Genomic DNA, 57,462 nt, shown 5'->3' with positions numbered 1-57,462 from the left:
TGGATCACCGGCGACAAGCGCGAGCACCACATCGCACAGCGTCCCCGCAACGCCGCCACCCGCACCGCCATCGGCGCCGCCGGTGTCACGTTCTACGCGGTGCTGTGGGCCGCAGCCTCGTCCGACCTCATCGCGACGCACTTCCATCTCACGATGGAGGGTGTCATCCACGCCCTGCAGGCGCTGCTGATCGTCGGACCGGTGCTCGCCTACTTCGTCACCAAGCGCATCGCCATCGCGCTCCAGAAGAAGGACCGCGAGATCGTCCTTCACGGCTACGAGTCCGGTCGCATCGTGCGCCTCCCCGGCGGCGAGTACATCGAGGTCCACCAGCCCGTCGACGAGTACGAGCGCGTCAAGCTCGTGGACTACGAGACGCAGGCACCGCTGGTCGTGCGCCCCAACGACAAGGGCCGCATCCCGTGGCACGAGAACCTGCGCGCCTCGCTGTCGCGCTGGTTCTTCGAGGACCGTCTCACCCCGCTCACCCAGACCGAGCTGGACGCGGCGCTCGAGCACCAGCACCACTCGCTCGACCACATCGAGGAGGAAGAGGTCGCCGAGCTGCAGGGCGCCCACGACCGCGCGGGCGTGCCCGACGCTCCCCTCCACCCGATCGACGACGGTCACAACAGCGAGACGGCCAACCGGCCCTCGAACGTGATCGTCCCCGAGAAGGACGACGACACGAAGAAGTAACCCGGGCGCAGCCCGCAGACCGAAGGCCCCGGTGTCCGCACCGGGGCCTTCGTCGTCGTCGGCGCAGGCAGGATTCCGCCGCCTCCTGGCCGTTCGCCTGCTCGTCCGTCGAGCCCGCGATCCCCTAGCGTCGACCCATGACCTCCCCCGACGCCCACGCCCACTTCTCCGCGCGACTGGCCCACGAGACCGACCCGTCCGACGTCTACGCCGCGCAGCGCGCCGGAGACAGCTTCGTCCTGGTGGATGTGCGCAGTGACGCCGCATGGGCGCAGGGCCGCATTCCGGGAGCGATCCACCTCCCCTACCGGGACATCCCCGCACGGGCACGCGGCGAACTCGACAGCGCCGTGCCCGTCGTCGTCTACTGCTGGGGTCCCGGGTGCAACGCCGGCACGCGCGGCGCCCGGGAATTCGCCGCCGCAGGCTTCCGTGTGCGCGAGATGATCGGCGGCTACGAGTACTGGGCGCGCGAGGGGCAGCCGATCGAGAACGACGACGGTCCGCTCCCCCGTACGCTCGATCCGCTCACCACGGTGGTGCGCTGATCACGACGGACACGACCGCGCGCGGACGGTGAGCCGTGTCAGGCGCTCTCGAGCCCTTCGGCGAACCGCGCGGTGGCGGCGCCAGCGAAACGCACGGAAGCATCCGCCACGGTGCCGCTGGGCGCCGTGCTCACGTCGCAGACGACCGCCGTGGCGTTGTCGCGGGTGCCGGCATCCAGCGCCACCCGCACGACCCACTCCGCTGCCCGCTCAGGGGTCGGTGCGAGCTCGAGAAGGCGGGCGAGTTCGTCGAACGGCACGTAGTCGCTCACGCCGTCGCTGCACAGCAGCCAGCGATCGCCCGCGACCGGTTCGAGCTCGGCGACGCTGATGACGTCTTCCTCGCCACCTCCGAGCGAGGCGGTGATGATGTTGCGGCGCGGATCGACGGCGGCCTCCTCGGCACTGAGGATCCCCTGGTCCACCAGCGCCTGCACCAGGGAGTCGTCGCGGGTCTGCCGGCTGAGAGCGCCGTCGCGCCACAGATAGGCGCGGGAGTCCCCCGTATGGGCGAGGAGCAGCGAGCCGGCTTCGCTCAGCCACAGCCCGGTGAAGGTGGTCGCCATGCCGACGAGGGCGGGATCGCGGCGCGCATGGGCGCCGATGTCCCAGTTCGCCCAGCGCACGCGCTCCGCCAGCTGCTCCGCGTCACGCATGGGACCGGCGCCCACCACGAGGCGATGGAGCAGCGCCGCAGACGCCAAATCGCCTGCAGGGCCGCCACCGACGCCGTCGGCGACGCCCGCACCCCAGGATGCCGCGAAGGCGGCATCTTGGTTGACGGTGCGGAACTCACCGACGTCCGAGACGGCGGCGGCTCTGAGGCGAGCCGGCATGAGGATGATCAGCGGGCGAAGTAGCCGCGGTAGTACTCGAAGACCCAGCCCACGAGGGCGACCACGAACACGGCCAGGCCGATCGGGATCATGAACGTGCCCACGGCGAAGCCGATCATGGCCAGCGCAGCCGAGAAGGCCAGCACGATGGGCCACCACGACCACGGGCTGAACTCGCCCAGCTCAGGGTCACCGTCATCGATGTCGGCCGTGAGGATGTCCTCGGGCAGCTCGCCGCCCTGGGCTTTGTGCACGCGGCTCACGTAGAAGCCGATGAGAGCGGCCATGAACACCGAGAAGAACAGCGCCACGGTGCCGACCCACTCGATGGCCTGGTTCCACGGGAGGCTGGGGTGGGCGATGATGTTCCACCCCGTGTAGACGACGGCGACGATCAGGAAGAAGACCGCGAGGAGCCACCAGAGGTTGACGTTCGTCTTCATGCCTACTTCACCTCTCCCTCGTTGACGTCGACAACGGGCGCATCGGGGGCATCCTTCGCCGGTCCGACGCCCACGGGCACGGCCGCTTCAGGGTGGTTCAGGTCGAATGCGGGCCGCTCGCTGCGGATGCGCGGGATCGACGTGAAGTTGTGGCGCGGCGGCGGGCAGCTCGTGGCCCACTCCAGCGATCCGCCGTAGCCCCACGGGTCGTTGACCGTGACGCGCGGCGCCTTGCGGGCGGTGATCCACACGTTCAGGAAGAACGGCAGCATCGAAATTCCGAGGATCATCGCACCCACGGTGGAAACCTGGTTCTCCCACGTCCAGCCGTCAGCGGCCGAGTAGTCGGCGTAGCGGCGGACCATGCCGTCGACACCCAGCCAGTGCTGGACGAGGAACGTCATGTGGAAGCCGATGAACAGCAACCAGAAGTGCACGTAGCCGAGACGCTCGTTGAGCATGCGGCCGGTCCACTTGGGCCACCAGAAGTAGAAGCCGGCGAACATCGCGAACACGACGGTGCCGAAGACCACGTAGTGGAAGTGCGCGACCACGAAGTACGAGTCGGACAGATGGAAGTCCAGCGGCGGCGACGCCAGGATGACGCCGGTGAGACCACCGAAGACGAACGACACCAGGAAGCCGAGCGCGAAGACCATGGGGGTCTCGAAGGTGATCGACCCTCGCCACATCGTGCCGATCCAGTTGAAGATCTTCACCCCTGTCGGCACCGCGATCAGCATCGTCATGAGCGCGAAGAACGGCAGCAGCACGGCACCGGTGACGTACATGTGGTGCGCCCAGACGGCGACCGACAGCGCAGCGATGGCGATGGTGGCGTAGACGAGCGTCTTGTATCCGAAGATCGGCTTGCGGCTGAACACCGGGAAGATCTCCGAGACGATGCCGAAGAACGGCAGCGCGATGATGTACACCTCAGGGTGACCGAAGAACCAGAACAGGTGCTGCCAGAGGAGCACGCCGCCGTTCTGCGGGTCGAAGATGTGCGAGCCGAGGATGCGGTCCGAGGCTGCCGACAGGATGGCCGCGGCCAGCACCGGGAACGCCATCAGGATCAGGATGCTCGTGATCAGCGTGTTCCAGGTGAAGATCGGCATGCGCCACATCGTCATACCGGGGGCGCGCATCGTCACGATCGTGGTGATGAAGTTCACCGCACCCAGGATCGTGCCGAAGCCGCTCATGCCCAGGCCGAGCATCCACAGGTTTCCGCCCGCGCCCGGCGAGAAGCTCGCGTTGGCGAGCGGCTGGTACGCGAACCATCCGAAGGATGCCGCGCCCTGCGGGGTGAGGAAGCCCGAGATCGCGATGAGCGACCCGAAGAGGAACAGCCAGAAGGCGAAGGCGTTCAGACGCGGGAACGCCACGTCGGGCGCACCGATCTGCAGCGGCAGGATCGCGTTGGCGAAGCCGGCGAACAGCGGCGTCGCGAACATCAGCAGCATGATCGTGCCGTGCATCGTGAACAGCTGGTTGTACTGCTCCATGGTCGGCACGACCTGCATGCCGGGCTCGAACAGCTCGGCGCGGATGATCAGCGCCATCACGCCGCCGAGCAGGAAGAAGAGCACCGACGCGATCAGGTACATGTACCCGATGGTCTTGTGATCGGTGGAGGTGATCCACTTGACGATCAGGTTGCCCTTCTGCTCCACGCGGGACGAGCTCAGAAGCGCGGCCTGGCGGGGAGGAAGGGTGGTGGTGCGGGTGCGTTCGGTGCCCTCGAGCGTCGTCGCCATATCAGTCGTCTCCCTCTGACGATGCCCCGGTGCCCGGCAGGTTCTGCAGGCGGTCGTAAGCCTCGTTGATGTCACCCGTCTGGCCCGCGTCGCGCAGGGTCTCGAGGTATTCGTCGTACTCGGCCTCGCTGACGACCTCCACGTTGAAGAGCATCATCGAGTGGTACTCGCCGCACAGCTCGGCGCACTTGCCGGCGTACGTGCCCTCGCGGGTGGGCGTGAAGGACCAGTAGTTGTCCTTGCCGATGTACATGTCCTTCTTGTACAGGAAGTCGATGATCCAGAACGAATGGATCACATCGCGCGACTGCAGCTGGATCTTCACGGTCTTGTCGACCGGCAGGTAGAGCGTCGGCAGGGCGGCCTGGTCGATGTCACCGTTCGCAGCGGCCTGCGCCTGGACACCCATCGTCCAGACGGCGTCGTCCTCATCGCCGTCTTCGGCGTTGTACTGGAAGTCCCACGACCACTGCTTGCCGATGGCCGTGATGGACACGTCGGGGTCGTCGTACTGGGTCTCGAGGATCGCCTGGTCACGCGCGGTGAAGGCGAAGAAGCCCATGACGAGGATCAGCGGCACGACCGTGTAGAAGATCTCGATCGGCATGTTGTACCGCATCTGCACCGGCAGACCGGTCTGGCCGCGGCGACGACGGTAGGCGATGGCCGCCCAGCCCATGAGACCCCACGTGACGATGCCCACGACGAGGAGCACGATCCAGGAGGTGACCCAGAGGCCGGAGACCATGTCGACCTGGTTGGTCGCTGGCGTACCGTCCTCCACGAAGCCGGGGAGATAGCCGTTGAGCTCCGTAGGCGTGCAGGCGGCGAGAGTGATCGCCGTGACTGCTCCCAACGGGACGACGGCCCAGCGGAGGCGGCGTTTTGATCGCACGGTGCACCTTTCCGGACGCGGGTATGACCAACTCAGTCTAGGGCAAGGTCACACGGGATTCAGGCCAACCATTCAGGTCCTGATACGCGTCGTCCGGCGGGTTTCCGGTGCTGATCAGCACCGGAGCCGCCGGACGTTCGCTCGCGAAACCTTCAGATCAGTGGAAGCTGTCGCCGCACGCGCAGCTGCCCGCTGCGTTGGGGTTGTCGATGGTGAACCCCTGCTCGGAGATGGTGTCCTTGAAGTCGATCATGGCGCCATCGAGGTACGGGACGCTCATGTCGTCGACGATGACCTCCACGCCGTCGAAGTCGACGGTCTTGTCGCCGTCGAGGTACCGCTCGTCGAAGTAGAGCTGGTAGATGAGGCCGGAGCAGCCGCCGGGCTGCACCGCAACGCGAAGCCGCAGGTCGTCGCGGCCCTCCTGGTCGAGCAGGCTCTTGACCTTTGCGGCGGCGGCGTCGGTGAGCGAGACGCCGTGGTCGCGGGCGACCTCGGCGACGGGCTGTGCGGTGTCGGTCATGTGCTCTCCCGTGGTTCGGGCCGCTGGAGGGCGGCAGATGGCACGATTCTACGCCTGCCCTCTGGGGAACGGGCTCGGATCAGGCGGTGCGGGCGTCGAGACGCTCCAGCAGCAGCGCCTCCGACACGAGGGCGTTGCGGAACGTCTCGAGGTGCAGCGACTCGTTGGGGCTGTGCGCCCGCGCGTGCGGGTCCTCGACGCCCGTGACGAGGATCTGCGCGGCGGGGAACTCCCGCACCAGGTCCGAGATGAAGGGGATCGATCCGCCGACGCCGATGTCGACCGGGTCGACGCCATAGCCCTCCGCGAGGGCGGCGCGGGCGTCGGCGACGGCCCAGCCGTCGCCGTCGACGAGAAACCCGTCGCCGCAGTCGACGTCCGAGAAGGTCAGCTGGGCGCCGAAGGGCGCGTGGGCGCGCAGGTGCGCCTCGAGAGCGTCGTACGCCTCCTGGGCCGACTGTCCCGGGGCGACGCGCGTGCTGATGACGACGGACACCTCGGGGCTGAGGGTGTTCGAGGCGTTCACGACGCTCGGGGCATCGATGCCGGTGACGGTGATGGACGGCTTGTTCCAGATGCGGCTGAGGATCGTGCCCCCGCCGATGGGCGAAACCCCCTCGGGCAGTCCCGCCTCGTCGCGCAGCGTGGCCTCACCGTACTCGGGGGTCTCGGCGTTACGGTGACCCAGCCCGGCGACGGCGACGCCGCCGTCGGCATCCCACAGCGTCGACAGCAGCGTGATCGTCGCCATCATCGCATCGGGCACGGCGCCGCCGAACATGCCGGAGTGCGAGGCGTGGTCGAGTGTGCGCACCGTGAGGGTGAAGCGCGCGTTGCCGCGCAACGACACCGTGAGGGCGGGCGTGCGGGAGTCCCAGTTGCCCGAGTCGGCCACGACGATGACGTCGGCACGCAGCGCGTCGGCGTTGTCGTGCAGGAAGGCGGCGAAGGAGCGCGAGCCCGCCTCCTCCTCGCCCTCGATGAACAGGGCGACGCCCAGATCGAAGTCGGTGCCGAGAACCTCGGTGAGGGCGCGGAGGGCGCCGATGTGCGCCATCACTCCGGCCTTGTCGTCGGCGGCGCCGCGGCCGTAGAGGCGCCCGTCGCGCACGGTGGGTTCGAACGGCGTCGACTCCCACAGCGACTCGTCACCGACCGGCTGCACGTCGTGGTGCGCGTAGAGCAGGATCGTGGGGCGGCCGTTGCGGGCTGCGCGGGTGGCGAGCACCGCCGGCATCCCCCGCTCGTCGGTGCCGGGGATGGCCGCGTCGCGGATCTCGACGCGGTCGAAGATCCCGAGGCCCTCGGCGAGCTCCTTCACCGCCTCGGCGCTGCGACGCACCTGGGCCGGGTCGAAGCCGGGAAAGGCGATCGACGGGATGCGCACGAGCGACCCGAGATCGGCCAGGGCGGCGGGAACGGCGGCGGTGGCGGCGGCACGCACCGCATCGGGTCGGGACAGCTCGGAGGTCATGCGGGTAATCTTAGGTCAACCCGCTTTTCGCACTATCCAGAGGATCCCCGTGGCCAACACCCCCACCCCCGCGCCGAAGGACTCGTCGCTCGCGACGCCCACCGAGCAGGCCGGACCCGGTAAGGGCCGCCCCACCCCGTCGCGTGCCGAGCGCGAAGCAGCGCGCAAGCGCCCCCTCGTCGCCGACACCAAAGAGGCCCGCGCCCGCGCGAAGGCCGAACTCGCCGCCGCCCGCGAGAAGGCCCGCGTCGGCATGGCCAACGGCGAGGACCGTTATCTTCCCGCCCGCGACAAGGGGCCGCAGCGCAAGTTCGCCCGTGACTTCGTCGACGCGGGCTGGCACCTCGGCGAGGCCGTGATGCCGATGATGCTCCTGGTCATCGTCCTCACCTTCATCCCGATCGCCGCGATCACCTACTGGTCGTTCGTTGGCCTGTGGATCTTCATCATGTTCGTCATCGGCGACATGATCATCACCTCGATCCGGGTGAAGAAGGCGGCCAAGGAGCGCTTCGGTGCCGCCCGCATGGAGAAGGGCCTGGGCTGGTATGCGGCGATGCGCACCATCCAGATGCGCTTCATGCGGCTGCCCAAGCCTCAGGTCAAGCGCGGCCAGCACCCCTGAGACCGCGGTTGATCTGCCGCGCCCACAGCGGGCCGCGGTAGAGGAACGCGGTGTACCCCTGCACGAGGTTCGCTCCCGCCGCCAGGCGCTCACGCACGTCGACAGCGGTCTCCACTCCCCCGACCGAGATCACGCAGAACTCCTCGGGGACGACCGCGCGCACCAGCCGCAGCACCTCGAGTGACCGCTGCTTCAGCGGCGCACCCGACAGCCCGCCGGCACCTGCGGCGGCGACGACGTCGGCATCCGTCACCAGTCCCTCGCGGGAGATCGTCGTGTTCGTGGCGATGATCCCCGCAAGGCCGGTGTCGACCGCGAGCCGTGCGATCGCCTGCACCTCGTCGTCGGGCAGATCCGGCGCGATCTTCACCAGCAGCGGGGTGTCGCCGGCTGCCTCGCGGACGGCGGCCAGCAGCGGCCGCAGCGTCTCGACGGCCTGCAGTCCACGCAGACCCGGGGTGTTCGGCGACGAGACGTTCACGACCAGGTAGTCCGCCAGCGGCGCCAGCAGACGGGTGCTGGTGACGTAGTCCGCGGTCGCGTCCTCGACGTCGACGACGCGGCTCTTGCCGATGTTGACGCCGAGCACCGCACGCTTCGAGCGGCGCCGCAGCGCGCGCAGGCGGGATGCCGCCGCCGCCGCGCCATGGTTGTTGAAGCCCATCCGGTTCACCACGGCGCGGTCGGGGATCAACCGGAACAGCCGCGGTCGCGGGTTGCCCTCCTGCGGCACAGCGGTGAGCGTTCCCACCTCGACGTGGCCGAAGCCGAGCGCCCACAGGCCCGCGGCGCCGGTGACGTCCTTGTCGAAGCCCGCGGCCACCCCGAACGGGGAATCGAACGTGAGCCCCAGCGCCTGCGTGCGCAGTTCGGGGGCGGGCGCGGTCAGACGCCGGGCGAGCGGGGCGAGCGGCCGCGTGCCGAGCAGGCGGATCACCGTCATCGCCGCGTGGTGCGCGGTCTCGGGATCCATGCGGGACAGGACGGTGCGGAAGAGGAGCGGATACATCCCCTCCAGCCTAGAGCCGCCGATTGCGGGTGTCAGTCCGCGGCGGCGGCGGCGCTCATCACGCCGGCGGCGTGATCGGCGCGCAGCTGCGCGATCGCCGCCTCGAAGTCCTCGAGGGAGTCGAACGCCTGATAGACGCTCGCGAACCGCAGGTAGGCGACCTCGTCGAGGTGGCGCAGCGGCCCGAGGATCGCCAGTCCGATGTCGTTCGTATCGATCTGCGACGAGCCGGTCTGGCGCACCGCCTCCTCGACGCTCTGCGCGAGGATCGCCAGATCGCCTTCGGTCACCGGCCGACCCTGGCAGGCCTTGCGCACGCCTGACATGACCTTCTCGCGGCTGAACGGCTCGATGACACCGGAGCGCTTGATGACGTTGAGGCTCGCCGTCTCGACCGTGGAGAACCGTCCGCCGCACTGGGGACACTGCCGCCGCCGGCGGATGCTGAGGCCGTCGTCGCTGGTGCGCGAGTCGACGACGCGGGAATCGGGATGACGGCAGAAAGGACAGTGCATGGCAGAGAAAGACTAACCCTCGAACCGGGCGGTCACCGCTTCGCCGTGTGCGGGGAGCACCTCGGCGTCGGCCAGCGCGACGATCGCGTCGGCCACGGCGGCCAGGGCGTCGTGGTCGTAGGTGATGATCTGCTGCGGCCGCAGGAACGTCGAGGCCGAGAGCCCTGCGGCGTAGCGCGCCTGGCCTCCGGTGGGCAGGACGTGGTTGCTTCCCGCCAGGTAGTCCCCCAGGCTCACCGGCGACGCCGCGCCCACGAACACCGCTCCCGCGTTGACGAAGTCGTCGATCCGGGGGGCGGCGAGGTGCAGCTCGAGGTGCTCGGGCGCGTACGCATTGCTGAACGCGGTGGCGGCGGCGATGTCGTCGACCAGCACGATCGCCGACTGCGGGCCGGCGAGGGCCGCCGCGATGCGCTCGGCGTGCAGGGTGCGCCCCGCGCGCTCGGCGACGGATGCCGCGACGGCGTCGGCCAGCTCGGCGGAGTCGGTGACGAGGACGGCCGAGGCCTGCTCATCGTGCTCGGCCTGACTGATGAGGTCCGCGGCGACCAGCACGGGGTCGGCGCTGTCGTCGGCGACGATCAGGATCTCGGTGGCACCGGCCTCGGAATCGGTGCCGACGACCCCGGCGACGGCGCGCTTGGCGGCCGCGACGAAGTTGTTGCCGGGCCCCGTGACGACATCGACCGGCTCGAGCCCGATGTCCTCCACCCCGTAGGCGAACGCGCCGATCGCGCCGGCGCCGCCCATCGCGTACACCTCGGTGACGCCGACCAGCCGCGCTGCGGCGAGGATCACCGGGTGCACCCGCCCGCCGTGCTCACGCTGCGGCGGCGAGGCCAGGGCGACATCGCTCACCCCGGCGACCTGCGCCGGCACGACGTTCATGACGACGCTCGACGGGTACACCGCCTTGCCCCCGGGAACGTAGACGCCGGCGCGGCGCACCGGGCGCCACCGCTGCTCGATGCGTGCGCCCGGCGCCGGTGTGACGACCGCGGACGCGGGCACCTGTGCGGCCGAGGCCTCACGCACGCGGCGGATCGCCTCTTCCAGGGCGGCGCGCACCGTCGGGTCGAGGGTCGCGAGGGCTTCGTCCAGGTGCGCGTCGGGGACGCGAACGGCGTGACCGGACACCCCGTCGAAGCGCTCGGCCTGTTCGCGCAGCGCCGCCTCGCCTCGGCCCGCCACGTCATGCACCAACTGTGCGGCCGTGGTGAGGGCTTCGGCGCGGGCCGCCTGGGCGCGGGGCCCCCGCGACGAGGCGCTTCAGCCGGGGCGCTCAGCCTCGGGTGACGCCGGAGGTGTCGTGGAGGTAGCCGACCCGGCCGTCCTCGTGACGCACGACGAACGTCTCGTCCCGGTCCTCGATGACGAGCGCCCACGCCGTGGGGCCGATGCGGAACAGCGGCATCCCCTGGTCGTCGACCACGTCGCGCTCGACCGGCACAAGGGCCCAGAACGGCTCGGTGGCGGCGGAAGCGGGACCGGCATCTTCAAAGAGTGCGGCGGTCTCGTCGACGTCGTCCGGCGCGGAGACGATGACGGCCTCCTCGGAATCGGTCACGATGACCGCCTCGGTTTCCCCGTCGTCGACGACCGCGGCGGACGCGAACGGCTCATCGTCGTAGGACCGCTCGACATCGGGGTTCTCGCCGAAGGCGGCGACGTCGTCGGCAGGGGTGCCTGCGGGCGCGGAGGCGTCGCGCGACGCGTCATCGGCCGGAACGTCGTACCGGGGCGCCGGTGCGGAACCTCCCGGCGCGGAGGCATACCCTGCGGGAACCGCGGCGGGAGGGGTGGCGCCGGCCGCGTCAGCAGGCTGCGCCTCATGAGAGGAAGCAGGACGCGGGGTCCGCGGACGGGGGGTCACCGGCCGCAGGGGGCGGGCGTTACGGTGCGCGGGCACTTCGCGGCGGTGCTGGAAGTCCTCCGCCAGCGCCGGGATGAGCGGGGCGAACACCGTCAGCACCACTCCGGCGAGCATGAGGAAGAACTCCACCCACACCACCCAGCTGCTCAGCCAGATGCCGGACTGCACACCCCGCGCGACGTTCGTCCACAGCGCGGCGAGCCACACCGTCGCCGACACCGAGAAGGCGACCGAGGCGAATTGGTCGATGCCGAGCGAGCCGACCCGGCGGATGCCGTCGGGCGAGAAGCGGCGCAGCACGATGAGGAAGACCGCCACCGTCGGCACGCCGATGGTGAGGATCCAGTCGAGGCCGGCGTTCCATACCGAGCCGCCCAGTCCCAGGCCTGCCTCGAGTCGCGGGTCGTGGTACAGCGAGAAGAACGACACGACGAAGGCGAGGACCCACACCGCGATCAGCGCCACTTCGCGCACCGAGAACGGGCCGACGCCGTACTGCACGGGGGTCCCGGTCGTGTCCTGTTCGGCCGTCGCGCCGCCGTGCGGCGCATCGGTGCTGTGGTCGGAGGTCGTAGCGGTGCTGTCGTCGATTCGATCGTCGGTCACGGTGCTCCCTTCGTCGTTGCGCCGAGGCGCGTGTACCGATGCTAGCGGTCTCATCCCAGGCAGTGGGGACCCAGCAGGCCTTTCAGCTCGCCGTAGAGGTCGGCGGTGATCTGAACATGCATGGGCACTTCGAACACCTTCGCCACACCGCCCTTGTGCACCTTCAGCGTCACTTCGGTGTCACCGCGGTGACGGGTGAGCACGTGCGCGAGCTCTCCGATCACCGCCTCGGTCGCCCGATGCTCGGGCAGGGTGAGGGTCAGCGGACCCGATGCCTCGGTGCTGCCGAGGTCGGGCGAGAACGCGGACTGCCCGTGCAGATTCAGCCCGTCGTCGCGACGCGACACGCGGCCGCGCACGACCAGGATCGAGTCGGCCACGAGCATCGACTGGAACTCGGTGTAGGTCTTGCCCATGAACATCACGGTGACCTCGCCGTTGAAGTCCTCCACCGTGATCATGCCGTAGGGGTTGCCGCTCTGCTTCGCGACGCGGTGCTGCACGCTCGTGACGAGACCGGCGATGGTCACCTGGTCGCCGTCCTGCACGTCTTCGGAGGCCAGCAGATCGTGGATCGACATCGAGGCGTGCTTGGCCAGTGGGATCTCCAGCCCCGCCAGCGGGTGGTCGGAGACGTACAGACCGAGCATCTCCCGCTCGAAGGCGAGCTTGTCCTTCTTGGTCCACTCCGGACGCTCGGGCACCTTGGCGGGCGCGACCTCCTCGGCCTCGTCGTACAGGCTGTCGAAGTCGAACCCGATGGCGCCCGTCGCGGCCTTCCGCTTGGAATCCACGGCCGCCTCGGTGGCATCCTCGTGGATCTCCATGAGCGCGCGGCGCGTCGAGCCCAGTGAGTCGAACGCACCGGCCTTGATGAGCGATTCGACCGTGCGCTTGTTGGCGACGTGGATCGGCACCTTGGTGAGGAAGTCGTGGAAGCTGACGAAATTGTCGTCGGCGCGGGCGGTGACGATGCCGTCGACGACGTTCGTGCCCACGTTGCGCACCGCACCCAGTCCGAAGCGGATGTCCTCTCCCACGGCGGCGAAGTACCGGATGGACTCGCGCACGTCCGGCGGCAGCACCCGGATGCCCATGCGGCGGCACTCGTTGAGGTACACCGCGAGCTTGTCCTTCGCGTCGCCCACGCTCGTCAGCAGCGCAGCCATGTACTCAGCCGGGTAGTGCGCCTTCAGGTACGCCGTCCAGTACGACACCAGGCCGTAGGCGGCGGAGTGGGCCTTGTTGAAGGCGTAGTCGGAGAAGGGCAGGAGGATGTCCCACAGCTTCTGGACGGCGGCGTCGGAGAATCCGTTCGCGTGCATGCCGGCCTGGAAGCCCGCGTACTGCTTGTCGAGCTCGGACTTCTTCTTCTTGCCCATCGCGCGACGCAGGATGTCGGCCTGGCCCAGGCTGAACCCGGCGACCCGCTGGGCGATCGCCATGACCTGCTCCTGGTAGATGATCAGGCCGTAGCTGGTGCTGAGGATCTCGGCGAGGGGCTCCTCGAGCTCCGGGTGGATCGGGGTGATCTCCTGCAGCCCGTTCTTGCGCAGCGCATAGTTGGTGTGCGAGTTCGCGCCCATCGGGCCGGGCCGGTACAGGGCGATGACGGCCGAGATGTCCTCGAAGTTGTCGGGCTTCAGCAGCCGCAGCAGCGACCGCATGGGCCCGCCGTCGAGCTGGAACACGCCCAGCGTGTCACCCCGCGCCAGCAGGTCGTACGCCGCCTGGTCGTCGAGGGCGAGATCTTCGAGCACGACCTTCTCGCCGCGGTTGGCCTCGATGTTGTCCAGCGCGTCGTCGATGATCGTGAGGTTGCGCAGCCCCAGGAAGTCCATCTTGATCAGGCCCAGGGACTCGCACGCCGGGTAGTCGAACTGCGTGACGATCTGGCCGTCCTGCTCGCGCTTCATGATCGGGATGATGTCGATCAGCGGCTCGCTGGACATGATGACGCCGGCGGCGTGCACGCCCCACTGGCGCTTCAAGTTCTCGAGCCCCACCGCCGTGTCGAAGACGGTCTTGGCCTCGGGGTCGCTCTCGATGACGGAGCGGAACTCCGACGCCTCCTTGTAACGGGGGTGCTTCGGGTCGAACATGCCGCCCAGGGGCATGTCCTTGCCCATGACCGCCGGGGGCATGGCCTTGGTGAGCTTCTCCCCCATGCTGAACGGGAAGCCGAGCACCCGCCCGGCATCCTTCAGTGCCTGCTTGGCCTTGATGGTGCCGTAGGTGACGATCTGCGCGACGCGCTCGTCGCCGTACTTCTCGGTGACGTACTGGATCACCTCGCCGCGGCGACGGTCGTCGAAGTCGACGTCGAAGTCGGGCATCGAGACGCGGTCGGGGTTGAGGAAGCGCTCGAAGATCAGCCCGTGCTCGAGCGGGTCGAGGTCGGTGATCTTCATCGCGTACGCCGCCATGGAGCCGGCACCGGAGCCACGGCCGGGGCCGACGCGGATGCCGTTGCGCTTGGCCCAGTTGATGAAGTCGGCGACGACGAGGAAGTAGCCGGGGAAGCCCATCTGGACGATGACGCCGGTCTCGTACTCGGCCTGCTTGCGCACCGCGTCGGGGATGCCGCCGGGGTACCGCTCGTGCAGGCCGTTCTCGACCTCCTTGACGAACCAGCTCTCCTCGGTCTCCCCCTCGGGCACCGGGTAGCGCGGCATGTAGTTGGCCGAGGTGTTGAACTCGACGTCGCACCGCTCGGCGATGAGCAGCGTGTTGTCGCACGCGATGGGGTGGTCGCGGAAGATCTGCCGCATCTCCGCGGGCGTCTTGACGTAGTAGCCGTCGCCGTCGAACTTGAACCGGTTGGGGTCGTCGAGGGTGGACCCCGACTGCACGCACAGCAGCGCCGCGTGGCTGGTCGCGTCATGCTGGTGGGTGTAGTGCAGGTCGTTGGTGGCCAGGAGCGGAATGTCGAGGTCCTTCGCGAGGCGGTGCAGGTCGGTCATGACCCGCCGCTCGATGGACAGCCCGTGATCCATGATCTCGGCGAAGTAGTTGTCCTTGCCGAAGATGTCCTGGAACTCCGCCGCCGCTGCGCGCGCCGCGTCGTACTGCCCCAGGCGCAGGCGCGTCTGCACCTCGCCGGACGGGCAGCCGGTGGTGGCGATGAGGCCCTTGGAGTACGTCTGCAGCAGCTCGCGGTCCATGCGCGGCTTGAAGTAATAGCCCTCGATCGAGGCCTTGCTCGAGAGCCGGAAGAGGTTGTGCATGCCCTCGGTCGTCTCCGAAAGCAGGGTCATGTGCGTGTAGGCACCCGAGCCCGAGACGTCGTCGCTGCTCTGCTCCGGCGTGCCCCAGCGCACCCGGGACTTGTCGCTGCGGTGGGTGCCCGGGGTGACGTACGCCTCGATGCCGATGATCGGCTTGATGCCGGCATCCTTGGCCGTCTTGTAGAACTCGTAGGCGGCGAACGTGTTGCCGTGGTCGGTGACGGCGATGGCCGGCATCTCGAGCCGCACCGCCTCCTGCACCATGGCGCCGATGCGAGCGGCGCCGTCGAGCATCGAGTACTCGCTGTGGACGTGAAGATGAGCGAAGGAATCGGATGCCACGGGCTCCAGTCTACGAGGGGCGGCCGACAACGCCGGCCGGAGGGAGGCGCGCCGCCTAGGCTGGGAGCATGGCCACACCCGACTTCGTCCTGTCGCTGCGCGAGCGGATCGGACACGACCCGCTCCCCCTCGTCGGCGTGACCGCGATCGTCTTCCGAGACGAGAAGATCCTCCTCGGCAAGCGCGCCGACACCGGATCGTGGCAGCCCGTGTCCGGCATCGTCGACCCGGGCGAAGAGCCGGCGGATGCCGCCGTGCGCGAGTGCCTCGAAGAGGCGGGGGTCGTGGTGAAGGCCACCCGGCTCGCGCTCGTGCACCAGGTGCCGCGCATCACCTACGCCAACGGCGACCAGGTGGACTACCTCGATCTCGTGTTCCGCTGCGACTGGGTCTCCGGCGATCCGCACCCGGCGGACGGCGAACTCACCGAGGTGGGCTTCTACGGTCTCGGCGAACTGACCGAGGTGGCCGAGGAGCACGTCCGCAAGATCGCGCTCGCGATCGCCGAGGACGACCCCGCCACCTTCCGCGGCGGTCGCTAGAGCTCCCGGCGCATCAGCACCCGAGGGAAGCCGGCCAGCACCGACGAGGTGTCGGCGGCCTTGACGAACCCGGCGCGCTCGAACAGCGCGCGCGTGCCCACGTACGCCATGGTCAGGTCGACCTTCTCGCCGCGGTTGTCGACGGGGTAGCCCTCCACGGCGGGTGCACCGCACGCACGCGCGTACGCGACGGCGCCGTCGATGAGCGCGTGCGCGATGCCCTGCTTGCGGTGCCCCGGCCGCACCCGCACGCACCACAGCGACCAGACGTCGACGTCATCGATGTGCGGGATGCGCCGGTTGCGTGCGAACGTGGTGTCCGCCCTCGGATGGATCGCCGCCCACCCCACCGGCTCCGCCCCGTCGTAGGCGAGCACACCCGGTGGCGGGGTCTCGTCGCACAGGCGTCGCACGCGCTCGGCCCGCGCCTGACCGCGCAGCGCGTTGTTCTCCTTCGAGGGGATGCGGTAGCTCAGGCAGAAGCACACGTTCGACCCCGGCTTCTTCGGTCCGAGCACCGCCGCGACATCGTCGAAGACGGTGGCAGGACGCACGTCGATGACCATGACGGCATCCTGCCCGCAGGTCAGTCCCCGCGCAGCACGTCGAGGGCGTGCTGCAGATCGGCCGGATAGGGCGAGGTGAACGTCACCCAGTCGGTCGTGGCCGGGTGCGCGAACGACAGCTCGCGCGCGTGCAGCCACTGACGGCTGAGTCCGAGGCGGGCCGACAGCGTCGGGTCGGCGCCGTAGAGCGGATCGCCGACGCACGGATGCCGGTGCGCGGCCATGTGCACGCGGATCTGATGGGTGCGCCCCGTCTCGAGGTGGATCTCCAGCAGCGACGCGCCCGGGAAGGCCTCGATCGTCTCGTAGTGCGTGACGGAGTCCTTGCCCTCGGGTGTGACGGCGAACTTCCACGAGTGCGACGGATGCCGGCCGATCGGGGCGTCGATCGTGCCGGCCAGCGGGTCGGGGTGCCCCTGCACGACGGCGTGGTAGATCTTCTCCACCGTGCGCTCCTTGAACGCCCGCTTGAGCGCGGTGTAGGCGCTCTCGGTCTTCGCCACGACCATGAGGCCGCTGGTTCCGACGTCGAGGCGGTGCACGATGCCCTGCCGTTCCGCGGCACCGGTCGTGGCGACGCGGAAGCCGGCAGCCGCCAGCGCGCCGAGCACGGTGGGCCCCTCCCACCCCAGCGAGGGATGGGCCGCGACCCCGACCGGCTTGTCGATCACGATGATGTCGTCGTCGTCGTAGACGATGCCGAGGTCGGGAACGGCCACCGGGACGACCCGCGGCGGCTCCTTCTCGGCCCAGGTCACCTCGAGCCAGCCACCGGCTCGGAGCTTGTCGGACTTACCCAGCGTGCGACCGTCGAGCACCACACCGCCGGCTTCGGCGACCTCCGCGGCGAACGTGCGGGAGAACCCCAGGAGCTTGGCGAGGGCGGCATCCACGCGCACTCCGTCGAGCCCGTCGGGGACGGGGACATTGCGACTGTCCATGATCAGGCCTTCGCGGCCTCGTCCGAGGGCGCGGCCGCGTCACCGGAGTCTGAGGCGTCGTCGGATGCCGTCGCGTGCCGGTGATGCGCCTCGCGCGTGCCGTCGAAGCGCACTCCCACGAGGACGAGCAGCGCGACGGTGATCATCATCGTGACGATGAAGACGTCGGCGACGTTGTAGATCGCCGACGGCAGACCCAGCCACATCCACGGCGTATGGATGAAGTCGACGACGTGGCCGACGAGAAAGCCGGGCTCACGCAGCAGCCGGTCGGTGAGGTTGCCCAGGATGCCGCCGAGCAGCAGACCCAGCACCACCGCCCACAGGCGCGAGCGGACCGAACGGAGGGTGAGGACCACGATCGTCACGGCCGCAGCGGCCAGCACGATCGTGAAGATCCAGGTGACGCCCTCGCCGAGGGAGAACGCCGCACCCGGGTTGCGGGTCAGGTACAGCTGGAAGAAGTCACCGAGAACGGGAACCGCCTCCTGATAGGGCAGGTTCTCGATCGCGAGGTACTTGGTGAACTGGTCGGCGGCCAGCACCAGAGCCGCGAGGATCGCGGTGATGGTGCCGGCCGCCGCCGTACGCAGAGGGGCGCGTGCCGTCAAGAACCGGGCCTAGTGGCCGACCGAGACCGGCGCGGAGCCGGACGTCGTGCCCGTGGTGTCGAGGTCGCGCAGCTTGCCCTCGATGTAGGTGCGCAGCTGCGAGCGGTAGTCGCGCTCGAACTGACGCAGCTCCGAGATGCGAGCCTCCAGCACGCTGCGCTCCTTCTCGAGCCGAGCCATCTCGTCGCGGCCGCGGGCCTCCGCCTCGGCGACGATGGACGCCGCGTGGGCCTGAGCCTCGGAGATGAGCTTGTCGCGCTGGGCGACACCCTCGGCGACGTGCTCGTCGTGCAGACGCTGCGCGAGCTCGATGATGCCGGCGCTGGCGGCGGCGGGGGCGGCGGCGGACTCCGCGGCCGGTGCCTCGGCGACGACCTCGACGGCCTCGTACTCGGCGACCTCGGGCTGTGCGGCAGGAGCCTGCGCGGCGGGCGCCTGGCCCGACTCGTAGGCGGCCAGCTTGGCCTTCAGCTCGTCGTTCTCCGCGATCGTCTTGCGCCACTCGACGACGATTTCGTCGAGGAAGTCATCGACCTCGTCCGGGTCGAATCCCTCCTTGAAGCGCACGTGCTGGAACTGCTTGGTGACGACGTCATCGGGGGTCAAAGCCATTGTCTGGTCCTCTTTCGGAGCTCACGTCGCGGGCCGATCGGGAGAGGCCCGACATCTGCGGGCCGATCATCACAGCATAGTGGGAGCACCGCCGACTCGCGAGGCGGGGCCGGCGGGCGATCAGCTCGCGGCGATGGTGCGGGTGATCGACAGCAGAACGAAGCACACGAGCATCGTGAGCGGGAACGCGAAGTCGACGGCCACCGCACCCAGGCGCAGCGGCGGGATGAAACGGCGGATCAGCTTGATCGGCGGATCGGTCACCGTGTAGACGATCTCTGCCGCGATCAGTCCCGCGCCGCGCGGGCGCCACGCCCGGTTGAACATCGGGATGTACTCGAGGATCAGCCGCACGAGCAGCAGCAGAACATAGAAGAGCAGAAGCGTGTTGACGATCGCAGCGACGAGCTGGAGCACTCCCACGATCGGCTACTGCGCGAAGGCAGGGGTTTCGGGGTCGGCCTGCGCGACGGCGCCGTCCCCGGACACGGCGATGTTCTCGGGCGACAGCAGGAAGACCTTGCTGGTGACCCGTTCGATGCGCCCGTACAGACCCAGCGACAGACCGCTGGCGAAGTCGATGAGGCGGCGCGCGTCGGCGTCGCTCATCTGCGAGAGGTTGATGATGACCGGGATGCCGTCGCGGAAGTTCTCGGCGATGATCTGCGCGTCGCGGTACTGCTTGGGGTGCACCGTGAGGATCTCGCTGACCGCACTGGGCGCAGGCTGGCGCACGACCGCGGGGCGGTGGATGGGCGTCACGGGAGCAGGCGCCTTCTCGACCGGCTTGTCACGGCGCGGCTGAGGCTGCTGCTGCGCTGCGGGCTCCTCATAGGCCTCTTCTTCGTCGGCCAGACCGAGATACACCATGGTCTTCTTGAGCGGGTTCGACATCGCATCCTCCGTGGGTTCGCTCGTGTGTTCCGAGGCTATCCGTGCACGGGCCTCGGGCCCGTGATTGCCGAGCCGATCCGCAGGTGTGTCGCGCCCGCGGCGATGGCCTCGGCGAAATCGCCGGTCATGCCGGCGGAGATCCATTCAGCGTCCGGCACGATCGTGCGCACCCGGGCACCGGCTTCGGCCAGTCGTGCGAACGCCGACGCCGCCGGCTCGTCCAGCGGCGCAACCCCCATCACGCCGCGCAGCCGCAGCGTGGGGCAGGACGCGGCGATGTGCTCGGCGAGGGCGGCGACCTCGCCGGGGGCGGTGCCACCGCGGCCGGGGTCGTCGGTGAGGTTGACCTGCACGAGCACGTCGAGCATGTCGCCTCCCGGCTCCCCCGCGGCGTCGAGCGCATCCGCGAGACGGCTGCGGTCGACGGAGTGCACGGTGGATGCCGCGGCGCGGATCGCGCGCGCCTTGTTCGTCTGCGCCTGTCCGACGAAATGCCAGCGCAGATCGCTCAGGTCCGACAGCTCGGCCACCTTCGCGGTGAGCTCCTGCTGCCGGTTCTCCCCCACATCGCGCACACCCAGCCCGTGGAGCTCGCGCACCAGGGCTGCGGGGTGGAACTTCGTCACGACGATGCGGGTGATCCCGCTCGGGTCACGGCCCGCCGATCGCGCGGCATCCGAGATGCGCGCGTCGACGTCGGCGAGCCGTGCCCGGAGGTCGTCGTTCACTTCAGGAAGTCGGGGATGTCCAGGTCGTCGTCGCCGAAGGCCGACTCATACGCGTCGGTCGACGACGTCGAGGCGACGCTCACGGGCTCGCGCTCGCGCACCGGCTCGGCGACGGGCACCTCGCGGGCGGCGTCGGCGGCGGGGACGGCGGGCAGCACGGGGGTGGAGGCGGGACGCTGCGCCGCGACCGGGTCGATCCGCAGCGAGGGCTCTCCGCCGTCGAAACCGGCGGCGATGACCGTGACGCGCACCTCGTCACCGAGGGTGTCGTCGATCACGGTTCCGAAGATGATGTTCGCCTCCGGGTGGGCGGCTTCCTTCACCAGCTGTGCGGCGTCGTTGATCTCGAAGATGCCGAGGTTCGAACCACCCTGGATCGACAGCAGCACTCCGTGGGCGCCTTCGATCGAGGCCTCCAGCAGCGGCGACTCGACGGCCAGCTCGGCGGCCTTGATCGCACGATCGGCGCCGCGAGCGGAGCCGATGCCCATGAGGGCGGATCCCGCCCCCTGCATGACGGACTTCACGTCGGCGAAGTCGAGGTTGATCAGACCCGGCGTGGTGATGAGGTCGGTGATGCCCTGCACACCGGCGAGCAGCACCTGGTCGGCGGTCGCGAACGCCTCGATCATCGAGATGCCGCGGTCGCTGATCTCCAGGAGACGGTCGTTGGGGACGACGATGAGGGTGTCGACCTCTTCCTTCAGCTTCGACACGCCCGACTCCGCCTGGCTCTGGCGGCGGCGGCCTTCGAAGGAGAACGGCTTGGTCACGACGCCGATGGTCAGTGCGCCGATGGACTTGGCGATGCGCGCCACCACGGGCGCGCCGCCCGTGCCGGTCCCGCCGCCTTCTCCGGCGGTGACGAAGACCATGTCGGCCCCGGTGAGGGCCTCCTCGATCTCCTCCGCGTGGTCCTCGGCGGCACGGCGGCCCACCTCGGGGTCGGCTCCTGCGCCGAGTCCGCGGGTGAGTTCGCGTCCGACGTCGAGCTTCACGTCGGCGTCGCTCATGAGCAACGCCTGGGCGTCGGTGTTCACCGCGATGAACTCCACGCCACGCAGGCCAAGCTCGATCATGCGGTTGACGGCGTTCACGCCGCCGCCTCCCACACCCACGACCTTGATCACCGCGAGGTAGTTCTGGTTCTGGCTCATGCGCCGGCCTCCGTATCGTCCCGAACCCTGTAACCTTCAACCTCATGTAGAGGTTTAAAGAATTGCCGAGTATGCAATTCCCGCTGCTCCGAAGCTAGGGGGACGGCGCGTCGCGGCGTGCACCGTTGCGGGCGTGTCGCCGGATGCGGATTCTGCGGAGGGCTCGGACGCGCCGGCTCAGCGGAGCACGATCGCGTCCGGCGACGACACGTCGTAGGCGGCGACGGTCTCGGGCGGGCGCGTCTTCATGATGGTCTCCAACGCCAGCGCCTTCATGGCCGACTTGTCGGGACCGCCCCAGACCACCTGTGTGCCCGTGGCGCCGAGGGTGAGGGTGACGTCGTTCGGGGTCGTCGCCGACACCGCCGTCACCTGCGTGCGGATGCCTGCGGGCAGCGACCGCACGACGTGACCGACCGCTTCGAAGGCAGCCGACCCCACCCCGCCGCGCACGTCCAGCACAGGCTCACCCGGCGGTGGAGCGCTCGTGGTGGACAGCGCGACACCGGCCGCGTCGACCAGCGTGAACCCGGCCGCCGAGGACAGCACGCCGATCGGCGTGCGCTCCACGACGCGCACGACGAGCTCGTGCGGGGGACGCGCCTCGAGGGCGTACGTCTCAACGAGGGGGAAGCCGACGAGAGCGGCCTTGACCTCGCTGGAGTCCACCAGGGGCATGGGGGTGCCCAGCTGACCCGAGAGCGCCTCCTCGACCGCAGCGGCATCCAGACGCTGGGTGCCCTCGACCCTGATCGTCTCGACGGCGAACAGCGGACTGTAGGCGACGCCGAGGGTGCCGAGGACGAGGAGCACCACGGCGGCCACGGCCCCGAGCCAGGCGAAGCGGCGGTGCCGCTGGCGCGCGGTGAACCGACGCGCCTCCGCGCGGAGCGCCCGGCGCCGCGCGCGGGCGGCGCGCAGCACGTCGCGCACGCCGACCTCCTCGCGCGGGACCTCGGGCTCTGCGTCGACGGGCGGCGCGGTCGCGTCGCCTGCGCCGGGTGCCGGGCGCGTCACGGGCCCGGCATCGGCGACCGTCGTCATCCCGCCGGGGTGGTCATCGCGCAGGTGGAACGGGATGACCGGCGCCAGCGGGGCGGTCTCGGCCTCATCCGCCGACAGGTCGGTCGCGGCGGAACCGCTCGCGCCCGCAGTGGCGGTGTCGGCGCCCGGTACGGGTGGCGCGGGCACGACGTCGGTCGCGGCGTCGGGGGCGGGCTCTGGTGCAGCCGACGCGGAGACGTCGTCCGCTGCGGGGTCCGCGGAGACGGGAGACGGCGCATCGGGCGAGGGCCGCCGCCGCGGCGGGGCGACCTGGCGCGGCGGTTGCACGGTGGCGGGGTCGGGCGCGGCCGCGGCCTCCTCCGGTCGCTGCTCCGCCGGCGGCGGAAGAGGGCTCGGCCGGCGCATGCGCCCTACTCCCCCGGCTGCGCGGGCGCGGCGGCGAGGGCGCCGAGCACCTGCGGGACGATGAGGTTCACGTTGCCGCAGCCGAGCGTGACGATGAAGTCGCCGTCGCGCGCGACCGCAGCGGCGCGCTCGGCGGCCTGCTGCCAGTCGGCGACGAAGTCCACGTGCGAGCGGTCGGCGAACGCGCCGCTGACGAGCGCGCCGGTGACGCCGGGCACCGGGTCCTCCCGCGCTCCGTACACGTCCAACACGACCGTGTGGTCGGCGTGGCTCTCGAGCACCTGCGCGAACTCGCGGTACATCTCCTGCGTGCGGGAGTAGGTGTGCGGCTGGTGCAGCGCGATGATGCGGCCGGAGCCCACGACCGTGCGGGCGGCCGACAGCGCAGCGGCGACCTCGGTGGGGTGGTGGGCGTAGTCGTCGTACACGCTGACGCCGCGCTGCGTGCCATGCAGCTCGAAGCGGCGGGCGGTGCCCGCGAAGTCCTCCACGGCGCGCAGCGACGCCTCGAACGGGTGTCCGAGCGTCAGCAGCACCGCGACCGCGCCGGCGGCGTTGATCGCGTTGTGCGCGCCGGGCACGCTCAACCGACCCTCGAGGCTGACTCCGTCGTGCGTGAGGGTGAAGGCCACCGGCCCGTCGGTGCGCATGCCGGTGACGCGCACGTCGGCATCCGGGTGCTCGCCGAAGGTCAGCACGTTCGGGTGACTGAGGGCGGCGGCCACGCGCTGGGCGCCCGGGTCGTCGCTCGAGATCACGACGGCCTCGCGCGCGCCGTCGGCGAAGCGGACGAACCCGTCGTAGAACGCCTCGCGGCTGCCCCAGTGGTCCAGGTGGTCCGGGTCCACGTTGGTGATGAGGGCGACCGAGGTGTCGTACAGCAGGAACGTGCCGTCGGATTCGTCCGCCTCGATGACGACCAGCTCGTCCGCGCCGGTGCCGCTCGACACACCGAGCTCGGCGATCACCCCGCCGTTGACGAAGGTGGGGTCCTCCCCCAGGCGCTGCAGCGCCGTGACGATCATGCCGGTCGACGTGGTCTTGCCGTGCGCGCCGGCCACGCTGACCAGTCGCCGCGAGCCGATGAGCCAGGCCAGCGCCTGCGACCGGTGGATGACGTGCAGTCCGCGCTGCTTGGCGAGGACGAACTCGGGGTTCTCGGGCCAGATCGCCCCCGTGTGCACGACCGTGTCGACGTCGTCGGCGAGATGCGACGCGTCGTGCCCGACGTGCACGACCGCGCCGCGGGCGGCGAGGGCCCGCAGTGCCGGGCTGTCGGCGCGGTCGGATCCGGATACGCGGATGCCGCGGTCGAGGAACATCCCGGCGAGTCCGGACATGCCCGACCCCCCGATGCCGATGAAGTGCGCGGCGGTGATGTCGTCGGGGAGGGGAAGGCTCAGGTCGGGTCGGATCATGACCCGACAAGTCTAGGTCGGGTGCCGTGAGGGACCGCTGTGCGGCGCGCCCGTCAGCGGCCGAGCGCCGCGTCGATCATCGCGATGACGTCCTCGGTGCCGGTGCGGCTGCCGACGGTCGCCGCCGCGCGGCGCATGCGCTCGCGCTCGGCCTCGTCGCCCAGCAGCGGCACGATCTCCGTGCGCACCCGATCGGCGGTGAACTCCGCGTCGGGGATCAGTCGGGCGGCACCCGCCCGCACCGCCGACGACGCGTTGAGCGCCTGCTCGCCGTTGCCGACGGCGTAGGGCACGTACACGGCAGGGATGCCGAGGGCGCTGATCTCGCTGACGGTCGCGGCGCCGGCGCGGGAGACGACGAGGTCGGCCAGCGCCAAGGCGAGGTCCATCCGATCGATGTAGGGCAGCAGCGCATAGCCCGGAACCTCAGGATCGCGCAGCTCGTTCTTCTCCCCCGCCGCCTGGAGCAGCTGCCAGCCGGCATCGAGCACGTCCTGCCACGCACCGGCGAACGCGGTGTTCAGCCGCTCGGCGCCGAGGGATCCGCCGAAGACCAGCAGCGTCGGCCGGGCGGGGTCGAGGCCGAAGTGAGCCGCGGCCTCGTCGCGCAGCGCTGCGGCATCGAGGTCGGCGATCTCCCGGCGCAGCGGCATCCCGACCACGCGGGAACGCTTCATCGGGGTGCCGGCGAAGGCGACGCCCACGCCGGCGGCGCGACGCGCACCCAGCCGGTTGGCCAGCCCCGGCCGCGCATTGGCCTCGTGCACCACGTACGGCACGCCTTCACGGGCGGCGGCGAGATAGGCCGGCGCCGAGGCGTACCCGCCGAAGCCCACGACAACGTCCACACCGTGTCGGCGGATGTGCGCACGCACCTGGGCGACCGCGCGCTGCAGGCGGGCGGGGAAGCCCGCCGCGGTGCGGTTCGGTCGGCGCGGGAAGGGCACCTTGTCGACGAACAGCAGCTCGTACCCGCGCTCGGGTACCAGCCGCGTCTCGAGGCCCTCGCGCGTGCCGAGCACCAGCACCTCGGCATCGTCGTCGCGCGCGCGGAGGCCGTCCGCGACGGCCAGCAGCGGGTTCACGTGCCCGGCGGTGCCACCGCCGGCGAGAAGGTACGTCGTCACCAGACGACCCTAACCCGGCGCGTCAGGGCAGCACGTGGGCGGCGGGCCGCGCCGGCAGGCTGCGCGCGAACGACAGCAGCACGCCGCAGGCCATGAGCACCGACAGCAGGGCGGTGCCACCCTGCGACATGAACGGCAGCGGCACGCCCAGCGAGGGGAACACGCGCAGCACGACGCCGATGTTGATGAGCGCCTGCCCGACGATCCACACCGTGATCGCACCGGCGGCGATGCGCACGAACGGGTCGTCGGTCTTGCGCACGACGTGGAAGGCGCCCACCGCGAAGATCGCGAACAGGCACAGCACGACGAAGCATCCGATGAGTCCGACCTCCTCGCCGACGATCGCGAAGATGTAGTCGTTCTCGGCGGCGGGCAGCCACGCGTACTTCTCGCGGGAGTTGCCCAGGCCCAGGCCGAACAGGCCGCCGCTGGCCAGCGCCCAGGTCGCGTGCAGCGGCTGGTAGCACAGGCCCAGGTAGTCGTCGATGCAGTTCGGGTCGAGGAAGCTCGTGATGCGCGCCATGCGGTTGTCGCTGGTGAGGGCGAAGCCGAGCACGGCGACGACGGCCAGCAGCAGCGGCGCGATGAACAGGCGCAGCCGCACGCCGGAGAAGAACAGCGCCGCCAGCAGGATCAGGAACAGCACCATCGACGTGCCCAGGTCCTTGCCCGCGAGCACCGTCGCGATGACGAGGCCGCCGAGCGGAATCACCGGGATGAACACGTGCTGCCATTTGGTGAGCAGCGACCGCTTGCGGAACAGCACGATCGCCAGCCACAGCGCGAGGGTGAGTTTGAGGAACTCCGACGGCTGCGCCTGCTGGCCGGCGATGGAGATCCAGTTGCGGTTGCCGCCGTGCTCGACGCCGATGCCCGGGACGAAGACGAGCAGCTGCAGCATGGTGGCCAGGATCAGGCCCGGCCACGCGATCTTCTTCCAGAAGGCCACGGGGAACCGGCTGAACACCAGCATGAGCGGAATGCCGATGAGGGCGAACACGCCCTGCTTCACGAGGGTGTCGTATGGGCCGAGGCCGCCCGCCGTGGAGGTCGCCGAGGTGGCCGACAGCACCATGACCAGTCCGAACCCGGTGAGCAGCAGCGCGGCGGAGACGATCAGCAGGAACTCGCTGGGCACAGGTGCGAAGACCTTGCCGAGCGATACGCGTGCGGCGAGCCCGCGCCGGGTCTCGCCGTCAGCCGGCGGCGTCGGGGGTGTCGTCCGGCTGTGCGTCGTGCTGGCCATCGCTCCCCCTTCCGATACGTTCGCGCACCGCGGCGGCGAAGCGGTTGCCGCGGTCTGTGTAGGACGCGAACTGGTCGAAGGATGCTGCGGCGGGGGCGAGCAGAACCACATCCCCGTCACGGGCGATCCCCGCCGCCAGTTCGACGACCCGCGTCATGACCTCTTCAGTGTCCGTGTCGTCGACCTCGAACACCGGGACCGCCGGGGCGTGTCGCCCGAACGCCTCGACCACCGCGGTGCGGTCGGTGCCGATGACGATGGCCGCCTTGGAGCGCGCGCCGCGACCGGCGACGAGGTCGCTGATGTCGACGCCCTTCAGCAGGCCTCCCACGACCCACACGGCACCGGGATAGGCCGCCAGCGACGAGGCCGCGGCGTGCGGATTGGTCGCCTTGGAGTCGTCGACCCAGGTCACCCCGTCCGCGACAGCGACGACCTCGATGCGGTGCGGGTCGAGCCGGAAGCGCCGCAGTGCCGCGTCGATCGCCTCGGGGGCGACGCCCAACGCCCTGGCCAGGGCGGCCGCGGCGAGGATGTTCGCGACGATGTGCGGGGCGGCGAGGCCCCGTGCCTGCAGCTCGGCGACCGTGGTCAGCTCCAGTGCGCTGGTCGCCCGCTCTTCGAGGAACGCCCGGTCCACCAGGATGCCGTCCACGACACCCAGGTCGCTCGGGCCAGGCACGCCCAGGTCGAATCCGATGGCGCGGCATCCTTCGACGACATCGGCCTGCTCGACCATCGTGCGGGTGGCCACGTCGGCCTTGTTGTACACGCACGCCACGCGCGTGTAGGAGTACACCACCGCCTTGGCGTCGCGGTACGCCTCGAAGGAGCCGTGCCACTCCAGGTGGTCGTCGGCGAGGTTCAGGCACACCGATGCCGCGGGTGAGACGGGCTGCGGTCCCGACTGCAGTCCGAGATACCAGAGCTGGTGGCTGGACAGCTCGACGACGAGGGCGTCGAACCCGGCGGGGTCGCGCACCGCGTCGAGCACGGGGACGCCGATGTTGCCGCAGGGCGCGGCGCGCAGTCCCCCCTCGACCATCATGGTCGCCGCCATCCGCGTGGTCGTGGTCTTGCCGTTGGTGCCGGTCACCAGCACCCACTCGGCCGGGCGCCCGTCCGGCCGCAGCACCTTGTCGCGCACGCGCCAGGCCAGTTCGACGTCGCCCCACAGGGGCACGCCGGCATCCTGCGCCCAGCGGATCACGGGGTGATGCGGCGGGAATCCGGGTGAGGCGACGATCACCTCGGGCGCGAAGTCGGTGAGTTCCGCCGGCACCTGCTGCAGCGACCCCGTCCAGAGCTCGGCGCCGATCACGGGCAGGAGCCGGGCGTACTCCTCCGCGGCGTTCTCGGTGAGCACGAGCACCCGCGCGCCGAGCTCGGCGAGCGTGTCGGCGACCGAGAACCCCGTCACGGACAACCCGAGCACGGCCACCCGCAGCCCGCTCCAGTCCGCATGCCAGCTGGTCAGTGCGTCCAGGCGCGAGGTCACTGCGCTGCCAGCCATTCGACGTAGAAGAAGCCCACGCCCGTGACGGCGAGCATGCCGGCGATGATCCACATGCGCACCACGATGGTGATCTCGGGCCAGCCGCGCAGTTCGAGGTGGTGGTGGAACGGACTCATCAGGAAGATGCGCTTGCCGCCGGTGGCCTTGAAGTAGTACCGCTGCAGCACGACCGATCCCGGCGCGATGACGAAGACGCCGGCGATGAGCACGGCCAGCAGCTCGGTGCGGGTCAGGATCGACATGGCGACGATCACGCCGCCGATGGACATCGAGCCCACATCGCCCATGAAGATCTTCGCCTTGGGCGCGTTCCACCAGAGGAAGCCGACGAGCGCGCCGACGAACGACGCCGCGACGATCGTCAGGTCCAGCGGGTCGCGCGTGTAGTAGCAGGCATCGGCGTACGACGGCACCAGGGCGACGCTGCTGCATCGCTGCTGGAACTGCCAGAACGCCACCAGGCTGTATGCCGAGACGGTGAAGATGCCCGCGCCGGCGGCGAGGCCGTCGAGGCCGTCGGTGAGGTTCGTCGCGTTGGACCACGCCACCGACAGGAACGACACCCACACCAGGTACAGGATCCAGCCGACGATGGCACCGAGCGCCATGAACGACAGCACCGGGATGTCGCGGAAGAGGGAGATGTAGGGCGAAGCCGGGGTGATCCCGCGGACGTTGGGGAAGTTCAGGGCGAGGATGCCGAAGGGCACCGCCACCAGCACCTGACCGAGCACCTTGCGCCAGCCGGAGAGACCGAGGCTGCGCTGACTGCGCACCTTCATCGCGTCGTCGATGAGGCCGACCACACCCAGTCCCACCATCATCCACAGCACCAGCAGGCCCGACGCGGTGGGCGGGCTCCCGCCGGTGAAGGTGCCGGTGAAGTAGCCGACCAGGGCGCCCAGGATGAAGACGATGCCGCCCATCGTGGGCGTGCCGCGCTTGGCGGCGTGCTGCGGGTTGTTGCCGTCTTCGGGGGTGCGGATCACCTGCCCCCAGCCCAGCCGCTCGAACAGGCGGATGAACAGGGGCGTGAGGAACAGCGTGAACGCCAATGAGATCGTGGCGGCGACGAGGAGGGATCTCACGAGAACGATTCTCCCAGACGATCGCCCAGATGCCTCAGGCCGGCCGAATTGGACGACTTCACCAGCACGCGGTCGCCGTCGCGAAGCTCCCCCATGAGGTAGTCGTACGCCTCATCGGCGGTCGCGAAGAACACCGCCTCGCCGTCCCACGACCCTTCGGAGATCACGGAGATGAACAGGCGCCGCGCTTCAGCGCCGATCACCACGATGCGGCGGATGTTCAGCCGAACGGCCAGCAGACCGATGCGGTCGTGCTCCTCGCCGGCGTACTCCCCCAGTTCGCTCATGGCGCCCAGCACCGCCACCGTGCGCTCCCCGGGGCCGACGATCTGCGCGAGGGTGCGCAGCGCCGCGGCCATCGAGTCGGGGCTGGCGTTGTAGGCGTCGTTGATGATGCGGACGCGCTCGGACCCGAGCGGCTGCATGCGCCACCGCTCGGCGAGGTCCATCGTCTCCAGGCGCGCGACGGCGGACGCCGCAGGCACCCCGAGGGCGACGGCGGCGGTCAGGGCGGCCAGCGCGTTCATGACGTGGTGCTCCCCCAGCACCCGCAGGCGCAGCGGCATCCGCTCGCCGTCGACGACGACCGTGCAGGTGGTGCCGTCGGCGTGCACCTCGACGTCCTCCGCGCGGACGTCGGCCGCGCTCGTGCGGCCGAACCAGCGCACGTCCTGATCGCGCTCGGCGGCGATGGACGCCATCGTCGCCACACGCGAATCGTCGGCGTTCAGCACGGCGACGCCGCCGCGGCGCACCGCGTGGATCAGCTCGGACTTCGCCCGCAGCGTCGCCTCGACACCGCCGAACCCGCCGGCGTGGGCCATCCCCACCATGAGCACCACCCCGATGTCGGGCTCGACGAGCCCCGCGAGGCGCGCGATCTCGCCGGGACCGCTCGCGCCGAACTCACTGACGAGGTACCGGGTGTCGGCCGTGACCCGCAGCATGGTCAGCGGGGCGCCGACCTCGTTGTTGAACGACGCGCGCGGCGCCACGGTCTCACCCTCGTCCTGCAGGATGCGGGCGAGCATGTTCTTGGTCGTGGTCTTGCCGTTCGAGCCGGTGATGCCCACGATGCGCAGGTCTCCCCCGGCCCGCACGCGTGCGACGACCTCGCGCGCCAGGTCGGCCAGGGCCGCCACGGCGTCGGCGACGACGATCTGCGAGATCTCGGCATCCACCGGTCGCTCGACGAGCGCCAGCACGGCACCGCGCTCGAGGGCGGCGCCGACAAACAGGTGTCCGTCGGTGTCGGCCCCCGGCTTGGCGACGAACAGTCCGCCGGGTTCGATGAGGCGGGAATCGGTGTCCACCCCGCCGGACACGACGGTGTCGGGACCGGCACCGGCAACCGGGCGCAGCTCGCCTCCGGTGGCGCGGGCGACTTCCGCGAACGTCAAGGGGATCATGGGTGTCCGTTCTCGATCATGAGCACGCACGCCCGTGCAGGGGCGCGATCAGTGCGTCTTGGGAAGAAGGGGCGTCTGCGAGCCGGAGGGCAGAACGCGGTAGTTCTTGAGCACCTGCGTCATGGCCTTCTGGAAGGCCTGACGGTTCGCAGCAGACGACTTAATCGTAGTCGGCTCGTCCAGGGTGGTCAGCACGATGTACTGCGGATCGTCGGCCGGCACGATGCCGATGAGCGAGGTGAAGTAGACCCCCGCCTTGTACGCCCCGTCGCCGGCGATCTGCGCGGTGCCGGTCTTGGCGGCGATGCGGTAGCCGTCGACGGCGATGAACGGACCCATCTGCGCCTGCACTGCGACGTTCTCGAGCATGAGCGTGACCGCATCGGCAGCCTCCTGCGAGACCACCCGCTCGGGCTCGGGCAGGTCGGGCTCGACCACGGTGCCGTCGGCGAGTGTGCACGACTCCACGAGCGACAGCGGCATCTTGATCCCGCCGTTGGCGAGCGCCTGGTAGGCGCTGGCCACCTGGGGCGAGGTCATCGTGAAGCCCTGCCCGAAGGTCGTGGCGTAGAAAGTCTGGTTGTCCCACTCCGACGCGGGGTACAGCACGCCCTGCGGCTCCTGAGGCCATCCGACCGCGGTGCCCCGCCCCACGCCGAACCGCTCCAGGTAGTCGTGTCGCACCTCGGCGGAGAGCATCTCGCCGAATTTCGACAGGGCCACGTTCGACGAGTCGATGAGGGCGCCGGTCAGGGTGTAGTTGAGCACCGGGTGCGATTCGAAGTCGCCCACGCGTGCGCCGTTGGGGAAGACCTCGTAGTCGCCCGCCGTCACCGTGGTGTCGGGCGTCGCCACGCCCGCGTCGATGACGCTGGCGGCGGTGATCGCCTTCAGGGTGGAGCCCGGCTCGTACGACTCGAGGAACAGCCGCGACCCCCGGTCCTCTGCGGCGGATCCGTCGACGTTGTTGGGGTCGACCGTGGGGTACTCCGCTGCCGCCCGGATCTTCCCCGTGGCGACTTCGACCACGAGGATCGCGCCGCTGTTGGCCTGCTTGTTCTGCACTTCTTCGGCGACGAGCTGCTGCAGGTACCACTGCAGGTCGCGGTCGATCGTCAGCTGCAGTGTGCCGCCGTCGACAGCGGGCGTCTCCGTCACCGTGCCCGGGATGACGACGCCGTCCTTGCCCCGCTGGTAGAGGCGCTCCCCGTCGGCCGCGGAGAGGCAGGTGTTCTCCATCTGCTCGATACCCGCCAGCGGCTCGCCGTCACCGCCCATGAAGCCCAGGAGGTTGCCGGCGACGGCGCCGTCGGGGTACGTGCGCTGCGGGTGCATGTCGAACCGCAGGTACGGGGCGCGCAGCTCGGCAAGGGCACGGTACTGCTCGGTCGTCAGCCCGCGCTTCAGGTAGGCGAAGCGGCTGCCCGGATCCTTGGCGAGTGCCTGCGCGACGATCCCCTGCACTTCGGCGGCGGTCTGTCCGGTGATCGCCGCCATCTCCGCCGACACCTGCTCCCACGGCACCTCGACGGTGACGCCGTCGACCTCGCGCTCGATGGGACCGACATTGAGCGGGTCGAGCTTGCCGTCGTACATCAGGATGCTCGTGGCCAGCGCGTCGCCGTCGGCATCCACGATCTCGCCTCGCGTGCCGTACAGGTGCTCCCGGGCGCCCAGCGCCAGTGCCTGCGAGTCGGCGATGTGCTCGTCGGCGTTGACGACCTGGATGTCGACGAGCCGCACGATGAAGCCGGCCAGCACCGCCAGGACCACGGCGAGGGCGACGATGGTGCGCCGACGCGGGCTGCGGGAGGCTCGGGTCGTCATGTCAGTCAGTGTGTGCGGGGAACAGGGAGACCGTCGGACACGGGCGGGGGTGTCGCGGCATCGGCCGCGGCAGCGGCGTCGGATGCCGTCTCCTCGGGCACGGCCACGCCGCCGATGGTGGCGCTGGGCGCGGTGACCAGCGGTGCGTCGGCGATGAGGGCGTTGGGCACGGCGGGTCGGCCGAGCGCGTCGATCGTGGAGCCTCCGAGCGCTGCGGCGCCGGAGCCGAGGACCGCCCCGTCGCTCAGGCGCAGGTAGCTGGGCGACTCGGCGATGACCATGCCGAGCGCGGAGGCGTTCGCCGCGAGGAACTGCGGAGAGCTCAAGCCGGCGACGTCGTCGATGAGGATCTGCTTCTGGTAGGTCAGGTCGCGCTGCTCGCGGGTGAGTTGGGACACCTCGTAGGAGCCCTGGGTCATGAGGATCGACAGGCCCATCTGCGCCGTGCCGATGGCGATGGCGCCGCTGACGGCGATGATTCCGTACAGCAGGCGCGGCCGACGGCGCGGCGTGGGAACGGGAACGGCTTCGAGGCGCCGACCGGGGGCGGACGACGGTGTCGGCAGAGCGCGTGCGGCGGCGGCCGCGGAGCTCAAGGGCAGCGTGCTCATGCGTCCTCCCGCAGTCGCTCGGCGGCGCGCAGGCGCACGGGCGTGGCCCGGGGGTTGCGTGCGCGCTCCTCGGCGGTGGCGAGCTCCGCGCCCCTGACCAGCAGCCGCATCCGCGGGGCGTGCTCGGGCAGCTCCACCGGCAGTCCGGCCGGAGCAGTGGATGCCGACGCCGCCGCCAGCTCACGCTTGACCAGGCGGTCCTCCAGCGACTGGTACGACAGCACGACGATGCGTCCGCCGACGGGCAGGAGCCCCAGCGCGGCCGGGATCGCGCGCTCCAGCGCGGACAGTTCGGCGTTGACTTCGACGCGCAGCGCCTGGAAGACGCGCTTGGCGGGGTGGCCGGCGTTCATCAGAGCCGCCGGGGTCGCCGCCTGCAGGATGTCCACCAGCCGGCCGGAGCGCTCGATCGGCTCCGTACGGCGGGCCTCGATGATCGCGCGGGCGTAGCGGCCGGCGAGCTTCTCCTCGCCATAGCGCTCGAAGATGCGGCGCAGATCCCCTTCGCCGTAGGTGGCGAGGATGTCCGCGGCGGTGGTGCCGGCGCTCTGGTCCATGCGCATGTCCAGCGGCGCGTCCTGCGCATAGGCGAAGCCGCGGTCGGCCTCGTCCAGCTGCAGGGACGACACGCCCAGGTCGAACAGGATCGCGTCGGCCGCGTGCGCGCCGGCGCCGCGCACCGCGTCGACGATGCCGTCGTAGACGGTGTGCACCAGGGTGACCCGGTCGCCGAAGCGGGCCAGGCGCTCCCCCGCGATCCGCAGGGCGTCGCTGTCGCGGTCCAGACCGATCAGGCGCGCCTGCGGGAACCGCTCGAGCATGGCCTCGGAGTGGCCTCCCATGCCGAGGGTGGCGTCGACGTACACGGCCCCCTCGTGCTGCAGGGCGGGACCGAGCAGCTCGACGCAGCGGTCGAGCATGACGGGGGTGTGGATGTCACGGGCTTCCATGATGTGAAGGGCGTGGCCCTCGATCCTGATCCCCATCCGCTCCGACCTGGCACCGGGGAAGTGTGTCAGGGCGTGCGGCTGGGAGTCACGATCGAGGCTCAGAACAGGCCCGGGATCACCTCCTCCTCCATGTCGGAGTAGCTGTCTTCGTTTCCTTCGGCGTACGCGTTCCACGCGTCGGCGTTCCAGATCTCGGCGTGCGCGCCGACGCCGGTGACCACGAGCTCGCGGTCGAGGTTGGCGTAGGCGCGCAGGGGCGGCGGGATCGTGATGCGGTTCTGGCTGTCGGGCTTCTCCGCGCTGGCTGCGGAGAGGAACATGCGCTGGAAGTCACGCGACTGCTTGTTGGTCAGCGGCGCCTCACGGATGCGCTCGTACACCCGCTCGAACTCGGCGGTGCTGAACACGTACAGGCAGCGTTCCTGCCCGCGCGTGATGACGATGCCCGGACCGAGGTCGTCGCGGAACTTCGCCGGAAGGATGACGCGGCCCTTGTCGTCGAGCTTGGGAGTGTGCGTGCCCAACAGCATCGCCACCACCCCCTTCGTCCGGCCCCGTCCAGGTAGCGCCACTTTACTCCACTTCCCTCCACTTCACTACACATCAGGAAGAATCCCCTCCACGATCGGCACGAGGGTGCGGGCGCACGCAAAAAGAGCACCGACCCGGAGGTCGATGCTCTTTTGCGAAGCGGAGGGATCAGCTCCCGCCGTGGCGGCGATCCCAGCGTTCGTTCATGCGGTCCATGAACGAGGTGGAGGAACGTGGAGAGCCGGTGCGCGGCGACCGGTCTGCCGTCGGCGCACGACCGGGGTCGCGGGTGGGGGTGACGGCCAGCACGACGCCGCCCAGCATGACGATGAACGCCACGACGCCGATGGCCACGATGCTCGAGGAGACCCCCGCGATCAGCCCCCCGAGGCCGAGCAGCACGAGAACCGTGCCGTAGACGATGTTGCGGTAGCTGAGCGTGCGTCCGTCGCGAGGCGCGCTCACCACGTCGGCGTCGTTGCGCATGAGATGGCGTTCCATCTCATCGAGCAGGCGCTGCTCCTGTTCGGACAGTGGCATGCATCCCCCTTGTGAGGTCCCAATAGCGACGATTCTACCCGTCGCTCTGAGAACTAGGCTAGGCCCGTGTCGCCCTTCCCGGATCCCGTCGAAGCTGTTTCCCAGCGACTGATCGCATTCTTCGCAGAGCAGCGTGAGTCCACCCGAGCCGACGGGCCGGAGGCGGTGTCGTTCGTCGACGCGGCAGCCGCTGCCGTCACCGGCGGAAAGCGCCTGCGCGCGCGGTTCTGCATCACGGGCTGGCGCGCGGTCGCCGAAGCAGGCGGACGGCGACCGGGAGCCGTGCCGACCGAGGTGATCGACGCCGCCGCCGCCCTCGAGATCTTCCAGGCCGCCGCCCTCGTGCACGACGACCTCATCGACAACTCCGACACCCGCCGCGGCCGCCCTGCCGCGCACCGAGCGCTCGAAGCCGGGCATCGGGATGCGGGCTGGCTCGGTGACGAGGCCGAGTTCGGCCGCTCTGCGGCCATCCTGCTCGGCGACCTGCTGGTCGCCTGGAGCGACGACCTCTTCGAGACGGGACTGCGCTCCGCCACGCACGCGCCGACGGCGCGCCAGGAGTACGCCCGCATGCGCCGCGACGTCACGGTGGGGCAGTTCCTCGACATCGCCGAGGAGGCCGCCTTCCGCCAGTCGCCCGACAGCGAGCACGCCGAGCGGGCACTGCGGGTCGCGTCCCTGAAATCCGCGCGGTACAGCGTGCAGCAGCCTCTGCTGGTGGGAGCGGCACTCGCCGGCGCCGACGCGTCGCAGCATGCCGCCCTGGCTGCGTTCGGTCACCCAGTCGGCCTGGCGTTCCAGCTGCGCGACGACGTGCTGGGCGTGTTCGGGGACGCAGCCGTGACGGGCAAGCCCTCCGGAGACGACCTGCGCGAAGGAAAGCGCACGGTGCTGATCGCCTATGCGCGCGAGGCGCTGCCCGCCGGTGCCCGTCACACGCTCGACGAGCTCGTGGGCGATCCGCTGCTGGACGCCGACCAGGTCGCCGCCCTGCAGCGGACCATCTCGGAATCGGGCGCGCTCGCTCGGGTGGAGGCTCTGATCGCGGATTACACCGCCGAGGCGGACCGCGCCCTGCGCGGTGCACGACTGGGGGATGCCGCGGTGGGCGAACTGCGCGACCTCACCCGGGCGGCGACGGCACGCACCTCCTGAGCGACGGACGGCCGGCGCCCGCGGGGGTCAGTCGGCGCGCGTCAGGCGAGCGTCTGCGCGACGCGGCGCACTTCGCTCTTGCGACCCTGCCGCAGCGCCTGGATGGGCGGCATGCCGATCGAGTCGTCGTGCTCGAGCAGCCAGTCGATGACCTCGTCGTCGCTGAAGCCGGCGTCGTGCAGCACGATGGCCGTGCCCCGCAGCGACGACAGCGGCTGCCCGTCGACGATGAACACCTCCGGCACGGCGAGATTGCCGGTGCGGCGGGATGCCACCAGGTGGCTCTCGTCGATGAGTCGCCGCACCCGGCCGAGCGGCTCGCCGAGGATCTCGACGAGGTCGGGCAGGGTCAGCCAGGTGGTCTCGATGCGTGCAGGGGTGGTGTCGCCGGTCACCCTTCCATGATGGCATCCGCTCGGCGGCGGATCGCGCGGAGGATGAGAATCTCATCATCAACACCGGTAACTTGCGTCACACCCGTTGCCTCCTTCACCACCTCCGTGACACCGTGACGACGTCGAGAAGGAGACCCGCCATGCGACGACGCCCTGCCCTCGTGCCCGCCCGAGCCGCCACCCCCACGACGGCCGCGTTCGCTCGACCGGCCGCCACGGCCGTGAAGCGGCACTGGCCCGCCGCCGTCGCCGGCTCGGTCGCGCTGCTGCTGACGAGCGCGCCCGCCGCGCAGGCGGCGCCGCACCCCGTCAGCCGCGAAGCCCGCACGCCGGCTGCCTCCGGTGCGGCGGCGAAGACCGTCGCCCGCGTGCTGCCCGCCACCGCTCCCCCGGCCACGCACACCGTGCAGTCCGGCGACACCGTCACCTCGATCGCCGCCGCCTACGGGCTGCGCGTCGCCGACGTGCTCGCGCTGAACGGCCTGGACCGGTCCTCCCTCATCCACCCCGGGCAGACGCTGCTCCTCGCCGCCACCGCCCCCGCCGCGCCGCAGGCCGCCCCCGTACCCGCCGCTGCGCAGGCTCATACGGTCGCCGCCGGCGACACGATGCACGCCATCGCCGGACGCCACGGCGTCTCGCTCGACGCCCTGCTGGCCGCCAACGGCATGGACCGCTCGTCGATCATCTACCCGGGACAGGAGATCGTCCTGCCCGGGGCCGAGATGCAGCGCGCGGCATCCGTCGCCCCCGCCGCACCCGCCGCACCGGCTGCACCCGCGGCACCGCCGACGCCTGCTCCGGTGGGCGCCACGCACGAGATCGCGGCCGGCGACACGATGACCGCCGTCGCGGCCCGCTACGGAGTCACGCTCGACGCCCTGCTCGCGGCCAACGGCATGGACCGCACCTCGATCATCTTCCCCGGGCAGCGGGTCGAGATCCCCGCCGCCACCGTGGCCGGCCTCGACGCCGAGCAGGTGGACACCGCACGCACCATCATCCGGATCGGAAGGGAACTGGGGGTGCCCGACCGGGGCATCGCCATCGCCCTGGCGACCGGAATGGTCGAATCCTGGCTGCGCAACCTCGACTGGGGCGACCGCGACTCGCTGGGCGTGTTCCAGCAGCGGCCGAGCCAGGGGTGGGGCACCGCCGAGCAGGTGCGCGATGTGGAACGAGCCACGCGGGTCTTCTTCGGCGGTCCCGCCGATCCCAACGGCGACGCGAGCCGCGGACTGCTGGATACCCCGGGCTGGGAGTCCCTGGCGTTCACCGACGCCGCCCAGGCCGTGCAGGTCTCGGCCTATCCCGACCGCTACGGCGAGTGGGAGAAGCAGGCCTTCGGCTGGCTCGCCGCCCTCGGCTGAGCGCATCAGCCCTTCGGGTCAGGGTGAGCCGCTACCCGGCCAGACCCGGCGTGCTCCGTAGACTCTCAGCGTGAGCACGAGCCAGCAGACGGACCCGCTGATCGGCCGTCTGGTCGACGGCCGGTACCGGGTGCGCGCTCGCATCGCCCGCGGAGGCATGGCCACGGTGTACGTGGCGACCGATCTGCGCCTCGAACGGCGCATCGCGCTGAAGGTCATGCACGGGCATCTTTCGGATGATTCGATCTTCCAGAGCCGCTTCATCCAGGAGGCGCGCGCCGCCGCCCGGCTGGCCGATCCGCACGTGGTGAACGTGTTCGACCAGGGCCAGGACGGCGACATGGCGTACCTCGTCATGGAGTACCTGCCGGGCATCACGCTGCGCGAACTGCTGCGCGAGCAGCGACGCCTGACGGTGCCCCAGACCATCACGATCATGGATGCCGTGCTCTCGGGGCTGGCGGCGGCGCACCGCGCCGGCATCGTGCACCGCGACGTCAAACCCGAGAACGTGCTGCTTGCCGAAGACGGCCGCATCAAGATCGGCGACTTCGGCCTGGCGCGCGCCACCACCGCCAACACCGCGACCGGGCAGCAGCTGCTGGGCACCATCGCCTACCTCGCCCCCGAGCTCGTCACCCGCGGCAGCGCCGACGCCCGCAGCGACATCTACGCCCTCGGCATCATGCTGTACGAGATGCTCACCGGAGAGCAGCCCTACCAGGGCGAGCAGCCGATGCAGATCGCCTATCAGCACGCCACTGATTCGGTGCCGCGGCCCAGCGCGAAGAACCCGGGCGTTCCGGAGCCGCTGGACGAGCTCGTGCTCTGGGCGACGGAGCGCTCCCCCGACGAGCGCCCCTCCGACGCGCGCGAGATGCTGGACCGGCTGCGCGAGATCGAACGGGAGCTCGGCGTCAGCCCGCAAGTCGTGCGCACCGCGCCGGTGGGGATCATCGTCGACGACGAGACCCTCGACTCCGACGAGATGACGAAGGTCCTGCCGGGCGCCTTCACCGCCCCCACCGTGACCTCCGAAGTGGACAACGCCACCCGACTGCGGCGCCGCACGAAGCGCAACGCCATCAAGGGCGGCTGGCTGATCGCCCTGGTGCTGCTGCTGGCCGGCCTCGCCGGTGGCGCCGGCTGGTGGTTCGGCTCCGGGCCCGGCTCCCAGGTGGCCGTGCCCGACGTCATCGGGTCGACCTTCGCCGAGGCGCAGGCGGCCTTCGCTGCCGAGACCCTGCAGGCGGTCGAGGAGGGCGAGAACAACCTCGACGTGCCGGTGGGCCAGGTGATCCGCACCGACCCGACGCCGGGCACGCGCGTCGACCAGGAGACCACCGTCACGGTGTTCGTCTCCCGCGGGCCGGCCGAGATCTCGCTGAGCGCGCTGGCGGGTATGTCCGAGGCGCAGGCGCGCGAGTACCTGACCCAGAACATCGTGCGGGTGCAGGACGAGGTGGGCCGGGAGTTCCGGGACGATGCCGAGCGGGACATCGTGATCGCGGCATCGGTCACCCCGCGTGACGGCGGCGACCCGGTGGACTGCACCGGCGGCTGCACCGCGCGGCAGGACGACGTCGCCTCCCTCACCGTCTCGGCCGGTGCCGTGCCCAACGTGACCGATACGAGCGTCGACACCGCCACACGCACCCTCGAGGATGTCGGGCTCGTCGTCTCGCCCGACCGGCTCGGCGAATGGAGCGGCAGCATCGCCGAGGGACGCGTCCTGTGGGTCGCGGGCGTCGACGGGACGCTGCGCCCCGGCGATACGGTCACGCTCGTCGTCTCGAAGGGCCCGGAGCCGATCCAGGTGCCCGATGTGGTCGACCTGACCGTCGCCGAGGCCATGGACGTGCTCACCGAGGCCGGCTTCGAGCCCGGCACCGCGCTCCCCCGGATCGTCTGGGGGATCTTCACCGTCAGCGGCACGTCCCCCGCGGCCGGCTCGTGGGAGCGCCCGGGCACCACGGTGACGGTCCGCGCGACCGGCTGAGGCGTGCCGCTGGGCGCCTGAGCGCGCGGCAACCGTCGCAGCGCGCGGCATCCCTCTCACCGCGCGGTATCCGTCGCCGCACCGCGCGGCATCCCTCTCAGCGCGCGGCAACCGCCGCCGAGATGCGGGGATCTGCCCGAATGCGGACCGGATGCCGCACGGGCATCCGCATCTCGGCAGATCGCCGCACCCGGGCGCAGGCGGCCGCGCACCACCGGGCGCAGGCGGCTGCGTCCGCGCTCCGCACTCGGCGCACGCGGCGCCGCCCCGCACCCGGGCGCACGCGGCTGCGCCCGGGCCCGCGCCCGAACGCGCGGGGCAGGCGCGGCACGCGGCTCAGCGCTTCTCGAGCTCCTCGGCGACGAGGAACGCCAGCTCCAGGCTCTGCATGTGGTTCAGGCGCGGGTCGCACAGCGACTCGTACCGCGTCGCCAAGGTGGCCTCGTCGATCATCTCCGACCCACCCAGGCACTCGGTCACGTCGTCGCCGGTGAGCTCGACGTGGATGCCGCCGGGGAAGGTCCCCACGGCGCGATGCGCCTCGAAGAAGCCACGCACCTCGTCCACGACGTCGTCGAAGCGACGCGTCTTGTAGCCGGTGGGCGTCGTGATGCCGTTGCCGTGCATCGGGTCGGTCACCCACAGCGGCGTCGCCCCGGAGTCCTTGACGGCCTCCAGCAGAGGCGGCAGCGCGTCGCGGATCTTGCCCGCGCCCATGCGCGTGATGAAGGTCAGCCGGCCCGGCTCGCGCTCGGGATCGAGCTTGTCGATCAACGCCAGCGCGGTGTCGGTCGACGTGGTCGGGCCGAGCTTCACGCCGATCGGGTTGCGGATCTTCGAGAAGTAATCGACGTGCGCGCCGTCGAGGTCGCGGGTGCGCTCCCCGATCCACAGGAAGTGCGCCGAGGTGTTGTACGGCGTGCCGGTGCGCGAGTCGATGCGGGTCATCGGCCGCTCGTAGTCCATCAGCAGGCCCTCGTGCCCGGTGTAGAACTCCACGCGACGCAGCTCGTCGAAGTCCGCGCCCGCGGCCTCCATGAACTTGATGGCACGGTCGATCTCGCCCGCCAGGCGCTCGTAGCGCTGGTTGGCCGGGTTCGAGGCGAACCCCTTGTTCCAGCTGTGCACCTCGCGCAGGTCCGCGAAGCCACCCTGGGTGAACGCGCGGATGAGGTTCAGGGTGGAAACCGCGGTGTGGTAGCCCTTCAGCAGGCGCTGCGGGTCGGGCTGACGCGACAGCTCGGTGAAGTCGAAGCCGTTGACGATGTCGCCGCGGTAGGCCGGCAGCGTGACGTCGCCGCGGGTCTCGGTGTCGCTCGAGCGGGGCTTGGCGAACTGCCCGGCCATGCGGCCCATCTTCACCACGGGCATGGAGGCGCCGTAGGTCAGCACGACGGCCATCTGCAGCACCGTCTTGATGCGGTTGCGGATCTGCTCGGCCGTGGCACCGGCGAAGGTCTCGGCGCAGTCGCCTCCCTGCAGCAGGAACGCCTGACCCGACGCGGCGCGGGCGAGCCGCTCGCGCAGCAGGTCCACCTCGCCGGCGAAGACCAGCGGCGGCAACGTCGCGATCTCGCTCGAAACGGCGGCCACGGCGTCCGGGTCCGCCCACAGGGGCTGTTGCTTGATGGGCAGTCCCCGCCAGGCGTCAAGGGGGTCGTTCTGGGGCATACGGCCAGTCTATCCGCGCCCCATCGGCGGGCCGCGCCGTGTGACGACGGTGCGGGAGGGGTCAGGATGCCGCGGCGGCGCGGCTCTTGACGGTCGAGGCGTAGACGTCGTCGTACCGCTGCTCTCCCAGGCGCTGCAGAGCCGCCATGATCTCGTCGGTGACCGAGCGCAGCACGTACCGGTCCCCCTCCATCCCGCGGAAGCGGGAGAAGTCCAGCGGCTCGCCGATCACCATGCCCACGCGACCGACCCGCGGGATGGTGCGCCCTATGGGCATGACCGCGTCGGTGTCGACCATCACGACGGGGATCACCGGGACGCGCGCCTCCAGCGCCATGCGCGCGATGCCGGTGCGCCCCCGGTAGAGCTTGCCGTCGGGGCTGCGGGTGCCTTCGGGGTAGATGCCGAGCAGGTCCCCCCGCCCGAGCACCTGCAGGCCGGTGTTCAGCGAGGCTTCGGACGCCTTGCCGCCGGTGCGATCGATGGGGATCTGACCGGTGGCCTTCATGAACATGCGCGTGGCCCAGCCTTTGATCCCCTTGCCGGTGAAGTAGTCGCTCTTGGCGAGGAACGACATCGGCCGGTCGATCATGAGCGGCAGGAAGACCGAGTCGCTCACGGACAGGTGGTTGCTGGCGAGGATGGCGGCGCCGTCGCGCGGCACGTTCGAGCGGCCCACGATCCACGGTCGGAAGATCGCTTTCACGACCGGCCCGATCACGATGTATTTCATGAGCCAGTAGAACACCGCTACACGCTCCTGCCCGCCAGATCGGCGACGCCGATCAAGCCGGCGTCGTTGCCGAGCTGGGCGATGACGAAGGCGGCGATGGGTCTCTCGCCGAACCCGGGGAGCGACGTCTCGTACGCCGCGCGCACCGGCTCCAGCAGGGTCTCGCCCAGCTGCGCCACGCCCCCGCCGATGACGAAGAGCTCGGGGTCGAGCGCGGCTTGGATGCCGCCGCACGCCTCGCCCAGTGCCGTCGCCACCCGATGCAGCGCTTCAACGGCGCCCGGGTCGTCGGCCAGGATGAGCCGCGAGATGGCGGCGCCGGCGATCTCGCCCTTCTCGGCGCGCACCTCCGCCAGGGCCGCACCGATGCCGCCGGCGTCGGCGATGTCGTTCGCCTCGCGCTGCAGGGCCCTGCCGGAGGCGTACTGCTCCAGGCATCCGTGCTGACCGCATCCGCACAGCCGTCCCTCGCGGATGAACCGCGTGTGGCCGAGTTCTGCGGCGATGCCGTGACCGCCGTAGGCCAGCTCGCCGCGCGTGACGATCGCGCCGCCGACACCGGTGCCGAGGGTCAGCATGACCATCTCGTCCACGCCGCGTCCCGCCCCGAAGCGGAACTCGCCCCACCCGGCGGCGTTGGCGTCGTTCTCGATGACCACGGGGCGGCCGATGCGCTTCTCGAGGTTCTCGCGGAGAGGCTCATTACGCCACGCGATGTTCGGCGCATGCAGCACGACCGAGCGGGTGCGATCGATGAAGCCGGCCGCAGCGACCCCCACCGCCGCGATGTCGTGCTCCTGCATGAAGTGGCGGGCCATGTCGCCGACGGCGTCGGCGAGGTCTGCGGTGTCCACCGGGGTGTCCACGCGGAGCTTCTCGACGATGGTGCCGTCGTCGTCGACCACGCCTCCCGCGATCTTCGTTCCACCGATGTCGATTCCGACCTTGAGCACGCGGCATCCTTCCCGCCGCTGCAGCGCGCAGGGCGTCTTGAAGTCTAGTGCGCGGCGGCTTTTCCCGGAGTGAGGGCATCCTATGGATACACTCAGTTTCGACGCTATAACCCGATTTTCCCGTTCGGTACCGAAGGAGTTGCCGTGGTTCAATTCGAAACCCCCGCGATCGTCACCCCCGACCCGCAGGCCAACATCAGCGACCTGCTCGCGGAGCGTGTCAAAGCCACCCCCGATCTGGCACTGTTCGCCGTGCCCGAGAACGGCGGCTGGCGCGACATCACCGCGGCCGACTTCGAGCGGGAGGTGATCAGCCTCGCGAAGGGCCTCGTGGCCGCCGGCATCGAGCCGGGCGACAAGGTCGGCTTCCTGGCGCGCACGACCTACCAGTGGACGCTGGTCGATTTCGCGATCTTCTACGCCGGCGCCGTCATGGTGCCGATCTACGAGACCAGCTCCGCTGCGCAGATCCAGTGGAACCTCGCCGACTCCGGCGCGATCGCCTGCATCGTCGAGTCCGCCGCCCACGAAGCGCGGCTGGCGGAGGTGCGCGGCGAACTGCCCCTCATCCGCGAGACCTGGACGATGGAGACCGGCGGCCTCGACACCCTGCGTGCGCAGGGCACGTCGGTGCCGGACGAGGAGATCGAGCGACGTCGCAACCTCGCCGTCGGCTCGGACATCGCCACGCTGATCTACACCTCCGGCTCGACCGGGCGCCCCAAGGGCTGCGTGCTGACGCACAGCAACTTCGTCGAGCTCTCGCGCAACTCGGGCAAGGCGCTGAGCGAGGTCGTCGCCGAGCCGGGCGCCTCGACGCTGCTGTTCATCACGACCGCTCACGTCTTCGCACGGTTCATCTCGATCCTGAACGTCCACGCGGGCGTGAAGACGGGTCACGAGCCCGACACCAAGCAGCTGCTCACCGCGCTCGGCAGCTTCAAGCCGACCTACCTGCTGGCTGTGCCGCGCGTGTTCGAGAAGGTGTACAACTCCGCCGAGCAGAAGGCCGAGGCCGGCGGCAAGGGCAAGATCTTCCGCGCCGCCGCGAACGCCGCCATCGAGCACTCGACGCTGCTGCAGGACGGCAAGAAGGTCCCGCTGGGACTGGCGCTGAAGTTCCGCGTCTTCGACAAGCTCGTCTACAGCAAGCTGCGCACCGCCATGGGCGGCCGCGTGAAGTTCGCCGTGTCGGGCTCGGCCCCCCTCGGCCCGCGCCTGGGTCACTTCTTCCACAGCCTGGGTGTCGTCATCCTCGAGGGCTACGGCCTCACCGAGACCACGGCACCGGCCACGGTGAACCTCGCCACCAAGTCGAAGATCGGCACCGTCGGTCCCGTGCTGCCCGGCGTCGGCATCCGGCTCGGCGAGGACAACGAGATCGAGGTGCGCGGCATCAACGTCTTCAAGGAGTACTGGCGCAACCCCGAGGCCACGGCCGCGGCGTTCGACGACGGGTGGTTCAAGACCGGCGACATCGGCTCGTTCGACGCCGACGGCTTCCTCACCATCACGGGCCGCAAGAAGGAGATCATCGTCACCGCCGGCGGCAAGAACGTCGCCCCCGCCGCGCTCGAGGACCCGATCCGCGCGAACCCGATCGTCGGCCAGGTGGTCGTCGTCGGCGATCAGAAGCCGTTCATCTCCGCCCTGATCACGCTCGACTCCGAGATGCTGCCGACCTGGCTCGCCAACAACGGGCTGCCTGCCGACATGTCGCTGGAAGCCGCGTCACGCGACCCGAAGGTGCGCGCGGAGGTGCAGCGGGCGGTCGACAACGCCAACGCGCACGTGTCGCGGGCCGAGTCGATCCGCAAGTTCGTCGTGCTGAGCACCGAGTGGAGCGAGGCGAGCGGTCACCTGACGCCGAAGATGTCGATCAAGCGGAACGTCATCATGGACGACTTCTCGTCCGAGATCGAGGACCTCTACTCGGTCCCCGTGTCGACCACGAACGTCCCGCTCGGCTGAGCGGAGACCGTGAGACCGCAACTGGCGGCCGAGACAGTGGGTGTTCCCCACGGTTTCGGCCGCCAGTTGCTGTTTCAGCGTTCGGGGTCGCGCGGCGGGTCAGAACCAGGCCGACTCGCGGACCTCGCGCATCGCGATGCGGCGATCCTCGGGGGTCAGCCGCTCGAGGTAGACCTTGCCGTCGAGGTGATCGGTCTCGTGCTGCAGCGCCTGCGCGAGCAGCCCGTCACCCTCGAGCACGACCTCGTCCCCGTCGAGGTCGATGCCGACGACCTTCGCATGCGGGTAGCGGATCGCGTCGTGCCAGAGGCCGGGCACCGAGAGGCATCCCTCCCCCATCGGCACCGGTTCGCCCGACACCTCCACGAGCCGCGGGTTCAGGACGTACCCGATGTCGCCGTCGATGTTGTAGCTGAAGGCCCGCAGGCCCACGCCGATCTGATTCGCGGCGACGCCGGCACGGCCGGGCAGTTCCACGGTGTCCAGCAGATCCTTCACGAGAGCCCGCACGCCGTCGTCGATGTCGCCGATGGGCGCGCAGGAGCTGCGCAGCACGGGGTCGCCGAACAGGCGGATGTCGCGGACGGCCATCAGGCGGCGGAGGTGAGGCCGCGCAGACCCTCGACGACGATGGCGGCGAGCTCGCGCGATGCCTGTCGTGTCTCGGGCTGCAGCTCGCGGAACGAGATCTTGCTGCCTGCGGCGATCTGCGGGTCGTAGGGCACGCGCACGACAGCGCGCACGCGCGTGCGGAAGTGCGACTCCAGCTCCTCCGGGCGCACGAGGGGGGCGCCTGGACGACTGGCGTTGAGCACCACGACGGCATTGCGCGCGAGGTCGGCGCGGCCGTTGGACTCCAGCCACGTCAGCGTCTCGGATGCCAGTCGCGCCTCGTCGACGCTCAGGCCGGTCACCACGATGATCGCGTCGGCGAGATCGAGGGTCGACTCCATGACCGAGTGCACGATGCCGGTGCCGGTGTCGGTGAGGACGACCGAGTAGTAGTGCGCTGCGAACTCGGCGACCGCCTGGTAGTCACGGTCGCTGAACGCCTCGGACACGTGGGGGTCGGTGTCGGAGGCGAGCACGTCCAGGCGCGTCTCGTCACGGGCGACGATGGTCGACAGGTCGTGGTAGCCGGAGATCTCGCCGCGGCGGCGCACCAGGTCGCGCACCGTCTTGCCGCTGAGGTTGCCGACGCGCTCGGCCAGGGTGCCGCGGTCGGGGTTGGCGTCGACGGCGATGATGCGGTCGTCGCGCGCGTCTGCCAGCGCCATGCCGAGCAGGGTCGTGATGGTGGTCTTGCCCACACCGCCCTTGCGCGACATCACGGGGACGAACTTCGCACTGCCCTGGAGACCGGCGGCGATCCGGCGGTCCAGTTCCTTGCGGCGACGCGCGCGGCGGCCGTCACCGAGATTGATGCGACGACCGGAGATGGAGTAGACGAAGTGCTGCCAGGCGCCCTCCGGCTCGGGCTTGACCACGTGATGCGGATCGAGCAGACGGTCGGCGGTGAGGAGATCGGCGGACTCGCGGCCCTGCTCGAACTCGCCCAGTCGGCGCGGGGCGAGCTCCTCGGTCCGGGAGCGGCGACGCTCGGCCAGCCGCGGGTGCAGGTCGTCGTCCGTGGCGGCGGAGTCGCCGGCGGGGCCGAGGGCGGACTGCGCCTTCGGCTGCGCGACGGATGCCGGGGTGGATGCCGACGGCGCCTGGGTCGCGGTGCGGAGCGAACCGGTGGCCGTGCGCAGGCTGCCGGTGGTCGTCGGCACGGATCCTGTCGCGGGCTGCGCCGCGAGGGCAGAGGCGGCGGACGCCGCTTCGAGCCCACCCGTGGCCGCCGCCGTCGCCGTCGTCTCGTCAGCCGGCGATGCGGCATCCCCCGTCTCGTCGGCGGCGGCCTCGTCGGCGGCGACTGCCTCGACGTCGGCCGCCTCGGTCTCGTCGGCAGTGTCGTCCGTCACGGCAGCGGCGTCGGCGTCATCCGCGTCGGCGTCGTCGCCGTCTTCGTCGGATGCCTCGCCGTCGCGGGAAGCGGTGTCGTCGACCTCTTCGGCGAACTCCTCGCCGTCGGCCAACCCGCTCACGACGGGGTGCGCGTCGGTCTCATCGTCGACGGTCACGTCTTCCGCCGCGACGACCTCGACGCCTTCGGTGCCGAAGTGCACGGGCACGAATCCCTCACCGGGGAAGCTGCTGTCGTCGACGGCCTCGTCGTTCGCGTCGTCGTCATCGTCGGCCAGCTGCGGCAGCACGACATCGACCTGCGCTGTCGGGGCACCGAGGATGCCGATGCCGGCCATATCCAGGTTCGCACCGTCGGCGAGAACGCCGTTCTCGGCCTCGTCGTCGTGCATGGGTTCGTTGCGCTCGGGCGTCACTGCTCACTCCAAGTAGGGTTCGGGCGGCCAGCGCCCATCCCCTCAGGCTACTCGGAGGGGCGGACCACGACCAAAAGGTCTCCGGCCTCCACCTGGGCGGTGCCCGTGATGGCCAGGCGCTCGATCACGCCGTCGACGGGCGAGGTGATCGCGGCCTCCATCTTCATCGCCTCGATGGAGGCGACCGGCTGGCCGGCCGTGACGGTGTCACCCGCCGCCACCTTGACGGTGACGACGCCCGAGAAGGGGGCTGCCACCTGTCCGGGCTTGGAGGTGTCGGCCTTCTCCGCCTGCCTGGCCGCGACGTCGATGGCACGGTCGCGGACGAATACCGGCCGCAGCTGTCCGTTGAGGGTGGTCATGACCGTGCGCATGCCCTTGTCGTCGGCCTCGCCGATCGCCTCGAGGCCGACGTACAGCTGCACGCCGCGCTCGATCTCCACGACGTGCTCGGTGCCCGAAGCCAGCCCGTACAGGTAGTCGACGGTGTCGAGCGCGCTGAGGTCGCCGTACGTGTCGCGCACCTCCTGGAACGCGCGGGTGGGCGCGGGGAACAGCAGCCGGTTGAGCGTCTGACGGCGCGTGGCGGCGTCGGCGTCGAGTGCCGCGGCATCCGCGTCGGCGAGATCCACCGCGCCGACCTTGATCTCGCGGCCCTGCAGGACTTTGGTGCGGAACGGCTCCGGCCAGCCACCGGGCAGGTCGCCGAGCTCGCCCGCCATGAAGCCCACGACCGAATCGGGCACGTCGTACTTCTGCGGGTTCGCCTCGAAGTCGGCCGGATCGGCCTTGACCGCCGCCAGGTGCAGGGCCAGGTCACCCACGACCTTCGACGACGGGGTCACCTTCGGCACCCGACCGAGGATCGCATCGGCGGCCGCATACATGTCCTCGATGAGCTCGAAGTCGTCGGCAAGCCCCAGGGCGATGGCCTGCTGGCGCAGGTTCGACAGCTGCCCACCCGGGATCTCGTGCCGGTAGACGCGGCCGGTGGGTCCCGGAAGGCCCGACTCGAACGGGCGGTAGAGGGCGCGGACCGCCTCCCAGTAGGGCTCGAGGTCGCTGACGGCGGAGAGATCGAGGCCCGTGTCGCGCTCGGTGTTCGCCAGGGCGGCAACGAGGGCCGACAGCGACGGCTGGCTGGTGGTGCCCGACATGGGCGCCGCCGCGGCGTCCACGGCATCCGCCCCGGCCGCGCTGGCGGCCAGCAGGGTCGCGAGCTGACCGCCCGCGGTGTCGTGGGTGTGCACGTGCACCGGCTGGTCGAACCGCTCGCGCAGCGCCGAGACCAGACGGGCGGCGGCGGCGGGACGCAGCAGCCCGGCCATGTCCTTGATGGCGAGGACGTGCGCGCCGGCATCCACCATCTGCTCGGCCAGCCGCAGGTAGTAGTCGAGGGTGTAGAGGTTCTCGGCGGGGTCGAGCAGGTCGCCCGTGTAGCAGAGGGCCACCTCGGCGACGGCGCTGTCGGTGGCGAGCACCGCGTCGATGGCCGGTCGCATCTGGCTCACATCGTTGAGCGCGTCGAAGATGCGGAAAATGTCCACGCCGGATGCCGCGGCCTCGCGGACGAAGGCGTCGGTGACGGCCGTGGGGTACGGGGTGTAGCCGACGGTGTTGCGCCCGCGCAGCAGCATCTGGATCGCGATGTTGGGCAGGGCCGCCCGGAGGGCGTCGAGCCGCTCCCAGGGGTCTTCGCCGAGGAAGCGCAGCGCCACGTCGTAGGTGGCGCCGCCCCAGGCCTCCACCGACAGCAGCTGCGGGGTGAGGCGGGCGACGTACGGCGCGACGGTGACGAGGTCCTTCGTGCGCACCCGCGTCGCGAGCAGCGACTGATGGGCGTCGCGGAACGTCGTCTCGGTGACGGCGAGGGAGGTCTGATCACGCAGCGACTTCGCGAAACCGGCGGGGCCGAGCTCCAGCAGACGCTGGCGCGAGCCCGCGGGAGCGGGCGTGGCGAGGTCGAGCGCCGGCAGCTTGGATGCCGGGTCGACGGTGACCGGGTTCGCACCGTTGGGCCGGTTGACGGTGACATCGGCGAGCCAGCCGAGGATCTTCGAGCCGCGATCCTTGGACTCACGGCCCTTCGCCAGGTGCGGACGCTCGTCGATGAACGCCGTCGATAGATCGCCCGCGATGAACGCCGGGTCCTCGAGCACGGTCTGCAGGAACGGGATGTTGGTGGAGACGCCGCGGATGCGGAACTCCGCCAGCGCACGACGGGAGCGCAGGACGGCGGCCCCGAAGTCACGGCCACGGCAGGTGAGCTTGGCGAGCATCGAATCGAAGTGCGGGCTGATCTGCGAACCCGCGGCCGTGGTGCCGCCGTCGAGACGGATGCCGGCGCCACCGGGCGAGCGGTAGGTGGTGATCTTGCCGGTGTCCGGCCGGAAGCCCTGCGAGGGGTCTTCCGTGGTGATGCGGCACTGCAGGGCCGCGCCGCGCAGGTGGATGTCCTGCTGGCGCAGGCCCATGTCCTCGAGGGTCTCCCCCGCCGCGATGCGCATCTGCGCCTGCACGAGGTCGACGTCGGTGACCTCCTCGGTCACCGTGTGCTCCACCTGGATGCGCGGATTCATCTCGATGAAGACGACCTCGCCGGCGCGCGGACCGGCCGTCTCCAGCAGGAACTCCACGGTTCCGGCGTTCTGGTATCCGATCGACTCCGCGAACGCGATGGCGTAGCGGTGCAGCGCGTCGCGCACGTCGTCGTCGAGGTTCGGCGCGGGGGCGATCTCGATCACCTTCTGATGGCGACGCTGCACCGAGCAGTCCCGCTCGAACAGGTGCACCGTGTGTCCGGCCTTGTCGGCGAGGATCTGCACCTCGACGTGGCGCGGGCGCTGCACGGCCTGTTCGAGGAACACCCGGGCGTCACCGAAGGCGCTCTCGGCCTCGCGCATCGCCTCGGACAGCGCGGGCGCCAGTTCTTCGGGCCGCTCCACCCGGCGCATGCCGCGGCCGCCGCCCCCGGCAACCGCCTTGACGAAGATCGGGAAGCCGATATCCGCGGCCTGGGCGACGAGCTCATCGACGTCGGCGGAGGCTTCGGTGGAGCGGAGCACCGGAACGCCCGCGGCGACGGCGTGGTGCTTGGCGGTGACCTTGTTGCCCGCCATCTCGAGGACCTCGGCGGGAGGCCCGATGAAGGTGATGCCCGCCTCGGCGGCGCGAGCGGCGAGATCGGGGTTCTCCGAGAGGAAGCCGTAGCCGGGGTAGATGGCATCCGCGCCGCACTCGGTGGCCACACGGATGATCTCGTCCACGTCGAGGTACGCGCGCACCGGGTGGCCCTCCTCGCCGATCCGGTAGGCCTCGTCTGCCTTCAGCCGGTGGAGCGAGTAGCGGTCCTCGTAAGGGAACACCGCGACCGTGCGGGCGCCGAGTTCGAACGCGGCTCGGAACGCTCTGATGGCGATTTCGCCGCGGTTCGCGACCAGGATCTTTCGGAACATGCTCACCTCGCGTGGGATGACCGGGCGTGCGTCACCGAACGCCGGGAGTGCCTGAGTGTGCACTCAGCCTAGGGGACGGTAACGTAGACCTCTGTGCACGTACTCTCCGTCAGTTCGCTCAAGGGCGGGGTCGGCAAGACGACGGTCACGCTAGGGCTCGCATCCGCTGCGTTCGCTCGCGGTGTCCGCACCCTCGTCGTCGACCTCGACCCGCAGTCCGACGTCTCGACGGGGATGGACATCCAGATCGCCGGCCGTCTCAACGTCGCCGATGTGCTGGCCAACCCGAAGGAGAAGGTCGTCCGTCAGGCGATCACCTCCAGCGGATGGGCGAAGGCGCACCCCGGCACGATCGACGTGATGATCGGCAGCCCTTCCGCCATCAACTTCGACGGCCCGCACCCGAGCGTGCGCGACGTGTGGAAGCTCGAAGAGGCGCTCGCGACGATCGAGGCCGACTACGACCTCGTGCTGATCGACTGCGCGCCGTCGCTCAACGCCCTGACCCGCACCGCATGGGCGGCATCCGACCGTGTGGTCGTCGTGACCGAGCCCGGCCTGTTCTCCGTCGCCGCGGCCGACCGTGCGCTTCGGGCGATCGAGGAGATCCGACGGGGACTGTCACCGCGGCTGCAGCCGCTGGGCATCGTCGTGAACCGCGTGCGCCCGCAGTCGATCGAGCACCAGTTCCGCATCAAGGAGCTGCGCGACATGTTCGGCCCGCTCGTGCTGTCGCCTCAGCTGCCGGAGCGCACGTCGCTGCAGCAGGCCCAGGGCGCCGCGAAGCCGCTGCACATCTGGCCCGGTGACTCCGCGCAGGAGCTCGCAGCAGATTTCGACGCGCTGCTGGACCGGATCATCCGCACCGGCCGCATTCCCGACCCCGCCGAAGCCCGCGCCTGATCGGAATACCCGCGTGCGGGTATTCCGCATGTCGAGTGGTTGTTCGGCATGCCGCGTCGATATTCGGCGTCCTGCGTGGCGACCGGATCGCGCAAGGGAATTTCGCCATGTCTGATCACGAATTTCTGCGGCCATTGTGACGACCCCCTCGACGTCACGAAGCACGTTTTTGCTGCCGTGTTCTCCGCATGGCGGCGGCGCGTGAAAGAGACGCCGGGCAACGATGGTGGCGCGCCGTCGCGCATCGTCGCTCCCCGGAGGGACGACCCGGTCGTGGGTCAGGCGGTGCGCTTGGCGCGGTGTGCGGCGAGCTCGTCCACCGAGTCGGGAGACTGCGCGTCGAAGTCGACCAGCGTCGACTCGACCTCGCGCAGAACCTTGCCCACGGCGATGCCGAACACGCCCTGCCCGCGGCTGACGAGATCGATGACCTCGTCGTTCGACGTGCACAGGTACACCGAAGCACCATCGCTCATGAGCGTGGTCCCGGCGAGATCGCGGATGCCGGCGGCGCGCAGCTGATCCACGGCGGTGCGGATCTGCTGGAGCGAGATTCCGGTGTCGAGCAGGCGCTTGACGAGCTTCAGCACGAGGATGTCGCGGAAGCCGTAGAGGCGCTGCGAACCCGATCCCGAGGCCCCACGCACGGTCGGCACCACGAGTTCGGTGCGTGCCCAGTAGTCGAGCTGACGGTACGTGATGCCGGCGGCGCGTGCCGCCTGCGCTCCTCGATAGCCTGCTTCGTCGTCCATCTGCGGGAGCCCGTCTGTGAACAGGAGGTCGGCGACGAACTGCTGCCCCTCGGCGGCTTTGTCCGCGGTCATGCGCTCCTCCTCACTGTTCGGGTCGGTGCTTCCACGCTAGATCAGCAAGGGGGCACCGGCAATGACATTCGTCTGTCGGCGGCGGCGTGTCGCGCTACGGGGTGATGCGCTCGAGCGCGGTCAGCACGAATGCCGTGCGCAGCTCGTCCAGCCGGCGCACGAGCTCGGGCGCCAACTCCCCCGCGCGGGCACGGGCATTGGTGTCCGAGCGACGCAGCAGTGGCGCCAGCGCGGTCTCGACCAGCGCGACGTCCCGCTCGGCGTTCTGGCGCAGCGACCGCACGTGACGCGGCTGGATGCCGTGATCGGCCAGGCCGGCGAGGGCCCGCAGCAGCGTCAGCGCACGCTCGTCGTAGGTGTCCGCTCCCGGGAGCAGGCCGGCCGTGATCGCGTCGCCCAGCAGGGCGGGCGCCGCGCCCGCTGCAGCGATGAGTTCATCGCGGCGGTACCGGCGGGGGGTCGCGGTGATCGACTGCGGCACCAGCGCGCCGATGTCCTGTCCGGCATCGCGCTGATCGAGCACCTCGCGGATGCGCTGCAGCGGCATGTAGTGGTCCCGCTGCAGCGACAGCGCCAAACGCAGCCGCTCCAGGTCGGCGGGCGAGAACTTGCGGTAACCGGACTCGGTGCGCGTGGGGGTGACGATCCCCTGCACCTCGAGGAAGCGCAGCTTGCTGCTGGTCAGCGACGGGAATTCGGGCGCCAGTCTCGCGAGGACCTGGCCGATGCTGAGATAACCCGCCGGCGTGGAGCGCCCGCGGGGTGAGGCCTGCGCCATCAAGCGCTCGCCGCGCGGTCGACCGGGGAGATGAAGAAGTTGAGACGGAACTTGCCGATGCGCACCTCGGCGCCGTCGGTGAGCAGCGCGCGGTCGACACGCTCCCCGTTGACGTAGGTGCCGTTGAGCGAGCGCTGGTCGACGATCTCGAACGCGAGGCCCGTGCGCGTGATCTCCGCGTGACGGCGCGACACGGTCACGTCGTCGAAGAAGATGTCCGCCTCGGGGTGACGGCCGATCGTCGCCACGTCGTTGTCGAGCAGGTAGCGAGCGCCGGCAGTGGGTCCCGAACGCACCATCAGCAGCGCGGAACGCGACGGCAGGGCCGCAATGGCCTCGAGCTCCGCCGCCGTCAGTTCGCTGCCGAAAGGCACGAACGACAGGTCCGACTCATGGCCGAAGGTCTGCGTGGTGTCCGATCCACCCGCGGGCGTGTGAGCGTCCGCCGCGTCGCGGTGAATGCTTCCGTGCTCTGAACGGCTGTTGTGTTCCACGCTTCCTCCTTTGGGCCAGCCTAGTGGATGCCGGCGGGCCGCGTCAGCGCGGAAAGCCCCCGAATGCGAGCCGATGGGCGTGTTTCGGCGTGTGTCGCGGCCGGATGCGATGCCGCGCACCCCGACGTAGCGTGGCCGCACCCGTTCGAGAGGACCATGCCGTGTCGACGCCAGACAGCCACCGCCCGCCCGCCCCGGTGCGTGAGCAGCCGGCGTGCATGTGCGCCTTCGGCCACGCGTGCTCGACCGTCGCCCCCGGCCACGCGCTGCATCTCATCCAGGCGCGTCTTGCCTCGGCGACGCCGTTGGAGTGGACCGACGCGATCGTGACACGGGTGGATGCCGAGGAGGGCACGGTGCAACTGCGCGCCGTGGCTGACGGCGCGCAGCTGCGTGTGTGGAGCGCCGCCTCCGGCCTGCGCCGTGTCGAGCCGGGCACCCCGGTCGCGGTCCACCGCCGCTACCACGTGCTGGCCGTCGGCCCTCGGCGCTTCAACGTCGCTCCGCTGCCCGCGGCATCCGACGCCCGCGCCTCGGTCGGGCGCAGCTGACGGACTGCGGGCGGGCTCAGACGGCCATCGACTCCTTCAGCGCCTGGCAGGCGTCGATGCAGGCGCGGCACGCCTGGGCGCACATGCGGCAGACCTCGCTCATCTCGGCGTGCGGCAGGCACATGTCCTCGCACGTCTGACACATCGCGATGCAGGCGTCGAGCATCGCCATCATGGATGCCGGGGTGAGCCCCTGCATCCGCAGCAGGGCGCGCATCATCGTGTTGCACATGTCGGCGCAGTTCGCGCACGCGGGCGCGCAGTCCATCATCTGCGTCGAACAGACAGCGCACGCCTGCTCGCACGCGGCACACGCGTCGAGGCACGCCTGCAGCAGCCCCATGTCCATCGTGTCCATACCGGGCACGGTCATCATGTCCTCGGACATGGCATCCATCATCCTGACGTCCATCACGTACCTCTTCTCGTCGGTGTCGGCGGGCGGGAGGCCGGCCTGGCGTCATGCTAGGAGCCCGGTCCCCGCCGCGACAGGCCCGGATAGGGTCGGCGGGGTGATGTCTTCGCGCACCCGCACCCCGTTCCGAAACCGACTGGCCGCCGTCACCTCTGCCGCGGCACTTGCAGCCATGGGCCTGCTCGCGGTGGCCGCACCGGCGGCCGCACACGACGAGCTGGTGACCAGCGACCCTGCCGGCGGCAGCACCGTGGCAGCCCTTCCCGACGAGGTCACGCTGACCTTCTCCGACTTCCCGCTCGACGAGCCGGGCGCCACCCTCGTCACCGTGACGGATGCCGCCGGTGGGGACCTCACCGCCGGCGACCCCGTCGTCGACGGCACCGAGGTCCTCCAGGCGCTGCAGGGCGAGGCCACCGGTGCGGTCACCGTCGTGTGGAAGGTGGTCTCCAGCGACGGGCACCCGATCGACGGCGAGTTCGCGTTCGAGGTGACCGGGGACGACTCCTCCCCCGTCGCCACACCGGAGACCACCGCACCGGCATCCCCCACGACCGACCCGACGGCCGAAGCGAGCACCGCACCCACCGACGACGCGACGGCGACCGCCGTGCCCGCCGGGGATGACGGCGCCGCGCCGGTGCTGCCCTGGGTGATCGGCGGCATCCTGCTCGTCGCCGTCATCGCGGCCGTGGCCTACCTGCTCGGCTCGCGCGCGCGGCGGACCCGTCAGCACCAGCCCGATGCCACCACCCCCGGGGTCCGCCCCGCCGACGAGGACTAGGCTGGTAGGCATGCCTCACTACGACGTCGTCATCCTCGGCGCGGGCCCCGGCGGGTATGTCGCAGCGGTCCGCAGCGCACAGCTCGGCCTGTCCGTCGCGATCATCGAAGAGAAGTACTGGGGCGGTGTGTGCCTGAACGTGGGCTGCATCCCCTCCAAGGCTCTCCTGCGCAACGCCGATCTCGCCCACACCTTCCTGCACAAGGCCGAACTCTTCGGCATCTCCGGTGACGTGAGCTTCGACTTCGGCACCGCGTGGGATCGCAGCCGCAAGGTCGCGGATACCCACGTCAAGGGCATCCACTACCTCATGAAGAAGAACAAGGTCACCGAGTACGAGGGCCGCGGCACGTTCGCCGACGCGCACACGATCGACGTGGCCAAGGCCGACGGCTCCACCGAGCGCGTCACCTTCGACAACGCGATCATCTCCACCGGCTCGAAGGTGCGCCTGCTGCCGGGCGTGCAGCTGAGCAAGAACGTCGTGACCTACGAGGAGCAGATCCTCACCCGCGACCTGCCGGAGTCGATCGTCATCGTCGGCGCGGGCGCGATCGGCATGGAGTTCGCCTTCGTGCTGAGCAACTACGGCGTGAAGGTCACCATCATCGAGTTCCTCGACCGGGCTCTCCCCAACGAGGACGTCGAGGTCTCGAAGGAGATCCAGAAGCAGTACAAGAAGTACGGCATCGACATCCTCACCTCCACCAAGGTGGAGTCGGTCACCGACGACGGCTCGAAGGTCACCGTCGCGTACAGCGCGAACGCCGACGGCGCGAAGGGATCGATCGAGGCCGACAAGGTCATGATGTCGATCGGCTTCGCTGCCAACGTCGAGGGCTACGGCCTGGAGAACACCGGGGTCAAGCTCACCGACCGCGGCGCCATCGAGATCGACGACTACATGCGCACGAACGTCGAGGGCATCTACGCCATCGGCGACGTGACCGCGAAGCTGCAGCTGGCCCACGTGGCCGAGGCGCAGGGCGTCGTGGCCGCCGAGACCATCGCGAAGGCCGAGACCCAGACGCTGGGCGACTACCGCATGATGCCGCGGGCGACGTTCTGCTCGCCGCAGGTGGCGTCGTTCGGTCTCACCGAGCAGCAGGCACGGGATGCCGGCTACGACGTGAAGGTCGCGAAGTTCCCCTTCAGCGCCAACGGCAAGGCCAACGGCCTGGGCGAGCCCATCGGCTTCGTCAAGCTCATCGCCGACGCCGAGCACCTGGAGCTGCTGGGCGGGCACCTCATCGGCCCCGACGTGTCGGAGCTGCTGCCCGAGCTGACCCTCGCCCAGAAGTGGGACCTCACCGCGCTCGAGGCCGCCCGCAACGTGCACACGCACCCGACGCTGTCGGAGGCGCTGCAGGAGGCCTTCCACGGTCTCGCGGGCCACATGATCAACATCTGACGCCAGCCGTCACCGCACCACCTGACGCCGCCCCGCCCGAAGCCGGGGGCGGCGTCAGGCGTTTGCGCCGTGGGGTCGTTGAGCGAGGGAGCGCGTTTCGTCTCGCTCCGCTCG

The 57,462-nt window shown here is 70.3% G+C and carries 53 protein-coding genes and 1 pseudogene (1 of these 54 only partly in view); 12 read left to right on the top strand and 42 right to left on the bottom strand.

Features of this window, described 5'->3' with window-relative positions:
- A protein-coding gene (locus NQ165_RS00270; RefSeq protein WP_257530143.1) for a ubiquinol-cytochrome c reductase cytochrome b subunit crosses the window boundary here: on the top strand, window positions 1-699 show its final stretch. It extends 1,113 nt beyond the left edge of the window; only the last 699 of its 1,812 coding nucleotides appear in the window; the start codon falls outside the window, past its left edge; its stop codon occupies window positions 697-699.
- Window positions 700-836: 137 nt separating this feature from the next.
- Window positions 837-1,247: a rhodanese-like domain-containing protein gene (locus NQ165_RS00265; RefSeq protein ID WP_257530141.1), complete on the top strand. Its 411-nt coding sequence runs from the start codon at window positions 837-839 to the stop codon at window positions 1,245-1,247.
- Window positions 1,248-1,285: 38 nt separating this feature from the next.
- On the opposite strand, the gene NQ165_RS00260 is transcribed toward NQ165_RS00265, so the two are convergent.
- The 6 genes from NQ165_RS00260 to NQ165_RS00235 form a co-directional block, all read right to left on the bottom strand.
- A complete protein-coding gene (locus NQ165_RS00260; RefSeq protein ID WP_257530139.1) occupies window positions 1,286-2,083 on the bottom strand; it encodes a PP2C family serine/threonine-protein phosphatase in 798 nt (265 codons plus the stop codon).
- Window positions 2,084-2,091: 8 nt separating this feature from the next.
- The gene (locus NQ165_RS00255) at window positions 2,092-2,526 is read right to left on the bottom strand and encodes a cytochrome c oxidase subunit 4 (RefSeq protein ID WP_257530137.1); all 435 of its coding nucleotides are present in this window, start codon (window positions 2,524-2,526) and stop codon (window positions 2,092-2,094) included.
- A 2-nt stretch (window positions 2,527-2,528) separates the two neighbouring features.
- Window positions 2,529-4,286 carry a cytochrome c oxidase subunit I gene (gene ctaD, locus NQ165_RS00250; protein ID WP_257530135.1) on the bottom strand — a complete coding sequence of 586 codons (1,758 nt, stop codon included), beginning with the start codon at window positions 4,284-4,286 and terminating at the stop codon, window positions 2,529-2,531.
- 1 nt (window position 4,287) lies between these two features.
- Window positions 4,288-5,181: a cytochrome c oxidase subunit II gene (gene coxB, locus NQ165_RS00245; protein ID WP_257530133.1), complete on the bottom strand. Its 894-nt coding sequence runs from the start codon at window positions 5,179-5,181 to the stop codon at window positions 4,288-4,290.
- 157 nt (window positions 5,182-5,338) lie between these two features.
- Window positions 5,339-5,704, bottom strand: a complete 366-nt coding sequence (gene erpA / locus NQ165_RS00240) for an iron-sulfur cluster insertion protein ErpA (RefSeq protein ID WP_257530130.1) — start codon at window positions 5,702-5,704, stop codon at window positions 5,339-5,341.
- Window positions 5,705-5,783: 79 nt separating this feature from the next.
- Window positions 5,784-7,178 (bottom strand): dipeptidase, encoded by a 1,395-nt coding sequence (locus NQ165_RS00235; RefSeq protein ID WP_257530128.1) that lies wholly within the window; start codon window positions 7,176-7,178, stop codon window positions 5,784-5,786.
- 49 nt (window positions 7,179-7,227) lie between these two features.
- Here NQ165_RS00235 and NQ165_RS00230 point away from each other — a divergent pair, with 49 nt between their 5' ends.
- Complete coding sequence (locus tag NQ165_RS00230) at window positions 7,228-7,803, top strand: DUF3043 domain-containing protein (RefSeq protein WP_257530126.1); 576 nt, start codon at window positions 7,228-7,230, stop codon at window positions 7,801-7,803.
- Here NQ165_RS00230 and NQ165_RS00225 read toward each other — a convergent pair.
- From NQ165_RS00225 to dnaE, 5 genes and pseudogenes are all read right to left on the bottom strand, one after another.
- Entirely contained in the window at window positions 7,781-8,812 is a 1,032-nt protein-coding gene (locus NQ165_RS00225; protein ID WP_257530124.1) for a quinone-dependent dihydroorotate dehydrogenase, read from the bottom strand. The genes NQ165_RS00230 and NQ165_RS00225 overlap by 23 nt on opposite strands.
- A 32-nt stretch (window positions 8,813-8,844) precedes the next feature.
- A complete protein-coding gene (gene nrdR, locus NQ165_RS00220) occupies window positions 8,845-9,327 on the bottom strand; it encodes a transcriptional regulator NrdR (protein ID WP_257530122.1) in 483 nt (160 codons plus the stop codon).
- Window positions 9,328-9,339: 12 nt separating this feature from the next.
- Window positions 9,340-10,578: pseudogene (hisD, locus tag NQ165_RS00215) on the bottom strand (histidinol dehydrogenase); the annotation flags it as partial.
- 31 nt (window positions 10,579-10,609) lie between these two features.
- Window positions 10,610-11,806, bottom strand: a complete 1,197-nt coding sequence (locus tag NQ165_RS00210; RefSeq protein ID WP_257530120.1) for a hypothetical protein — start codon at window positions 11,804-11,806, stop codon at window positions 10,610-10,612.
- A 50-nt stretch (window positions 11,807-11,856) separates the two neighbouring features.
- Window positions 11,857-15,327: a DNA polymerase III subunit alpha gene (gene dnaE, locus NQ165_RS00205; RefSeq protein ID WP_374679381.1), complete on the bottom strand. Its 3,471-nt coding sequence runs from the start codon at window positions 15,325-15,327 to the stop codon at window positions 11,857-11,859.
- 116 nt (window positions 15,328-15,443) lie between these two features.
- Here dnaE and NQ165_RS00200 point away from each other — a divergent pair, with 116 nt between their 5' ends.
- Entirely contained in the window at window positions 15,444-15,917 is a 474-nt protein-coding gene (locus NQ165_RS00200) for an NUDIX domain-containing protein (RefSeq protein ID WP_257530117.1), read from the top strand.
- Here NQ165_RS00200 and NQ165_RS00195 read toward each other — a convergent pair.
- The 20 genes from NQ165_RS00195 to NQ165_RS00100 form a co-directional block, all read right to left on the bottom strand.
- Complete coding sequence (locus NQ165_RS00195; protein ID WP_257530116.1) at window positions 15,914-16,483, bottom strand: GNAT family N-acetyltransferase; 570 nt, start codon at window positions 16,481-16,483, stop codon at window positions 15,914-15,916. The two genes, NQ165_RS00200 and NQ165_RS00195, sit on opposite strands and share 4 nt — an antisense overlap.
- A 20-nt stretch (window positions 16,484-16,503) precedes the next feature.
- Entirely contained in the window at window positions 16,504-17,424 is a 921-nt protein-coding gene (locus tag NQ165_RS00190; protein ID WP_257530080.1) for an RluA family pseudouridine synthase, read from the bottom strand.
- A gap of 2 nt (window positions 17,425-17,426) precedes the next feature.
- On the bottom strand, window positions 17,427-18,035 hold the full coding sequence (gene lspA / locus NQ165_RS00185; protein ID WP_257530078.1) for a signal peptidase II: 609 nt from the start codon (window positions 18,033-18,035) through the stop codon (window positions 17,427-17,429).
- A gap of 9 nt (window positions 18,036-18,044) precedes the next feature.
- Window positions 18,045-18,647, bottom strand: a complete 603-nt coding sequence (locus NQ165_RS00180; protein WP_257530076.1) for a DivIVA domain-containing protein — start codon at window positions 18,645-18,647, stop codon at window positions 18,045-18,047.
- Window positions 18,648-18,767: 120 nt separating this feature from the next.
- On the bottom strand, window positions 18,768-19,070 hold the full coding sequence (locus tag NQ165_RS00175) for a YggT family protein (RefSeq protein ID WP_257530073.1): 303 nt from the start codon (window positions 19,068-19,070) through the stop codon (window positions 18,768-18,770).
- Window positions 19,071-19,076: 6 nt separating this feature from the next.
- Window positions 19,077-19,541 (bottom strand): cell division protein SepF, encoded by a 465-nt coding sequence (locus tag NQ165_RS00170; protein WP_257530071.1) that lies wholly within the window; start codon window positions 19,539-19,541, stop codon window positions 19,077-19,079.
- Between the two features lie 35 nt (window positions 19,542-19,576).
- Window positions 19,577-20,269, bottom strand: a complete 693-nt coding sequence (locus tag NQ165_RS00165; RefSeq protein ID WP_257530069.1) for a YggS family pyridoxal phosphate-dependent enzyme — start codon at window positions 20,267-20,269, stop codon at window positions 19,577-19,579.
- Window positions 20,266-21,426 (bottom strand): cell division protein FtsZ, encoded by a 1,161-nt coding sequence (gene ftsZ, locus NQ165_RS00160; RefSeq protein ID WP_257530067.1) that lies wholly within the window; start codon window positions 21,424-21,426, stop codon window positions 20,266-20,268. The genes NQ165_RS00165 and ftsZ overlap by 4 nt, the downstream gene beginning before the upstream one ends.
- Window positions 21,427-21,603: 177 nt before the next feature.
- Complete coding sequence (locus NQ165_RS00155) at window positions 21,604-22,836, bottom strand: FtsQ-type POTRA domain-containing protein (protein WP_306816311.1); 1,233 nt, start codon at window positions 22,834-22,836, stop codon at window positions 21,604-21,606.
- 5 nt (window positions 22,837-22,841) lie between these two features.
- Window positions 22,842-24,254 carry a UDP-N-acetylmuramate--L-alanine ligase gene (gene murC, locus NQ165_RS00150; protein WP_257530056.1) on the bottom strand — a complete coding sequence of 471 codons (1,413 nt, stop codon included), beginning with the start codon at window positions 24,252-24,254 and terminating at the stop codon, window positions 22,842-22,844.
- Between the two features lie 53 nt (window positions 24,255-24,307).
- Entirely contained in the window at window positions 24,308-25,381 is a 1,074-nt protein-coding gene (gene murG, locus NQ165_RS00145; RefSeq protein ID WP_257530054.1) for an undecaprenyldiphospho-muramoylpentapeptide beta-N-acetylglucosaminyltransferase, read from the bottom strand.
- A gap of 22 nt (window positions 25,382-25,403) precedes the next feature.
- Window positions 25,404-26,630: a putative lipid II flippase FtsW gene (gene ftsW / locus NQ165_RS00140; RefSeq protein WP_257530052.1), complete on the bottom strand. Its 1,227-nt coding sequence runs from the start codon at window positions 26,628-26,630 to the stop codon at window positions 25,404-25,406.
- Window positions 26,581-28,143, bottom strand: coding sequence for a UDP-N-acetylmuramoyl-L-alanine--D-glutamate ligase (gene murD, locus NQ165_RS00135; RefSeq protein WP_257530050.1), 1,563 nt, complete (start codon window positions 28,141-28,143; stop codon window positions 26,581-26,583). Before murD ends, ftsW begins: the two co-directional genes overlap by 50 nt.
- The gene (gene mraY / locus NQ165_RS00130) at window positions 28,125-29,234 is read right to left on the bottom strand and encodes a phospho-N-acetylmuramoyl-pentapeptide-transferase (protein WP_257530048.1); all 1,110 of its coding nucleotides are present in this window, start codon (window positions 29,232-29,234) and stop codon (window positions 28,125-28,127) included. The genes murD and mraY overlap by 19 nt, the downstream gene beginning before the upstream one ends.
- A complete protein-coding gene (gene murF, locus NQ165_RS00125) occupies window positions 29,231-30,643 on the bottom strand; it encodes a UDP-N-acetylmuramoyl-tripeptide--D-alanyl-D-alanine ligase (protein WP_257530046.1) in 1,413 nt (470 codons plus the stop codon). Before murF ends, mraY begins: the two co-directional genes overlap by 4 nt.
- Before the next feature lie 48 nt (window positions 30,644-30,691).
- Window positions 30,692-32,470: a penicillin-binding protein 2 gene (locus NQ165_RS00120; protein WP_257530044.1), complete on the bottom strand. Its 1,779-nt coding sequence runs from the start codon at window positions 32,468-32,470 to the stop codon at window positions 30,692-30,694.
- Between the two features lie 5 nt (window positions 32,471-32,475).
- Entirely contained in the window at window positions 32,476-33,081 is a 606-nt protein-coding gene (locus NQ165_RS00115; RefSeq protein WP_257530042.1) for a hypothetical protein, read from the bottom strand.
- On the bottom strand, window positions 33,078-34,031 hold the full coding sequence (gene rsmH, locus NQ165_RS00110) for a 16S rRNA (cytosine(1402)-N(4))-methyltransferase RsmH (RefSeq protein WP_257530040.1): 954 nt from the start codon (window positions 34,029-34,031) through the stop codon (window positions 33,078-33,080). Before rsmH ends, NQ165_RS00115 begins: the two co-directional genes overlap by 4 nt.
- A 98-nt stretch (window positions 34,032-34,129) precedes the next feature.
- Window positions 34,130-34,561: a division/cell wall cluster transcriptional repressor MraZ gene (gene mraZ, locus NQ165_RS00105; RefSeq protein WP_257530505.1), complete on the bottom strand. Its 432-nt coding sequence runs from the start codon at window positions 34,559-34,561 to the stop codon at window positions 34,130-34,132.
- Between the two features lie 169 nt (window positions 34,562-34,730).
- A complete protein-coding gene (locus NQ165_RS00100) occupies window positions 34,731-35,102 on the bottom strand; it encodes a DUF3040 domain-containing protein (protein ID WP_257530038.1) in 372 nt (123 codons plus the stop codon).
- Window positions 35,103-35,168: 66 nt separating this feature from the next.
- Here NQ165_RS00100 and NQ165_RS00095 point away from each other — a divergent pair, with 66 nt between their 5' ends.
- A complete protein-coding gene (locus NQ165_RS00095) occupies window positions 35,169-36,260 on the top strand; it encodes a polyprenyl synthetase family protein (RefSeq protein WP_257530037.1) in 1,092 nt (363 codons plus the stop codon).
- A gap of 41 nt (window positions 36,261-36,301) precedes the next feature.
- Here the strand turns inward: NQ165_RS00095 and NQ165_RS00090 are convergent, their stop codons facing one another.
- The gene (locus NQ165_RS00090; protein WP_374679378.1) at window positions 36,302-36,655 is read right to left on the bottom strand and encodes an Rv2175c family DNA-binding protein; all 354 of its coding nucleotides are present in this window, start codon (window positions 36,653-36,655) and stop codon (window positions 36,302-36,304) included.
- Window positions 36,656-36,795: 140 nt separating this feature from the next.
- On the opposite strand from NQ165_RS00090, the gene NQ165_RS00085 reads away from it, so the two are divergent.
- Both NQ165_RS00085 and pknB read left to right on the top strand, forming a co-directional pair.
- On the top strand, window positions 36,796-38,025 hold the full coding sequence (locus NQ165_RS00085; protein ID WP_257530034.1) for a LysM peptidoglycan-binding domain-containing protein: 1,230 nt from the start codon (window positions 36,796-36,798) through the stop codon (window positions 38,023-38,025).
- 70 nt (window positions 38,026-38,095) lie between these two features.
- Entirely contained in the window at window positions 38,096-40,024 is a 1,929-nt protein-coding gene (gene pknB / locus NQ165_RS00080) for a Stk1 family PASTA domain-containing Ser/Thr kinase (RefSeq protein ID WP_257530032.1), read from the top strand.
- Window positions 40,025-40,360: 336 nt separating this feature from the next.
- Here the strand turns inward: pknB and NQ165_RS00075 are convergent, their stop codons facing one another.
- The 3 genes from NQ165_RS00075 to NQ165_RS00065 all read right to left on the bottom strand — a co-directional run bounded on the left by NQ165_RS00075 (window position 40,361) and on the right by NQ165_RS00065 (window position 43,381).
- The gene (locus NQ165_RS00075) at window positions 40,361-41,695 is read right to left on the bottom strand and encodes a class II 3-deoxy-7-phosphoheptulonate synthase (protein ID WP_257530030.1); all 1,335 of its coding nucleotides are present in this window, start codon (window positions 41,693-41,695) and stop codon (window positions 40,361-40,363) included.
- Between the two features lie 61 nt (window positions 41,696-41,756).
- Window positions 41,757-42,443 (bottom strand): lysophospholipid acyltransferase family protein, encoded by a 687-nt coding sequence (locus NQ165_RS00070; protein WP_257530028.1) that lies wholly within the window; start codon window positions 42,441-42,443, stop codon window positions 41,757-41,759.
- Between the two features lie 2 nt (window positions 42,444-42,445).
- The gene (locus NQ165_RS00065) at window positions 42,446-43,381 is read right to left on the bottom strand and encodes an ROK family glucokinase (protein ID WP_257530027.1); all 936 of its coding nucleotides are present in this window, start codon (window positions 43,379-43,381) and stop codon (window positions 42,446-42,448) included.
- A gap of 144 nt (window positions 43,382-43,525) precedes the next feature.
- On the opposite strand from NQ165_RS00065, the gene NQ165_RS00060 reads away from it, so the two are divergent.
- Window positions 43,526-45,352, top strand: a complete 1,827-nt coding sequence (locus tag NQ165_RS00060) for a long-chain fatty acid--CoA ligase (RefSeq protein WP_257530024.1) — start codon at window positions 43,526-43,528, stop codon at window positions 45,350-45,352.
- A gap of 99 nt (window positions 45,353-45,451) precedes the next feature.
- Here the strand turns inward: NQ165_RS00060 and NQ165_RS00055 are convergent, their stop codons facing one another.
- Genes NQ165_RS00055 through NQ165_RS00045 form a run of 3 tightly spaced genes read right to left on the bottom strand, consistent with a single transcriptional unit; the run spans window position 45,452 to window position 51,188 of the window.
- Complete coding sequence (locus tag NQ165_RS00055; protein ID WP_257530022.1) at window positions 45,452-45,943, bottom strand: peptide deformylase; 492 nt, start codon at window positions 45,941-45,943, stop codon at window positions 45,452-45,454.
- On the bottom strand, window positions 45,943-47,733 hold the full coding sequence (locus tag NQ165_RS00050; protein WP_257530019.1) for a MinD/ParA family protein: 1,791 nt from the start codon (window positions 47,731-47,733) through the stop codon (window positions 45,943-45,945). The genes NQ165_RS00055 and NQ165_RS00050 overlap by 1 nt, the downstream gene beginning before the upstream one ends.
- Before the next feature lie 47 nt (window positions 47,734-47,780).
- On the bottom strand, window positions 47,781-51,188 hold the full coding sequence (locus NQ165_RS00045) for a pyruvate carboxylase (protein WP_257530017.1): 3,408 nt from the start codon (window positions 51,186-51,188) through the stop codon (window positions 47,781-47,783).
- Window positions 51,189-51,281: 93 nt separating this feature from the next.
- Between NQ165_RS00045 and NQ165_RS00040 the strand changes: the two genes are divergently transcribed.
- Window positions 51,282-52,091 carry a ParA family protein gene (locus tag NQ165_RS00040; RefSeq protein ID WP_257530015.1) on the top strand — a complete coding sequence of 270 codons (810 nt, stop codon included), beginning with the start codon at window positions 51,282-51,284 and terminating at the stop codon, window positions 52,089-52,091.
- 278 nt (window positions 52,092-52,369) lie between these two features.
- On the opposite strand, the gene NQ165_RS00035 is transcribed toward NQ165_RS00040, so the two are convergent.
- From NQ165_RS00035 to NQ165_RS00025, 3 genes are all read right to left on the bottom strand, one after another.
- Complete coding sequence (locus NQ165_RS00035; protein WP_257530013.1) at window positions 52,370-52,915, bottom strand: MerR family transcriptional regulator; 546 nt, start codon at window positions 52,913-52,915, stop codon at window positions 52,370-52,372.
- Between the two features lie 94 nt (window positions 52,916-53,009).
- Entirely contained in the window at window positions 53,010-53,693 is a 684-nt protein-coding gene (locus NQ165_RS00030; protein ID WP_257530011.1) for a MerR family transcriptional regulator, read from the bottom strand.
- On the bottom strand, window positions 53,693-54,154 hold the full coding sequence (locus NQ165_RS00025) for an FHA domain-containing protein (protein WP_257530501.1): 462 nt from the start codon (window positions 54,152-54,154) through the stop codon (window positions 53,693-53,695). The genes NQ165_RS00030 and NQ165_RS00025 overlap by 1 nt, the downstream gene beginning before the upstream one ends.
- Before the next feature lie 194 nt (window positions 54,155-54,348).
- Between NQ165_RS00025 and NQ165_RS00020 the strand changes: the two genes are divergently transcribed.
- On the top strand, window positions 54,349-54,738 hold the full coding sequence (locus NQ165_RS00020) for a hypothetical protein (RefSeq protein ID WP_257530009.1): 390 nt from the start codon (window positions 54,349-54,351) through the stop codon (window positions 54,736-54,738).
- Between the two features lie 16 nt (window positions 54,739-54,754).
- Here the strand turns inward: NQ165_RS00020 and NQ165_RS00015 are convergent, their stop codons facing one another.
- Entirely contained in the window at window positions 54,755-55,150 is a 396-nt protein-coding gene (locus NQ165_RS00015) for a hypothetical protein (protein WP_257530499.1), read from the bottom strand.
- A gap of 103 nt (window positions 55,151-55,253) precedes the next feature.
- Here NQ165_RS00015 and NQ165_RS00010 point away from each other — a divergent pair, with 103 nt between their 5' ends.
- Entirely contained in the window at window positions 55,254-55,937 is a 684-nt protein-coding gene (locus NQ165_RS00010) for a copper resistance CopC family protein (RefSeq protein ID WP_257530007.1), read from the top strand.
- Between the two features lie 10 nt (window positions 55,938-55,947).
- Complete coding sequence (gene lpdA / locus NQ165_RS00005; protein WP_257530005.1) at window positions 55,948-57,348, top strand: dihydrolipoyl dehydrogenase; 1,401 nt, start codon at window positions 55,948-55,950, stop codon at window positions 57,346-57,348.
- The last annotated feature ends 114 nt before the right edge of the window (window positions 57,349-57,462 follow it).

The organism is Microbacterium sp. zg.Y1084 (assembly GCF_024623595.1).
GTDB lineage: Bacteria > Actinomycetota > Actinomycetes > Actinomycetales > Microbacteriaceae > Microbacterium > Microbacterium wangruii.
The sequence above is the reverse complement of the archived record's forward strand: the minus strand, read 5'-3'. Positions and strand labels throughout refer to the sequence as shown.

Coding starts and splice junctions, on each gene's coding strand:
- NQ165_RS00030 (WP_257530011.1), bottom strand. CDS start 53,693: ATGGCGCAGGCCTCACCCCGCGGGCGCTCCACGCCGGCGGGTTATCTC.
- NQ165_RS00255 (WP_257530137.1), bottom strand. CDS start 2,526: ATGAAGACGAACGTCAACCTCTGGTGGCTCCTCGCGGTCTTCTTCCTG.
- NQ165_RS00085 (WP_257530034.1), top strand. CDS start 36,796: ATGCGACGACGCCCTGCCCTCGTGCCCGCCCGAGCCGCCACCCCCACG.
- NQ165_RS00010 (WP_257530007.1), top strand. CDS start 55,254: ATGTCTTCGCGCACCCGCACCCCGTTCCGAAACCGACTGGCCGCCGTC.
- NQ165_RS00115 (WP_257530042.1), bottom strand. CDS start 33,081: ATGAGCACGCTGCCCTTGAGCTCCGCGGCCGCCGCCGCACGCGCTCTG.
- rsmH (WP_257530040.1), bottom strand. CDS start 34,031: ATGGAAGCCCGTGACATCCACACCCCCGTCATGCTCGACCGCTGCGTC.
- NQ165_RS00100 (WP_257530038.1), bottom strand. CDS start 35,102: ATGCCACTGTCCGAACAGGAGCAGCGCCTGCTCGATGAGATGGAACGC.
- NQ165_RS00170 (WP_257530071.1), bottom strand. CDS start 19,541: ATGTCGAACCCGCTCAAGAAGACCATGGTGTATCTCGGTCTGGCCGAC.
- mraZ (WP_257530505.1), bottom strand. CDS start 34,561: ATGCTGTTGGGCACGCACACTCCCAAGCTCGACGACAAGGGCCGCGTC.
- NQ165_RS00055 (WP_257530022.1), bottom strand. CDS start 45,943: ATGGCCGTCCGCGACATCCGCCTGTTCGGCGACCCCGTGCTGCGCAGC.
- NQ165_RS00155 (WP_306816311.1), bottom strand. CDS start 22,836: ATGCGCCGGCCGAGCCCTCTTCCGCCGCCGGCGGAGCAGCGACCGGAG.
- lpdA (WP_257530005.1), top strand. CDS start 55,948: ATGCCTCACTACGACGTCGTCATCCTCGGCGCGGGCCCCGGCGGGTAT.
- NQ165_RS00180 (WP_257530076.1), bottom strand. CDS start 18,647: ATGGCTTTGACCCCCGATGACGTCGTCACCAAGCAGTTCCAGCACGTG.
- NQ165_RS00195 (WP_257530116.1), bottom strand. CDS start 16,483: ATGGTCATCGACGTGCGTCCTGCCACCGTCTTCGACGATGTCGCGGCG.
- erpA (WP_257530130.1), bottom strand. CDS start 5,704: ATGACCGACACCGCACAGCCCGTCGCCGAGGTCGCCCGCGACCACGGC.
- dnaE (WP_374679381.1), bottom strand. CDS start 15,327: ATGCTCGACGGCGCCGCTCGCATCGGCGCCATGGTGCAGGAGGCGGTG.
- NQ165_RS00260 (WP_257530139.1), bottom strand. CDS start 2,083: ATGCCGGCTCGCCTCAGAGCCGCCGCCGTCTCGGACGTCGGTGAGTTC.
- NQ165_RS00120 (WP_257530044.1), bottom strand. CDS start 32,470: ATGACGACCCGAGCCTCCCGCAGCCCGCGTCGGCGCACCATCGTCGCC.
- ftsW (WP_257530052.1), bottom strand. CDS start 26,630: ATGGCCAGCACGACGCACAGCCGGACGACACCCCCGACGCCGCCGGCT.
- NQ165_RS00265 (WP_257530141.1), top strand. CDS start 837: ATGACCTCCCCCGACGCCCACGCCCACTTCTCCGCGCGACTGGCCCAC.
- NQ165_RS00190 (WP_257530080.1), bottom strand. CDS start 17,424: ATGGACAGTCGCAATGTCCCCGTCCCCGACGGGCTCGACGGAGTGCGC.
- NQ165_RS00035 (WP_257530013.1), bottom strand. CDS start 52,915: ATGACCGCGGACAAAGCCGCCGAGGGGCAGCAGTTCGTCGCCGACCTC.
- nrdR (WP_257530122.1), bottom strand. CDS start 9,327: ATGCACTGTCCTTTCTGCCGTCATCCCGATTCCCGCGTCGTCGACTCG.
- NQ165_RS00235 (WP_257530128.1), bottom strand. CDS start 7,178: ATGACCTCCGAGCTGTCCCGACCCGATGCGGTGCGTGCCGCCGCCACC.
- NQ165_RS00200 (WP_257530117.1), top strand. CDS start 15,444: ATGGCCACACCCGACTTCGTCCTGTCGCTGCGCGAGCGGATCGGACAC.
- murF (WP_257530046.1), bottom strand. CDS start 30,643: ATGATCCCCTTGACGTTCGCGGAAGTCGCCCGCGCCACCGGAGGCGAG.
- murC (WP_257530056.1), bottom strand. CDS start 24,254: ATGATCCGACCCGACCTGAGCCTTCCCCTCCCCGACGACATCACCGCC.
- murD (WP_257530050.1), bottom strand. CDS start 28,143: ATGGCTGGCAGCGCAGTGACCTCGCGCCTGGACGCACTGACCAGCTGG.
- ctaD (WP_257530135.1), bottom strand. CDS start 4,286: ATGGCGACGACGCTCGAGGGCACCGAACGCACCCGCACCACCACCCTT.
- ftsZ (WP_257530067.1), bottom strand. CDS start 21,426: ATGAGCCAGAACCAGAACTACCTCGCGGTGATCAAGGTCGTGGGTGTG.
- NQ165_RS00045 (WP_257530017.1), bottom strand. CDS start 51,188: ATGTTCCGAAAGATCCTGGTCGCGAACCGCGGCGAAATCGCCATCAGA.
- NQ165_RS00075 (WP_257530030.1), bottom strand. CDS start 41,695: ATGCCCCAGAACGACCCCCTTGACGCCTGGCGGGGACTGCCCATCAAG.
- NQ165_RS00015 (WP_257530499.1), bottom strand. CDS start 55,150: ATGGACGTCAGGATGATGGATGCCATGTCCGAGGACATGATGACCGTG.
- NQ165_RS00225 (WP_257530124.1), bottom strand. CDS start 8,812: ATGTATCCGCTCCTCTTCCGCACCGTCCTGTCCCGCATGGATCCCGAG.